Raw genomic sequence first — 55864 nt, 5'->3', positions numbered from 1 at the left:
TGCGTGTTCTCGCCCCAGTAGTTTGTTGTACATGATTGTTGGACTGACCGGCGAGTTCTCGCTTCAATCCAACTGCACATAGGACAACTATGCTCCTGGGGTCTCGCTCACTTGTCGCCTAGCTGCAACATCAATTACTTTGGCTATTTGATATATATTTTATTAAAGGCGCCTTTATGTCTTCACCACGTTTTTATGCGCTGGATGCGTTAAGAGGTTTAGCCATTGCCCTGATGATCCTGGTCAATACTCCGGGATCCTGGCAGCATGTCTATACGCCGCTTTTGCATGCTCCCTGGGATGGTTTTACCTTTGCCGATATCGTCTTCCCCACCTTTTTATTTGTGGTGGGGGCTGCCATGTTTTATTCGCTGAAAACTGCAGTCTTATCCAGACAAAGCCTGTGGCGGGTCAGCAGCAGGGCCTTAAAGTTAATTGGTATTGGCGTGTTGCTAAACTACGTACCTTTTACTGTGGATCTGGCCGAATTACGTTTGCCCGGTGTATTGCAGCGCATAGGTTTAGCCTACTGGCTGGCTGCCCTGTTGATACTGACGGTAAAACGCAGTTACTTACCTTTTGTGGCTGTGGCTTTGGTGTTGTTGTATTGGTTAGCGCTGGTGCTGGGTGGTGGTGAATTGCCTTATAGCCTGGAGCACAATCTGGTGCGGCAATGGGATTTAGCCATTTTTGGCGCTGCTCATTTGTATCAGGGTTTTGGTGTGGCTTTTGATCCTGAAGGCTTCTTAAGCACTCTGCCTTGTGTGGTGGCCGTCTTGATTGGTTTTGGTTCAGCCTCGTTTTTACAGGGCAAACAGCAGCACCAAGCTTTGCGTCTGTTATTGCTGTCCGGTCTGGTTCTGGTGGTTCTGGCTTTGCTTTGGCATTTGCTTTGGCCCATCAATAAAGCCTTATGGTCCGGCAGTTATCTGGCGCTGAGCAATGGTTTAATTTTGTTGCTGTTAGCGGCTTTGGTCTGGTGTATTGATATCAAAGGCTGGGCTCGCATGGCTGAACCTTTAAAAGTCTACGGCACTAATCCACTCTTTATTTATATTTTGTCCTGGCTCTGGGCAGTATTGATAGGGCAGCTGATTTTTATTCCTACGGAGGCTGGTTCAGTCTCTTTGTATCAGTGGGGTTTTGAGCAATTAGCTTTAGTGCTCCCAGCCAGGCTGGCTTCTTTTGTATTTGCGCTGCTGCATGTGATTGGCTTCTGGTATCTGTCACTGCTGCTGTATAAACGCAACATAATCATTAAGTTGTAATAATAAAATGGGGTCATACGACCCCATTTTTAGTTAGAACCTGTATTCCCAGGTGGTGGCTGCTGCTACTTCGTCAGCAGCTTCCGGTAATAATGGCGATTGATCCAGATACCGTAACTGCAGACTCAGTAAACCATTAAAAAATGGCCGTCTGTGTTCAGCTTTGGCTTGCCAGCTTTGTTCGCTGTTGCCCGCATCGTCATAATAATTGGCCAGATACAGATGGCCTGACCAACTGATTCCATCATAAGTCTGGTAATGATAACCAGCACTTAATACGCGAGCGTCTTTGCCATAACCACTGCCAATCACACGGCCGTATCTGGTGTAACCCTGAGGGTACAACTCGCCCTGATAAGCACAATTCCCTTTCACTACTGTATCCGGACAATCAATATAAGTATCTGAATACTCCATATTTACCGTATGAATGCCTGAGCTATTGCCCCAGTAACTGCGAATACCAGCCAGCAGCAAAGGGTTATCCGGTAAACCTTCTGCGTTATCATCATCGGCCAGTTCAATATAAGCCGTCAGCGGCTGATTCAGCAGATTAAAGTGGTAACTTAAATCTATGGCTGCTCTTTGATCGGAATTTGGGGTCTCTTCATCTTTATTGATAAGCATATCCCACCAATCACCAACGCCATTATTTTTACCCCGGCCACCCCATTGACTGACGCGGGATATTCCCAACTCCACAGTAGCTGTAGGCCTGAAGTTAAAGCGACCGCCCCAGTAACGGGTTTGGCTAACTGGGCTTTGGTGTTCACCCAAGCCGATAAAAGTAGTGAAACTCCAGGGGCCCAACCAGTTCAGCACTGGCAAATCTATTTCATCCCACCCATGGCGACTTAAACGCACTGAAGGTAATGGCCTGGCGTTATTGCTTTGCAACAAGGCGCTTTGTTGGCCTGGTCCCCACCAGGTACTGACCTGATCGACCGACAATACCCAGTTGCCCAGTAAGGCCGCCAAATAACTATTGTCGTAGGTTAAATCCTGTTCGGTGCTGCCATCATGGCGCTTGCGGTAATGCACTTCTGAGCGGCCGGCAAACAGATCATTCTGAAACTCGCTGAACACTGTGATGCTAGCTTGATCCTGATAAGTTTCACCAAAACTCTGAATACCCATTTGCTCTGAATTGGCTTTAAGTTTAATACCGGCTGTTTTGTCACTTTCGTTGACATTCAAAGCTTTACGCACATGAGCAAGTGCAAAAGTTACTTCTTCGCTGTAGCGGCGGTTCGGAGCTTGTGCCAAATCTTTGGCAATATTCTTCCACATCAAAGGATAAGTATTGACAGGGCCACTGATTAAACCTGCATGAGACAAGGTTTGCAGTGACTGGCGCAGGTAGTTGTCCTGCGTATCCATCCAGGGAGTGGCTTGTGCTGACAAAGCCAAAAAAGCCAGAGTAAAAGTGCTGAACTTAAGTTTTTTCATTACGACCAGAATCCGTGTATCAAATTAAACCGCTGTAAACTTTTGCTTTAATGCCTGTTCAACATGAGAGGCGACAAAACGGCTGACATCGCCACCATGGCGGGCTACTTCTTTCACTAAAGTGGAAGAGATAAAAGTGTTTTTCTCTGAAGGTGTCATAAATAAACTGTCTAAATCCGGGTTGAGCTGACGGTTCATGCTGGCCAGCTGAAACTCATATTCAAAGTCGGCCACAGCGCGAACACCACGCAATAGCACCTGAGCCTGATTCTGTTTAGCAAAATCGGCCAGCAAACCTGAGAAACCGACCACTGCTACATTCGGCAGATCGGCAAAACATTGTTGTGCCAGTTGAACCCGTTCTGCGAGCGTAAACAGCGGTTGCTTGCTGGGGTTAGAAGCGACAGCCACTATCACCTGATCAAACAAAAGTGCAGCCCTTTGTACTAAGTCACTGTGGCCATTAGTTAAAGGGTCAAAAGTGCCGGGATAAATCGCTTTGGTTTTCATTGTTTTATGGTCATCCCTGTGCTGCTTAAATACACGACTAGAGTTTTTAATCGAATTGGCGTTACTATAGCAAATTAATAAAAAATAAATAAAAAGAAATACGCGGATGGATAAGAAGCTAAGAACCAAAGACAAGATACTGCAGGCAAGCATCGAGTTATTTAATCAGCAGGGTGAACGTTGCATCACCACCAATCATATAGCGGCGCATTTGGGTATCAGCCCTGGCAATCTGTATTACCACTTTCGTAATAAAGAAGACATAGTGCGGAATATTTTCCGTGAATACGCCAAGTTACTGGATAACAGGTTGCAACCTCCAACTCAAGCCTCAGAAGCTTTAGATTATCTGGCTCAGTATCTGGATGTGGTGTTTGAACTGATGTGGCGTTTTCACTTTTTTTACGCCAACCTGCCGGATATTCTGTCACGCGATCAGGCCTTGCAGCAGGATTATTTAACAGTGCAAAAAGGCGTTCTGGCCAAAGTAGTGTCGATCCTCAGCTCATTAAAAAAAGCTGACGTAATCGCCATAGATGATGCTGATATCGCCAATTTCGCTCATACCATCAAACTGGTAGTGACCTTCTGGATCAGTTACTTAAAAACCCAGGAGCCGCAGACTGTGATGAGTAAAGAGCAGGCTTATCTTGGGGTATTAAAAGTGCTGCTGTTATTTAAGCCTTATGCCACAGCTCAGGCTTTGCCTCGTATCGAAAAACTGCAGCAGCATTATCAGGCTTTGTCTGGTGATCAGACGATTTAACGGTCCGCTGGCAACTATTTGCTACGCAACTAATCCGATCTGCAGCCTTTTCTGACAGAAAAGCGCTGCATCCCTTTCGCTTAGTGATTACAATACGGCGGATTTTACCAAGCCCTCAGCCTTTCTGGAGAAAGTTATGCGAACGACTCCTTTTCTTGCACACTTACAACAACAAATAGAAGACGTAAAAGTGCAAGGCCTGTACAAAGCCGAACGAGTGATCAGCTCGCAGCAACAAGCCGCCGTGACCGTTGGTCATGAACAAGTGCTAAATTTCTGTGCCAACAACTACTTAGGTTTAGCCAACAATACTGATTTGATTAAAGCCGCGCAGCAAGGTCTGGACTCCCATGGTTTTGGTGTGGCCTCTGTGCGTTTTATCTGTGGTACTCAGGATATTCACAAAGAACTGGAACAAAAAATCAGCGGCTTTTTAGGCACTGAAGACACTATTTTGTATTCCTCTTGTTTTGATGCCAACGGTGGTTTGTTTGAAACCATTTTAGGTGCTGAAGATGCTGTCATTTCAGATTCGTTAAACCATGCCTCTATTATCGATGGCGTACGTTTATGTAAAGCCAAACGTTACCGCTACGCCAATAACGATATGGCGGAATTAGAAGCTCAGTTGAAACAAGCTGACGCCGATGGTGCCCGTTTTAAACTCATTGCCACTGACGGCGTGTTCTCAATGGATGGCGTCATTGCCGACTTAAAATCCATTTGTGATTTAGCCGATAAATACAATGCGCTGGTAATGGTGGACGATAGCCACGCTGTAGGTTTTGTTGGTAAAAATGGCCGTGGTACTCACGAATACTGCGACGTGCTGGAGCGTGTTGATATTATTACCGGCACTTTAGGCAAAGCTTTAGGTGGCGCTTCTGGTGGTTACACTTCAGGCAAAAAAGAAGTGATTGAATGGTTACGCCAGCGTTCACGCCCTTATTTATTCTCTAACTCTTTAGCGCCTTCTATTGTCACAGCGTCCATCAAAGTCTTGGAGTTACTGACCAGCGGTGATGCGCTGCGCGCTAAATTGTGGGACAACGTCAGTTATTTCCGCGAAAAAATGGCGGCCGCTGGTTTTACACTGGCAGGTAAAGATCACGCTATTATTCCTGTGATGTTAGGTGATGCCAAAGTAGCTGCCGAAATGGCGCGCCGTATGCTCGCTGAAGGTATTTATGTAGTGGGTTTCTCCTTCCCTGTAGTACCCAAAGATCAGGCGCGTATTCGCACTCAGATCTCTGCTGCACATAACAAAGAACATCTGGATAAAGCCATCAGTGCCTTTATTCGTATTGGTAAAGAAATGGGCGTAATTGCCTGAGGACGCCATGATGAAAGCATTAGCAAAATTAAAAGCAGAACCGGGCATTTGGCAAACTGAAGTGGACATGCCAAAAGTAGGCCCAAATGATGTTCTGATCAAAATCAAAAAAACCGCTATTTGTGGCACAGACGTGCATATCTACAAATGGGATGAATGGGCACAAAACACTATTCCTCATGGCATGGTGGTTGGTCACGAATATGTCGGCGAAGTGGTGGATATGGGCTCTGAAGTGCGTGGTTTTGCCAAAGGCGACCGTGTATCAGGGGAAGGCCATTTAGTTTGTGGTTTCTGCCGTAACTGCCGCGCCGGTCGGGTGCATTTATGCCGTAATACCATAGGTGTGGGCGTAAACCGTGAAGGCTCTTTTGCCGAATACCTGTCTATTCCGGCTTTTAACGTCTTTAAAATTCCGGACAATATTCCGGATAATATAGCCGCTATCTTCGACCCATTTGGTAATGCCGTGCACACTGCTTTGTCTTTTGACTTAGTGGGCGAAGACGTATTAATCACTGGTGCTGGTCCTATCGGCATTATGGCAGTGGCCGTCGCCCGTCATGTCGGTGCCCGTCATGTGGTGATCACTGATGTGAACCCATACCGCCTGGAGCTGGCGCGTAAAATGGGCGCTACCCGTGCTGTAGATGTCAGCAAAGAAGATTTAAAAGACGTGATGAAAGAGCTTGGCATGACCGAAGGTTTTGACGTAGGTCTGGAAATGTCCGGTGTGCCTTCAGCCTTTCGTAGCATGTTAGACACCATCAACCACGGTGGCAAAATTGCTATGTTGGGTATTCCACCTTCAGATATGGCGGTGGACTGGAACAAAGTGATTTTTAAAGGCCTGGTGATCAAGGGCATTTATGGCCGCGAAATGTTTGAAACCTGGTACAAAATGGCCAGCTTAATTCAATCCGGTCTGGATTTAAGCCCAATAGTCACCCACGAAATGCCAATGGAAAACTACAAGGAAGGTTTTGAGATTATGTGCTCAGGCCAGTCCGGTAAAGTGATCCTCAACTGGTAATTTTACAGGGTCAGAGCTTTGCTCTGACCCTTCCTCTAATTTTTTTCCGCTATTAATTCCCGCTTGGCAGTGTAAATGCGATCTGTTATCATTTGATAATCATTCTTATCTGGGTTCGCTATTGCGCCAATGATTGCCCTGACTTTTGCTCTGCTGTTTTTGACATTATTCCTGTTTGGCCGTGGTTATTGGCAGCATATTGCTTTGCCAAAATTGCAAAACCAGCGTTTGCAACTACAACTGGTGCGGGTAAAACGTCAGGGCCAGTATCTGAAGTTATGGCTACAGCATCCGGACGGCTTGTTATTACCCAAAGCCAAAGCCGGTCAGCATATCTTGCTGTATGGCAAAGATTTACAGGGCAAACCAGTCAGTCGGGCTTATTCATTGGCGCAGGATTGCAGTCAGCAGCGTTACTACCAACTGGTAATTAAAGCTGAAACCGATGGCCGCTTGAGCCAGGCATTGTTTCAGCATTTAAAAGTGGGGGATCTGGTTGAAAGCTCTTACCCACGTGGCCACTTTTTATTAAACCGCTCACGCCAGCCATTGGTTCTGGTGGCCGGTGGCGTAGGTATTACCCCTATGCTGGCGATGGCGTATGCCGCTATCCGGCAAAAACGTCAGGTGTTTCTGGTGTATCAGGCGCGTCGGCTGGAAGATATAGTGTTTTACCCTTTGCTACGGCGTTTACCCCGTTTACAACTTCGTATAGCTTTAACTCAACCACCAGCCGATTGGCAAGGCTTTAAAGGCCGGATTGATGCAGGTTATTTATATAAACTGGCAGGCCCACAGGCGCAGTATTATTTTTGTGCCAGCGCCAAAATGACAGAGCAGCTGATTTATGATTTAGGCATTTTAGGCGCTTTGTATTGTTATGCTGAGTTGTTTAGTGCTTCAGCAAGCGAGCAAAGTTTCCCTATTGAAATCAATGGTGTATTTGCTGACAGTCAGGGCCATAAATCAGTGTTGGATGCTATTCTTGCCGCCCGAGTGCCGCTGAATTACGACTGTAAAGGCGGTTCTTGTGGCCTTTGTAAAGTGCGGGTGGTTAAAGGGGAATACCAGCAGGTGCTGGAACCCAGCATGAGTTGTGGCGGGGATGAAGTACTGGCTTGTTGTATTCAGCCGACTTCGGCTTTGGTGTTGAGTGCAGAGATTCAATCTGAAGAGTTGTCACCAGAGCAGTCGGCAGGATTAATAGCCGTCACTACTATTCATTCCTGAAGAGTTTATTTTCCTTGCCCGAAGTAATATTTGTTATGTATATGCTCTGAATTTGAGTTTGTACCCTCCGGGTGGGGTTACTTTCTTTTGCGCCGCCAAAAGAAAGTAACCAAAGAAAAGGCGGCCCCAGGTCGCAGCGAAAGCCCGGCCCAAAATCGTGCGTCCAAGGCGGCTGGGTAACTCGCTCGTCGCTAACGACTCCTCACTCAAACAGTCCCAGCCTTAAAACCTTGGCCACCCAATTTTGTCCGGCTCGCGCCCCAATGGGGGGTTGGTGCCAGTAGTTGGTATGTGTTTTTCTGATTGGCAGCTAAGAGCGAATTGGATACATTAACACGGCACTTTGCGGTTACTTTATATCGAAGTGGAAAAATAATTCGCAACAGTATATTGTTAGGCACATGTGATTTCATCATTTCCAAATAGGTGCATAGCAGCTGATGCACTTGGGCTTAGATAGCAATCGTTTACAATCAAGTTTGCATTATGAACAGCCTGAGATATATTCAAACCTGAATTCATTGATTTCAAAAATTCTTTCGTCCAAACACCCGGTATCGATACATTTAGACTCCAGCTTGGTGATATTACAGCTTCATATCCATTTCTGAGCAATTTCTTCACTAAAGTATGCGTACTGTTTGAATAAACATTTTCAACTATACTACCGGCATGACATACAAACAATATTGCAACTTTACCAATCCCAAAAACTTTATCAGTATCATATGCCTTTCCACTTGTTGGATAAAGGCCTCTAAATCCAGAGCTGCCGTTACGCCCACCGTGTGAAATGAATATATTTATGTCTTGACTAGGATTAGGTATTAATCCTTCATCGTAAACTATATTTGTAGCAACCATTTCCTCTTTCAGCTTAGAAAATGCAATCGAAATCGCCATATCTCCTTCAGAAATAGGAGCCCAAGCATAAACACTCTTTGAGTTGAACTTTGATTTTTTATATGAAAGGTAATTGTCAAAAGATAATGGTGAAGAAATGCCTCGTTCCAAAGTCATGATTTTACCATGGGATTTAATCATATTATGCGGAAACGAGGAGAATTGGACATCAGAAAAAAGTACAACCTCTTTTGAAGAAAGTGGTATATCGATGCAAGGCAAAGATTCGATAATAGAATTACTCTCTTCTAGCCAAAAATCTTCTCTGGTAATGAAATAACTCCCTGTATTAGGAGTATCCTCGAAAGCTAAAGTTGAAAGGCGACTTTTAAGCCAATGAGATATTTCATTTTTACTAGTAGACTCAATATATCCACAATGAACAAAATCGCCACCCTCCAGAATAACGCAATACAGCTTTTCATGATTAAAACCGATCCATAGAAACTGCTTTGAGCTTGCATCAAATAGCGAGTTTTTAACATATCTAATGTAATTATCAAATCGTGCAGAATTCTGACTATCCAAATTAAATATTTGCTGAATAACCCCATTATCCGGAACCATTAATGATTCTTTAAGATAGACACTTCCATCTGACTTCAATTGATGTCCTAGAAGTACACCTTCAATATCTGAACTTTCAATTGATGATTCAATTACTCTGCTTGCTGTTACCACTAGCTGGTTTACTTCATGAATTAAGTCAGCTCTATTTCTGGTCCTAGATAGATTTTTAAGTCCAAAAATTAGTGAGTCTTTACCACCTAACTGACCTCTTAGTATTTTATCCTTAATAGATTTAACTTCAACGGCAGGAAGTTGCTGAATAATTTCATGTTCAAATTCATTTATGATCTCCGAACCAATTGATGAATCATGGAAAACCTCTTTAACATTGCAAATAAATGCGAACCACGGTAATAGAGAAGACTTTCCGAATTTAATTATATTTTCTTTGTTTATCCTTATGTATCTTTCAGCACCAGCTACGACCGTTTCATCATTTTCCATTAAACGGAGATAAAGCATAGCAAGATCACACTTTTGTAATTCATACTCTTGCAGCTTGATATTTACTATGTAATTTTTATAGACATCTTTTGCATATTCGAAAAAGTTGAACGTTCGTAACGCTAGAAATATCTCAACATAAAGCTTATTCATTAATTCATCGCAGACACGTTCCTCTTCACACAATGCGGTAAGCAAGAGGCAACAATTCAACAGCGAGTCAATTACATTCATTTGACTTGTGTAAAGAGAAAACTTTACATAATGACCATAATACAACTCTTGATATTCGTAAGAGCAGATAACTGCCTCTTCTGCCCAATCTCTCGCTTCTTGATAGAGACCATCCCGATTCATGCGAGCTAAAATAGAACTAAATTGAATGTAGAACTCATGCTGGCAATTAAATTTATGAGATAAAACTTTAGACACACCTAAGCAGATTGCTCTCGGAGGGAGGTCAGCTTTTAACTCATTGGTATTGATTGGTTCGCTAATGAATTTATCAAGCAGTGACCTTGTACTACAATAAATGCTTATTTCGTCAATTTCATAATTAGAAGGAAGATTGAATGTTAATATGCGAATTCCTGTTTCACTACAAGATTCAAAACACTGCTTAAAGAAATCCATGAACAGATCTTCATCGAAGTTAGAATCTGGGCTATTTCGCTTTAATCTCGGCTTGAAACTCACCGCCTCAAGTTTATTAAATAAGAGCAGAATGAAATAAGGGACGCTTGCCACGCCAAGCTCATGTAGCTCATAAGACAATTTTGCTGACTTTTGCCGAAGAATATTAATATCAGAACGATTAAACAAATACAGTAACGCATCGATGTTGCTAAGAATTTCATCGTTTACGTTGTGCCCCAACGAAATGCTTTGCAAAAAGAGATTTTTTAAATCGTTAATCTTGTCATCCATTCATCTATTTTCCCTGCTTAGTCTCGCCTAGCGCCCAATTTTAATGCCCATGTGTTTGTGTCCCTGCGAACACAGTGAGTGCAAACAGTTATTTTGGCAAACCTGGGCCACCTAATTTAAGTTTTTTTCGAATACACAGGCTAAAATCGGTTTTATTTTTCTTGTTTCTACACCCATTGATCGCAGACTTAATACTTGCTATTGATTTACCACTTGCTTCAGCAAGCTGATTAATTAAACTTTGCTCTTCAATAGAACCTTGAATCGTTGCAAATAAAAGTTCAATAATTTGATACACGTTCATGTAAATACCAGATCCTTTTTAAACACATGACATTTATATATTGTGCTGGCACGCTTTATCAGGTTTTACCAGATGACAAACCAGCATTAACTTACTGATAAAAAGTTTGTCATTACAATCAACTACTTCTAGCTGTGACCCAAAGCGTGCTAGCAGATTATTACTTTTCTCTAGCCTGTTATTTTTAGGTTGGTCCAAGCTAAGCGTCTAAATTAGCTTGATTTTCCTTCTTCAGCAACAAATAAATATACCTGTTGATTTGCTCAAAGCGTGCCTGTTTTATGATGAAAGCAAATAGCACTATGTATTCGTCCGCATGCACAAATAATGTCCGCTTCTGGCACAAAGTGAATATACAAAGGGAGTCGGGAAACGGCCGGACAACTTCGTTAGCAGACCCTGCCCAGTTGGGTGAAGTCGGGGTTTCAGCAAGTCAGTCATCTGACTTGCTGCCGACTGAAAGGGTTTTGCTCTGCAAAACCCCGGATAGCCTAAGAGGAGCCTACATGGATGTATTTACGGCGTGTCTGCGTTGTAGTTGACCGCGCTGTTTGAGTCGAATCTCTGCAGGTCAATGTTCGGAGATATCTGAAATCTGATGTAAAGCCCCACGCAAAGTCGCCACTAAATCCGGTGCTTTTTGCTGTAAACGTAGTTGCTGGAATAAGACTTCAGCTTCAACGTACTGTAGTTTCAGGTAACTAAACCATTGTTTAATACGGTTGGAATAATACAGTCCTTTGTCGCCTGCTATTTCATAGTCTGAGTACTGCAGCAGCAGCTCCAGCACTTGGGACCATGGCATTTTTTGATAAACGCCACTGGCAAAATGCTGCTTGATATCACGGGCTAAACCAGGGCTGGCTAAAGCGCCACGACCTAACATTAAATCCGCGCTGCCGGATTGTTCTAAGCATAAAGCAGCATCTTCTGGTGTCCAGATTTCGCCGTTGGCCACCACGTTAAGAGGAATAGTCTGGCGGATTTGTTTGATCCATGGCCAGTAAGCTGGCGGTCTGTAACCATCACTTTTGGTGCGGGCATGTACAGTCAGCTCGCTTGCGCCTGCTTCATAAATAGCGCGGGCGTTGTCCAGAGTTAAACTGGTATCGTCAAAACCTAAGCGTATTTTTGCTGTGACCGGAAACTGGGATGGCACAGCGTCACGTACTGCTTTAATAATTTGGTACAGGGTTTCGGTTTCTTTTAAAAGTACAGCACCACCACGGCTTTTATTGACCGCTTTAGCCGGACAACCAAAGTTTAAATCCACGCCAGGCGAGCCCAATTGCACTGCACGCACTGCGTTTTCGGCAAGCCAATGCGGTTCCTGGCCTAATAGCTGCACCCGAACCGGCACACCGGCAGGAGTAACCCCACCTTGTTTTAACTCAGGACAAATACGGGTAAAAACCCGGCTTGGCAACAGTTGGTCCACCACCCGGACAAATTCAGTGATGCATAAATCAAAACCACCAATACGGGTTAACATATCCCGCATTAAATGATCCACCACGCCCTCCATTGGGGCTAATACAATACGCATCTTGAATATAACTCTGGTTAATTAACAAAGGCATGATAAAAACAAAGGGAGCCTAAGCTCCCTGTCTTAGGCGTGATACCTATTGGGCACACCTTGTTGTTGCAGGTAGTCGCCTAAGTCGTGCAGCGTCAGTTCATCCAGTTCCAGAATGTCCAGAATGGTGGCTTTATACTGATCCCATTCAGGGTCCATATCCAGATCCAACAATACTTTGCTTTCATCTGTCATATGCTCAGCCAGTTTCAGCAGTGCAAATAAACGTTTTTCGTAAAGATCATCAGAGGCCAGGATCAAGGCATGGCTATGATGGTACGCAATCACATTGGTCAGCTCAGGTGCTAAACCCCAGGACTGAGCAATCATATAACCCAGCAATTCGTGCGTGGTCTGAAAATTCTGATCTTCAGCGTCTGACATGCTGTAACCTGCCAAATGAGCTTGTTTCAGCACTTTGGCATAATCTTTAAACTGGCTGCTGATCAGCAGCATGCCGGCATTATGGAATAAACCTAAGCTGTAGGCATCGTCAGCGCAATCTGTGCCATAACGCAGTTGTTGAGCTAACAAAGTGGCTGCGTTGGCTACATTAGCCGCGCTTTGCCACAGGCTTTCAGTAAATCTGTCCGTCCGGCCTTCACTTAAGGTAAAACGCAGTACCACTGAACTGACTAATTTAATCACCCGGTTTAAGCCTAAAAACTTACAGGCATGTTCTACTGAGCTGATTTTTCGGCGTAAACCAAAATACACCGAGTTCACCACTTTAAGGGTGAAGCCAGCTATGCCCAGATCCTGATTGATCAGTTCAGCAATACGTTTGATATTGGGATCATCACTTTCAATTTCTGCTTTGATACTAAGTAAAACAGTGGGCTGAGGAGGAATAGTAAAGCCGCTTAATGCTTTTTCTACCTCGGCCATATTAATTGCTTTTGCCATGCTGCGGTTCCGGCGTATTGAGTGATGGAATAAAGTGCATATAGTAAGAGGCCTGTGCGTAAAAAGCAAAACGGGATCCGCAGATCCCGCTCTGGCAGATCAGGGATCAGCTCTTTTTCAGCTGTTTTTCCAGATTTTTTAATTCATTTTTCAACCTTTTATCATTTTGTGACTGATTCTTAATATGCGGCAGCAGTTGCCGGGCTTTATCTTGCTGCTTTTGCACCAGATAAATTTGCGCCAAACGTAGCTGAGCCCAGCCCGTTTTCGCATGGTCACTGTCCTGATAAAACGCTAAATACCCCTCTAACGCCTGTTGGCCAGTGTGTGGGTTTTGTTGTTCTGTTGCAGCTAATCGGCCCAGATGATAGAGGTAACTTTGTTGCTCCGCTAAATCCGTCGCGGCCGCTGCAGCTTTTTGGTATTGAACAAAAGCTTTGGCTGGTTCCTTGTTTATGCTGAGTAAATTGCCATAGGCTGCTAATAAAGCCGGATGCTCCGGATACTGTTGCAGCTGTTGTTCGGTGAGTTTCAGGGCTTCTGGCAGTTTATCGTCATCCATCAATACCTCTATGGTCGCCAATGTGCCTTCTGGCTGATGTTTTTCTGCCATGGCTTTGGCCAGCTTTTTTGCTTCTTTGGTATCACCACCCGCTATCGAAGGGGCTTGCAGATAAAAGCCAATCAAGATGTGTTGTATTTTAAGATCTTGCGGTGCTGCCGCCATGGCTTCTTTCAGCAAAGCTAAACCTTCTTTGGCGTAAGAAGCCGCGGAAAAAATACTGCTGTCCTGTGCCAGATTAAACTGATTTAACGCCGCCAGACGCAGCAGTTCCGCATCTTTTGGATAGTGCTTTAATGCCTGATTAGCCAGTTGTTCTGCTTGTTCAGATTGCCGTAACCCCAACATAGTTTCCAGCTGCAAAACCAGCAATTCTTTGTTCGCCAATTGAGGGGCCTGACCCAGTTGCTGTTGTAGCTGGCTGAATTTATCCCGCTCCAGCAATAGATCATAAGAACTGACATCGCTGGCAAATAAGGGGAAGCTGCTTAAAACGGCAATGAAATACAAGGCTTTCATAAAAAATTCCTGTCATAAAGGTTAACCCTTATTTAACAGGAGTCGGGCAGGTGGTCACAATAGGCCGAAGGTCACTTTTTCCGACGACAGCGCTCAGAGCAATATTTCACTTCAGGCCAGTTTTTTTGCCATTTTTTCCGCCAACTGAAGGCTAAACCACAGCAAGCGCAGATTTTCTGGGGCAGATGTAATTTATGGTGGGTCATACAAGCTCCGTTTTAGCTGACTACGGAGCTGACAGAGAAAAGGATCGGTTAAGAATCCAGATAAGGCCGGCCTGACATCATTTGTTGTGCCAGTTGCGATTCAGCTTCGGCATCATTCAGTTCAAGGGTGGCAAACTGCACATCAAACTGAATTAAATCATCGTCCGGTAACAACTGAGCTATCAGTTTATCCGGCACCTGACCCACCTGACGGTAAGCGTTAATCGCCACCTGAGCGGCTTGTTCCATCAACTGAAAGAATTGACCCAAAGGAAACTGCTGGAAGATTTCCGCATCCAGTTGTGCCCAACCCAATAAGTCGCCACTGATACTGCCATCGGCATGATCGGTAAATAACATAGAGACAGCCGGAAAGGGCGGGTTTTCACCGGATTGGTAGTTGTCCAGATCCTGCTCGTCAAACACCAGTATAAAACCAAATCCCGGGCAGCCTTCAGCGTCCATATCATCAAAAGCAGGATCATAAATTAAATACAAGGGACTATCTGACATGGGTATTCTGTTTCCAAACCAACAAGGCGCGCTATTTTACCTAAGCTTGGGCTTGAGCTAAAGCTGTAATTGTTAACTTGGTGTTTTAATGCGGTATTTAGCTGCTTTGGGCTGGTTATTTCTTCGTCAATTGTCTGCAGTTCGGCGGATCCGGCATAAGCTATGGTACTCAAGGCGTGTCAGCTGGGCTACTATAGCGGCATCAATCTGAAGTTTGAGCAGTAACGGAGTGACCCATGAGTGAATTCAGTCGTATTTCAGTAGCCACAGCGCTGGAGCAAATAGAACAGCATAAAGCAGTTGTAGTCGATATTCGTGATGAGCAAAGTTATGCCTCTGGCCATATTGCTGATTCTTTCCATTTAACCAACGGCAGTCTGAATCAGTTTATCCAACAAACTGAGTTTGAAACTCCTGTGGTGGTGGTTTGTTATCACGGCAATTCCAGTCAGGGCGCTGCTCAGTACTTAGCACAACAAGGTTTTGAAACTGTATTCAGTATGGATGGCGGTTTTGAAGCCTGGCGTCAGCAACTGCCTTTTGTTACGGATTCCCATGATTAAGATTGGAGACTTTGCCTCTTCCGCTGCAGCTCTGAGTCTGGCTGATTATTGTAAAAGTCAGCAACTGGATGTCAGTGTGGTGGTGCATTCTGCAGAGCAGGCTGAGCTTTGGTGTGCACCTGAACATGCCGAACTGGTGGTTGCTGAGTTAGAGCGCTTTTTGTTAAACCCTTATGCCGACCGTTATCAGGCTGCGGCATGGGACAGGGCAGAAGTAGTGGCCTCAGGGACAGGCTCAGCTGGTTTATCCGGTTATTGGCAACAGTTATGGGCTAATGGTGGCTGGTTTTGCCATTTGGTCTGGTTGTCAGCCTTGCTGGTGTATGGCTGGCAGCAAGTGGACCCCTGGTCCGCTTTAGCTGCATTGCAATTAAAACCTGAACTGGGGCTTAGTCTGGAACAAGGCTGGCGTTGGTTTACGCCGGGCTGGTTGCATTTTTCCGGCTCTCATCTGGTGTTTAACCTGATCTGGGTCTGGTATCTGTTGGGGCCACTGGAGCTGAAGTCAGGCCGTGTGGTCGCTATTAGCCTGACTTTGTTGGTGTTGTTGTTTTCCAACCTTGCACAGTTTGTGATGGTTGGTGCTCACTTTGGTGGCATGTCAGGCCTGGTCTATGGCTTATTTGGTTTTTATTGGATCTGTGGTTGGTTAAAACCGAACTGGGGTTTGCAGATCAGCACTGGCTTAATAGGTTTTATGTTGATTTGGCTGGTGATTGGCTTTTTTGATCTGCTGTGGATTTCGATGGCAAACTGGGCACATTTAGCGGGCTTACTGACAGGCATGTTTTGTGCTGTGTTACTGGTAGCGGCAAACAAGGCTCTCACCGTACAGCGCTGAATGTACGGTGATTCAGGTTTTACTGCTTAGTGGTACAGATATTTAGTAAACAAAACGTCTTTTAAAACATCCTGACCTGTCTCTTTTTTCAGGGCGTCACGCAGTTGATTCAGGATTTTTAAGCGAATTTCTTCGCGCCCTGTTAATGAGCGGATGGTGTCGCCATTTTCACGACCAAAAGCGAACACAATTTTATCCAGGATCAGTGGTTCGTGATGCTCTATCACGTCCAGATACTTTTTATCCATAATCATCAACTCCATAGTGACCCGAACATAACCCAGTTCTTCGGTCGTAGGAGTGATGTAGTTAGTCACTATATCCGGATCAAAACCAAAATAAGCATAATTGACTTTCATAGGTGCATTGGCCGCACTCTGAGCCCAGAGACTTTGACTTAACAATAAAAAAACAAAACAAGTCAGCGCTTTTTTCATCCGGTTTACTCTTTCATTTTTATCAAACATTCAAAAAAGGATCTTACCCGAAGGTCCGACGTTAAGCTATCAAAGCTGGTATTTCTTTTGCCAGCCGCAAACGTTGCGCCACCATTTTTCCGGTCAGAGCGAAACCTAGTAACTGACCTGATGGGCTCTGAAATCTCGCCATCCAATCCATGCCTTGGCCTTCGTATACCCATTCGCCTTGTTGTTCTTTTGCAGCTGGCCAGCTTACAACAGCTAAAGCTGGCGACTTGACGATCACTGGCATTACAGGAAATTGCACTGGCGTGATCCTGCCTGTCAGAGTCAGGGCTAAAGCTCTGGCAGATAAACTAATAGGCTGAATATACATCAGGTTATAGCCACAGATTTCTGCACAGTCGCCCAAAGCATAGATATCAGCGGCTGAAGTTGCCAGAGTCTGATCCACTTTTATGCCTTTGCCGCAGTTTATACCTGCGTGCATCGCAAGCTGCAGCTTTGGCTTTAAACCCACAGCAGATAAAATCAATTCTGTGGTCAGGTTGCGGCCATCAGTAAGCTGAAGGCTTAATTGCTGTTGGGCAAGTTGAGCATCTTTTATCGACGATCCCCAATAAAATTCAACCCCTAATGCTGTTAACTGCTGCTGTAAAAGCTCACCCAGGGCAGGCGGCAGAAGTTGGGCTAAAGGTTGCTGCTCCAGCGCTATCACCGATACCTGAAAACCTGCTGCAGCTAAATCATTAGCATATTCAATGCCAACTAAGCCCGCTCCAAGCACAGTAATTTTTTGTTTGTTCTGGCTTTGTTGCAGAAAATTCTGGTAGTCCGCTAAGTCATTCACAGACCAGACCAGGCCATCAGTTGCAGCCGGCAGTGAGAGTCTCAGCGGGCTGGCTCCTGTTGCCAGCACCAGTTGCTGATACTGGATCAATCCTTTGTTGGTCAGTACCTGATGTAGTTCCGGATTAATTTGCTCTGCACTACAATAAGGCGACACCTCAATATGTAGCTCCGCTGCCATTTGGGCAGCAGTTTTCTGTACCAGGTCGCTGGCACTTTTTTGTTTGCTAAAGCCATTGGATAACAAAGGCTTGGAGTAATAATCAGCGCTGTCGCTGCTGATCAGGCAGATACTGCGTTCTGGGTCTAGTTTACGCAGTTCTTTGGCAAGGCTGTAGCCAGCGTAACCTGCTCCGACAATTAAGGTGTGGTAATGAGTCATAAGAAAGAGAAGATCAATAAAATAATAAGCTTATGGTAATCAATTTCGGGTCCAAAGGCATTACATACCAATACGATGGCAAAATTGTTATGATGCGCGGCACCTTAGCTGCAGTTTGTTTTTATACCCAAAGTAATTGGAGTTGCAGCGAGGCGACAAGTGCTTGAGACCCCAGGAGCATAGTAGTCCTATGTGACTGGGGCAAGAGCACGCAGGTAACAAAGCTGCAGCTTCAAGTACGAAGGGTATATGCACAGCACAGATAGTCTTTTCCAACTTAATGCAGAGTGGCAAAACGCCCAACAACTGCAATTTCCTGATGCTCTTGAACCCTGGTTGTTATGTCAGGGTTCACTAACAGCATTGCTGAAAAGTCATTGCCAGACTTTCAGGCTGGAATTGGTGGCAGAGCACTGGCAAAGGCTGCCAGATTATTTACAGCAGCAATGGCAACAAGCTGTGGGTTTAAAACGCGATGTGATCCTCTGGTGTGATGGTAAACCTTGTGTCTATGCACAAAGCTGGTTACCTGAATCCACTCTGGAGCAGATGGAGCCTTTAGCTCGTTTGGGGGCACAGCCTTTAGGGGAGTATATTTTTCAGCATGTCAGTTTAGAACGTGGTGTGATTGAAGTGGCATTACTTGAAAGCGGATTGGTATTGCCTGTCGTAGGTGAGCAAAACGAACTGTGGGCCAGACGCTCTGTCTTTTCAGTGCAACAGCAACCATTATTGGTGCAGGAAATCTTTTTACCCGGGGTGCTTGAGCTATGAGATGGCAGTTGCAATGGCAGCAGTGGCCTTATTACCGCCAGTTAATGCGTCTGGACAGGCCTATTGGTATTTATTTACTGCTTTGGCCTACCTGGTGGGCCTTGTGGCTGCTGTCGTCCGGTTTGCCTGATTTAACTTTATTAGCCGTATTCAGCGCCGGTGTTGTGCTGATGCGCTCTGCCGGTTGTGTTATTAATGATTACGCCGACCGCAATTTTGATGGTCATGTGGAACGCACCAAAGCACGCCCCCTGGCTGCCGGATTAGTCAGTAACAACGAAGCTTTACAGCTTTTTGTGGTGCTGTTGCTGTGCAGCGCCAGCCTGTTACTGTTTTTGGATGCCGCCACTGTGTTATTGGCTGTAGTGGCCGTAGCTCTGGCTATTCTTTATCCCTTTATGAAACGTTTTACCTATCTGCCCCAGTTTGTATTAGGTGCCGCTTATAGTTGGGGTATTCCTATGGCCGCTATGGCCACAACAGGCTCTGTTCCTTTATGGGTTTGGGCTTTGTATCTGGCGAATTTGCTCTGGACAGTGGCTTACGACACCTTTTACGCCATGGTTGATATGAAAGACGATCAAAAAATAGGGGTTAAATCCACAGCCTTATTATTTGGTCGTTATTGCCATCCTGTTATTGCTGGCTTACAGCTGATGTTTTTAGTGCTGATGGCCTGGGTGGGTCAACAAAATGGCCTTGGCCTGTTTTTTTATGCCGCTTTGGTTTTGGTATTGCTAAGTTTTATCCATCAACACTGGCAGGCGAAAACTCAGGGCAGGGCAGGTTGTTTCCAGGCCTTTTTAAATAACCACTACAGTGGTTTATTGCTCTTTGCCGGTATTGGTCTGGACTTGCTCTAGACAGAGACTATTGATGCTTAACGTGCTGGATCGATCCGGCCCTGAATACTGCTGTTATGCCGAAACCAGCCAGCAATACTGTAGCGGGTTTCCGATGCGGGTAATACTTCATGCGGGAAGCGGCAGCTTTCAAACACCACCAGAGTGCCAGCTTTCGGCTGTACTTTGGTTAACAACTGACCCTGTTCGTTATACAACACCAGCTCGCCGTCTTGTTCTGCCGTATTCAGATAACAGACGGTGGAGAGCACTCTGTTAGAACGACCCACAAAAGCATCCAGATGCTTCTGATAAAAGTCGCCTTGCTGGTAACGGGCGTAATGCGCTTCAAAATCTATTAAGCCTAAAAAACAGCGTTGGTTCATATCCTGTTGCAGCTTTGCCATCAACTGCAAATACTGCAGTTGCACCGGGTTGTCTGGATTTAACCAAGCGGTCTGATCACGCCGGATCTGCTTGTCCAACTGGTGCTGACCCTGGCGTCCAACGCCTGCGGCTGTGAGCTGCTGTTGCTGCACATCCTGATAGAGCGCCCAGCATAAATCAGCCGGAATGGCTTGTTCCAGCACCACATAACCTTGTTGATAAAAGGGGCTGGCCAGTTGTTCCAGCCAGTTTGTTAAGCTTGGCCACTGATAGGACATAAAAACTGTTCCGCTTTAGTTCGGCATGAAATTGCGGCTTTGTACGTCAGAAGTTGAACTGCTGTCAAGACAACACAGAAGCTAGCCTCTGTGTTGTCTGAAGGGAAGAACTGTTAATACTGATAATAACTGGCTTTTTTCAATAAAGCCGGAGCATCAATTTTGCCTGTGACACACTGATTAATATCGGCTTTTTTTACCACCCAGTAATGATCTTTGGCATTGTTTCTGCCTGAAAGGCTCAGTTGAAAAGACACAAACTCTTGTTCTTTTAAATCCCGTAAACTGGCGCCATAGTCACATAAAGTGGCGCTGAACACCTGGCCTACTTTAGCCACAAGTTCAGTCTGGCGCTGCGCCGCCAGTTTTTGTTGTTCTGCGCGTTTTTTATTGTATTGCTGTTCCTGCTCGGTCAGGTTTTTTTGCAACTGCGCCAGCTTGCTTTTCAGTTGCTCTGACTTTTGCTTAATCTCTTTCAGCTCTTTTTGCTGATCGGCATTCAGTGTACTGACTTTGGATGAAAACTCGATGTCACGTTGTTCCCGCTCATAGTCACGTAAATCCCGTTCTATATCACGGCGTTCTTCCCGCAAGTCACGCAGCTTTTCACTTTGATCCTGCTGCTGTTCAGCCATGGCTTCAGCGGCTTCAGCCATTTCTTCAATAGCTTCTTCATCAAAGCTAAAACTAAAGCTGTTGCCATTTCCCGCTATATTGACAGGGTTTGGCACATGGGTTGAAACCACAACAGTGGTGCCAGGGGCTGAAGGTGCCACCGGAGGCGCATGAGGTACTGGCGGTACCATAAAGTGGCGTAACCAGCCGTTGTGGCTGTCCACACGAAAAGCAACACCATGGCCCATCAGATAGCTGTGTTGGATCCGGCCTATGCTCGAGTGCTCCTGACCGCCGAGAGAGGTTTGCAGTATGTCCTGCATAATTTTCAGGTTTTGCCCAAGGCGGCCATTCACTTCGGCTGCTGTTAAGCCTGTACTTGCGATAATAAGGCCTGCCAACAAGGAGACTTTGCTGAATAGCTTCATGGTTTTGTTACTCCACCAGGTTGTTGAATTGGGTTATAGACTGCGCTGGCATCCAGTCTGGCCTGACTTGGCTGATAGTTTTCCTGCCAGTAATGCCAATCGGACTGACGCTGCTGATTCAGGTATTCCACCAATTCCAGCATGTCGGTGCGTCTTTCTTTGGTTTGTTGTTCGGTTAAATAATCCTTCAGCAGAATCAGCTGTGACGCTTGTTGCTGTTGGGTGTTTTGTAACTGGGTCTGGATATAATCCAGCTGTTCTTTGCGGTAGCTGGCGAGTAAAGTGTCCAGTTGCTCTTGCTGTATCTGTTGCTCGCCGCGCCAGCTTAATGTCAGGCCACTGTCCTGCATTTGCATCTCCAGTGGTGACAGGCTGATCACTAAAGCCAGGGCGGAAAAAGCCACGCTCAATTTTGGCCACCAGCTATGACTTTGTGTTGGTCTCTGCCATTGCTGGGCAAACATCGACATGCTGTCGATGTCTGGCACAGGGGCGAAAAAAGGCGCTTTGGCCTGACGCTGAATCATCTGCGCTGTCTGGAAACGGCTGTACCATTCACTGTTCTGGTCCAGTTGCTGTTCGCATTCGCTGGCCGTCAATTTTCCGGCCAGCCAGGCTTCAAAAATTTGCTGACTGTTCGACATCTGCTAACTCCAACTGCGTACGCAGTTTATCTAAGGCCGCATAAAATCTGGATTTGATGGTATTGCTCGACAGCGCCAGCTGATCGGCAATTTCATCAAAAGTAAACTGCTGATAAAACCGCAATTCCACTACCAGTCGTTGCTCTGGCGGTAAAGTTCGCAACTGCTGTTGCACCATCCGCTGCGTGTGCTGGCCATAAAGTTGTTGTTCAAAACCTGGTGCTTCATCATCATAAAAATCATGGTCGTCGGTAAACTCTGTGGTTGCTTTACGCTTCCTGAGCATATCCATAGCTCGGTAGTTGGCGATGCCAAACAACCAGCTTTTAAAGGAGCTGTCACCCCGGTACTGTGCCAGGTTACGGCAAAGCACCATCAATACATCCTGCAATAAATCGCGGGCGTCATCGGGCGAACCCAGTAAACGCAGGCCAAAATAATACAGGGGCGCCTGATATCTCGACACCAATTGCTGCCAGGCTTTGGCATCGCCGCCTATGGCTTTTTCTATTAAGCTCTCGTCGCTGCGTTTAAACACTTTTGATCTGTGATGAAGTGGTATTGATGATAAGTCGTATCAGGTCTGAAAATAGTTTGCCTGATTTGACAAAAAAGCAGGAATATTTTTGGAATGTTTTTAAGTGATTAAATTAAAAGGGAAATCTTTTAATTGATTTCCCATTGGTTGAACTGATGATTATGCCTGTTTTCTTATTGGTTGCGATAAGCGGCGTTTAAACCAGATAGTAGCCGGGATACCTATCAGGCTGGGGATCAGCCATGGCACCATAATCCAGTGGCCTGTTAATAACTCTTCAAATAAGGCCCGGCCGCCAAAGGCAAAAAATGCGGTGTAGGCTGCAATACCAGAGCCAATCATGGCGGAGGCATGTTCTATTAACCAGCGGTTGTTTGTCACAGTTTTTGTATGCAGGTAAGTCAGTATGCCAAAACTGGTTACAAGTGAAATACCGGCAAACACCATCACCAGCGGCATACCAAATTTAAAACCTTGCCAGCCACCATAAATAGCTACTATGACCAATAACCAGACAGGCCCCTGATAGCTCCAGTGTTTTAAAGGATCGCGGTTTTGTTTGCATAACAAGGTGCCTGTTGCATGACGTATGGTGACCCAGGTCAGCAGACTAAGTAAAAACAGAAACAGGTTAAGCATCATAAAAAAGTTTAATTTGCGCTGCTGGATCTGGCCATCGACTATGAAACCTGCACCTTTAATTCCTATAGGATCAAACCAGACCAGACAGGTCATCACTAAACCACTAAAAGCGACCACTTTCATAATATGGCCATAATAACGGCCTGATTTACGGTGCAACTGGCTGCCTTTGCGGCTCAGCATAGGCAACCAGAACAACAGCAGTGCAATAACACCTAAGGCAATATGCAGTTTTAATAACAGGCTATGGAACATTAACATAATCATCTCCTTTAACAGATGCACTCAGATTAAAACTTCAGCTGTGTTTTTACAGGTGCCATAAGTCAGGAGTTTTCACTGTGACTTTTGGCCTATTGAGCTGAAAGCAAAATCGGGCATACTGCAAAGCCAGAAGTTAAAGGTCAGTGAAGTGGTTATGAAACTAAAGTTTTCAATCGCATGGGATGTGTTGGCCGGGATGCTCACCTGGTTTTTAGTTTTTGCACTGACTTTATACCTGAGCTGGCCCCATGATCGGCTCTGGTCTTTATGGCCATGGATAGTGACTTTGTTTCTGCTGAATGGCGCTTGTTTTTATTGCGTGACCCGCAGTGATGAGCGTTCTGGTGTTTTACCCCGCTTTGAACTGATCTGCTATATCCTGCAACTACTGTTCGCTTTAGCCTTGAACTGGATCTTGCCCTTTGACTATCTGGCAATCCTGAGCATTATCTGGGTGTCGGTCTTACCTTATCTGCTGCCGATGCGAACTGCTGTGTTTATTACTGTTGCTGTGTTGGGGCTTTGGTATGGCGTGGATTCCTATATAGAACAACGCGCTATGTGGATCACGGCTTTGCTCTTTAGTAGCTTTCACTTTTTTGCTTTGTTGATGAAAAACCAGGCTCGCTCTGAGCAGCAGGCCAGACAAGAATTGCAGCAAACCCATCAGCAATTACTGGCGACCCAGGATCTGTTGATGATGGCGTCCCAGCAGCAGGAGCGTACCCGTATAGCCCGTGATTTACATGATGTGTTGGGCCATCATTTAACTGCTTTAACCATTAATTTGCAGGTAGCTGGGCACTTAACGCAAGGCGAAGCCAAAACCAAAGTGGATCAATGCCATCAGATCGCCAAGTTATTGCTGTCGGATGTGCGTGAAGCCGTCAGTGCTTTGCGTGAACAACAGCAATTTTCTATTTATCAGGCGCTGGAGAAACTTCTAAGAGCAGTGCCTGGGGTGAAAGTGCAGTGGGATTGCCCACAAGATGTTGAACTTGCCGATGTAAAAGTAGCGCAGCAGTTGCTCTTGATAGTGCAGGAAGCTTTAACTAATACTCTAAGACATAGTCAGGCCACTGAATTTTATTTAGCTGTGAAACCACAACATGGCTTTTTGCAACTAACTATTTATGACAACGGCAAAGTTTCGCCTGACTGGAAGGCAGGCAATGGCTTAACAGGTATGCAGGAAAGGGTGGCCTCCTGCGCCGGAACTTTGGTCTGGCAAGTGAAAGACAACCACTTTTGTTTACAAGTCACTTTACCTTCAGGAGTTCAGCAATGACTTTGCGTGTGCTGTTAGTGGACGATCAAATGCTGATCCGTCAGGGCATCAAAAGCCTGTTGCAGCTGTCCGGTCAGGTGGAAGTGGTCGCTGAAGCAGCGGATGGCTCTGTGGTGGTGGAGCTGGTGCAATTGCATCAGCCTGATGTCATTTTACTGGACTTGTCTATGCCTAAAGTGGATGGCATAGCCACACTGGAGCTGCTGAAACAGCAGCAACTGACCACACCAGTGTTGATTTTGACCACCTTTGAAGAACATGATCTGGTGTTAAAAAGTATCCAGCTTGGCGCCAAAGGCTATTTACTGAAAGACGTGTCATTGGAAAGCTTAGTGTCGGCCATTCAAACTCTGCAACAAGGTGGCACTTGTTTTCAAAGTACCATTACAGAACGTTTATTGTCAGGGTTAAGCCCAGTCAGTAATTTCCCCCGCCCCGCTGCTATTGAAGAATTATCCGAGAAAGAACTGCAAATTCTGCAACTGATGGCATCAGGTTATGCCAATAAAGAAATAGCCAGTGCGCTGTACAAATCTGAAGGCACTATTAAGAATCAGATCTCCAGCATTTTGGCTAAATTAGGGGTGCGTGACAGAACTCGTGCTGTGCTCCTGGCTTTAGAGTTAGGTTTGATCCATTAAATTAGCTAAGTACCTGATTTAAGGTGCCGTAATCCCTATTATTGCCGCTATACTGGAACTGTCGACAAAGTCAAAGCCGGAGTTTTTTGTCTTTATGTGGTCAAAGCGCCCTTCACACAACGGAATGTCCCTGCGGCTCTTTTTTACAGTGCCTGTTTTATTGCTATTTATACTGACTGCGGGTTTGGTCAGTCTGATTTCTTATTTCAACGGGCAACAAGCTGCCTTGCACTATGGCCAGAAACTGGCGGACCAAATCAGCCTTCGCGTGAACTCTCATTTGCAGTATTTGCTGGCCGTACCAAAAACCGTGCTGGACTCGACTCTGCAATCCATAGACAGCGGTATTCTGGATCTGCAGTCAGAGCAGGATCTGGCTCGTTTTATGACAGTACAAATTCGCAGTGCACCTTATTTAACTTATGTCTCAGCGGGTTTCGCCAATGGTCGGTATCTTGGTGTGAACAGAGATGTTGGTGATGGCCAGCTTACTCTTATCAGTTCAATGAATCAGCAAGACTTAGTCCGGGTGCGTTATACCTTGCAGGAAGTGGGTTTGCCTGGTGCCGCATTAGAGCAAGGCATTCCCTACGATGTCAGAACACGCAGCTGGTTTCAGTATGCTGTGCAACAAGGTAAACCAAGCTGGTATCCGATCTACAAATATCAGTCCTACGATGGCTTGGGTGTAGGGCTGGCTGCGCCTACTTATGATCAAAGTGGTCAGTTACAGGCTGTCATTGCCGCTGATATCAGCCTGAGTCATCTGGAACTCTATCTGCAAGCTCAGCCTGTGGAAGGAAACGGCATGATTTTTATCACGGATCTGCAAGGATACCTGATAGCCTCTTCAATTCAGGCGCCACTGGTGACCGAACGTGGAACAATGATCACACAAGTGATGGCCAGCCAAAGCGAGCACCCTTTACTTCAGCAGGCTGCCGCAGTACTGAGCAGGCAAAAGCACAGCACAGGGCAGCAGCAACTGGAACTGGATGATCAGCATTATTTACTGAACTTCACCGAATTCAGTGATCCACAAGGTTTAAAGTTGCGCATAGCTGTGGTTTTGCCGCAGCAGCCACTGATGAGTTTTGTCGATGAAAATTCTTTACAAGCCTTATGGTTAATACTGTTGGCTGTAATAGTGGGGGCGCTGCTGATTTTTGTGTTAAGTCGTAAGCTGGTGCAACCTATTGAAGCTTTGCATCGGCGGGCTGACTTGCTGGCCAGTGGCGACAGAACAGATTTTGAGCTTTACCAGACACCGGTTTTTGAACTTAATGGCCTGATCCAGTCTTTTGATCTGATGGCGACCAAACTCAGCGACGCTTTTTCACAGCTTGAACATAAAGTCGAACAGGGCACTGCCTCTTTGGATCGTTTGTCTCTGGTGGTCAGCCGCACCAGCAATGGCGTGATAGTAGCTAATGCCCAGGGGTTGATTGAATGGGTAAACCCGGCTTATGAACGTTTGTCTGGCTACAAAGCCAATTATTTACAGAACAAAGCCATTACCCAAGTGTTAGCCAATCAAAAAGCCGATGCTTTGGTACTGCAACGTATTCATCAGGCCATTAGCGGAAACTCAGGCTTTTCTGAGGAACTCTTGTGTTACAGCGCATCAGGCCAGGACTGCTGGTTGAGCCTGGAATGTGATGCTGTGTTCAGCGAGCAAGGCCAGCTGACGGGCTTTGTGTTGATTTGTCTGGATATCAGCAGCAGGAAAAAATCGGAGTCTGAAGAAAAAGACAGTCAGGATCGTACCCTGCGTCAACGTAGTACTTTGGCTCAACTGGTCGTGGATGAAGCTGTTGCCAGCGGAGACAGCCTGGCTTTTGCTAAGCATCTGGTGCGTTCAACCTCTTCGGCTATCCTCTGTAGCAGAGTCAGTGTCTGGATGTTGTCGGAGCAAGGGGACGAGATGTTTTGTCTGGCCTTGCACCAAAATGAAGGTGAACAGCAATTAGGCCAGTTGCTGTTAAGGCGGGCGGATTACCCTAGGTATTTTTCTGCTGTTGCTTCACGTGGCTGGATTTGTGCCAATGATGCAATGAACGACCCTGCCACTAGTGAGTTTGCTGAACTTTATCTGAAACCTTTAGGCATTAGTTCTATGCTCGATGCCGGTATTATTATTGCCGGTAAAGTGGTTGGGGTCTTATGTCTTGAGCATATAGGCCCACAACGGCAATGGCATTCTGACGAGGAAGCTTTTGTCAGCGCTATTGCTGCCGTGATGGCGCAAACTTTGTCGGTGGCGCAGCGCAAAGACGCAGAACAAATCAGTAAAGAATACGCCCAGCATACTCAAACCATTTTAAATAACGTGGTGGATGGCATTATCACCATTGACGAAAATGGTCGTATTGCCAGTATGAACCCTGCAGCTCAGGATTTATTCCGCTGCAAGGCTGAAGACTTTTTAGGCCACTATGCCACTAACCTGTTACCCACTGTACTGAGGCAAAATCAGGAATCCCAGCAGGCATATTTACCCACCCCTGGAGTAAAACCTTTGTTAGGCTGCAACCGCGAGCTGGATGGATTACGTGCTGATGGCAGTATTTTTGCGATGGAAATGGCCTTATCTGTGATCCGCAGACAAGGGCGACTGATTTACATCTGTACTGTGCGTGACATCACTGACCGCAAACGTATTGAGCGGCTGAAAAACGAATTTGTTTCTACTGTCAGTCATGAACTGCGTACGCCTTTAACTTCTATTACCGGAGCTTTAGGTTTGCTGCATGCAGGGGTGATGGGCGATATGCCGGAAAAAGTAAGTAGCCTGATCAGCATTGCCTATAAAAACTGCCAGCGTTTAACCTTGTTAATTAACGACTTGCTGGATATTGAAAAAATAGCAGCAGGAAAAATGCAGTTTGATTTGAAAACAGAACTGGTATTGCCACTCATTCAGCAGGCGCTGGATGCAAATAAAATGATGGCTCAGGATCGGCATATTCAGCTGAGTATCAAAGCGATATTGACAGAGGTTTGCATCAGAGTAGATGCCAAACGTTTTATTCAGGTGTTATCAAACTTTTTAAGTAATGCCATTAAATTTTCGCCTGCAGCAGCCACAGTAGTAGTGGAGTTAAGCCTGAATGAGCAAATGGTGCGTATTGCCGTCATTGATCAGGGGCCAGGTGTGCCGGAGAAATTCCGCGACCGTATTTTTCAGCGTTTTTCACAGGCCGATGCTTCTGATACCAGACAAACCGGCGGGACAGGCCTTGGTTTAGCCATTTCAAAAGAGCTTGTGCATGGCATGAATGGTTATATTGGTTTTGAATCTGTGGAAGGCCAGGGAGCCACTTTTTATTGTTGTTTTGCTTTAGCCCAGGACTGAGCCAGAGTGATTATTGCTGCGTATAACTGTTCATTCAAATGAAGGAGTGTCAGTGATGCGTGTTATTGCCTTGTTCGCCCCCCTGTTATTGTGGGGATGCAGTCATCAGGTTCAGGATTATCAACAACAAACTCCGGTGTTTAATTTACCTGATTACTTCAGCGGTTCACTCGAAGCTTACGGCGTGGTAAAAAACTGGCAAGGCAAACAAAGTGTGCGCTTTTCGGCAGAGCTTTGCGGCCAGTGGCAAGGCAATGAAGGCACCTTATTTGAATTGTTTCACTTCAGCGATGGCAGGGTAGAACAGCGGATTTGGCAATTAGCAGTAGATCAAGATGGAAAAGTCACAGGTTCAGCTGCCGATGTCACAGGTCAGGCGACAGGCCAACAAGCTGGCAATACCTTGTACTGGGAATATGTGTTGCAAATCCCGGATGGAGACGGGGTGATTGAAGTAAAAGTGGAAGACTGGTTGTATCTGGTGACGCCGCAACAACTAATGAACCAGTCCACCTTGTATAAATTTGGCCTGCCTGTGGGTGAGATTATTTTGTCTATTCAGCAACAGGATACAAAAGCCGATTGCAATGCTTTAGAGCAACAACTGGCAAAATTAAGAGCTAGCTAACCTGAATTCGGGATAAGCAGCGCCACTGAACGAGCATCTTTTCTGGCCTCTCTGCGTTGCTTTGTCTAACCATAGCTGGCTATGGCATACGACAAAGCGCCTTGATATGCGCAAAAATCTGCACATTCAGTTCGTGAGAAATTTACTCTCTTGGCTGCGCATCTTTGTCTTTTGGACTTCACACCACAAAAATAGAGTATTCGACACTCATTACCCCGAGTTCAGGTTAGTTAAGCCTGCTCTTGCTCCATACTTTCCAGTTCTATTTTTATCGCGTTGCAGGAAATCTGAATTTCATACAAAGACACCAGTAAACTTAACATCAAACTGGTGAGGCTGGCACCAAAAGCAATCTGGCCTGCCAATCCCCACTGCATAAACAGAAAAAACATCGACAGAGTACAAAGTACAAAACTAATCACGCCCCAGCGCTGCATCGAACGTATTAAAAACATACGTTGCCGTAAGTTTTCTATCTGACGTTTCGCCATATCCCTTACTTGCCCGCCTTCACGGGTATTGAGTTGACGAATAAGCTGAGCCAGCACTAAAAACCTGTTGGTGTATGCCAGTAATAACAAAGAAATGGCCGGAAATAACAAAGCGGGAGTCGTCATGGTCATCAACATAAAGTCACCTGTGTTCAGAGTAAAGAAAGACTGACTAAGATTCTGATCATATTCGCATTAGTGTCATGCTGATAGTACACTGGACAAAAATAACAGAGTTTTCTGAGCGCAGTCTGTTGTGTATGATGCGCAGCCAGAACCGCCAGACCAAAATGGATTAAACATGAAACAAAAAGCAAACAACTTCCAGAATATGCGTGAACTGGGGTTTTATCAGCAAGCCGCCATAGCTGCAACCTTGCTGGAGCGTATGCTGCCCAATTATCAGCTGTTTAGTGAAGTGACGGGTTTTGGTGATGCCAAGTTGTGTCGCGACATTCTGAATCTGGTGTGGGAATGGCTTTTTGTAAAGAAGGTTAAAATTAACTTTGAGCGCTTATGCAACGAGTTAGAGCTGGCAACACCGGATCAAAGCCAGTTTGATATGTTTGGTGTTTACCCTGCTATTGATACAGCGACAGCACTGGACTCTATGCTGAACGGTATTTTGTCACAGGATCCAACTGAGTTTGTCAACGTGGCTAAAATTTCACAGGCCTCAGTAGCCCGTTTAATTGAATATCAGGCTGAAGAGATTGATATCACCACTGAAGCTGAACTGAAAAAGTGGGTGCGGGATCACGAGCTGATGGAATATGAAATGGATTGTCTGTCAGAATTGATTGAGTTGGTCACGCCATTAAATGATGGTTTCCAGCGCGAGCAGGTGCAAATGCTGAAAGCCTGGGTGCGTGAACAAGGATTAAGCAACCTGGGTATGGAGCTTGTTCCTGAAACTCAAAATCCAGACGGCTAAAAGTCTTGCTATCTGGATGGGAAATTCTTTTAGAGTCAATACTTTAACTTTATTCAAAAGCTTTAAAATTCTTCTTGCATAAAAATCAACCACTGCTTAAAATGCGCGCGCTCGAAAGGCAAGTCTCCCGAAAGGGAGTACACGCAAAGCTGCAGATCTAAGGGGAAACCTATGATGGCTGGGCTGCCGTAATCTGATGATTACGTAGGACGCATCTACACCAGTTTTCTGGTATCAAAGCTCCTCCTTTCGTGTTCGCTGATAAATAACAGCAAAGATGCTGTTGATGAAGTTTCAGCCTGTTTATACAGACCAATCAGCCTGATCGTCAGATCAGTGTTAGCCAACACCGGAGCTTATTATGAAATTTAAATTTGTTGCTTTAATCGCCATCGCTGCTGTTCAATTTGTTGCACCAACAGCCTCTGCTAACGACCAGATGGTTCAGTCTATCTGTGCTTATGTGGCCGATAACAACAAAAATAACCTGCGCAAAACGCTATCTGATAACCGTATGCGTTTAAAAAACGTGTATGACGGTATTGTTTGTGACGGTTTGCCTTTAGTTCGTCATGCCATCAAACACAATGCAGCTGACACTGCTGAATTCATCATCAAGCAGTTACCAGGCAGCCAGGTTGCAGCATCAGGTGATTTAGAGTGGGCAGCAAGCAATGGTTTTGCAGCTTCTCCAATACTGGACGCCATCAAGGCCCGTAGCGCAAGCTAATCGAATTTTTTATAAAAAGAAGGCGCCTGATGGCGCCTTTTTTATCACTTCTAAATCCGCACGCTAAGTACTAAGGGTTAGATGTACCGGCTTATAGATGATCTGACAGTGTCAGCAGTGTGCCAAAAGCTGATGTAGAAATTGGCTATTGTTGAATCGCTGCTTCTCAACGAAAGTGGACGTTTAAGGAAGTGAAATTAGCTATACCTTTCGAAAATTTCGATACAACAGTGCATTGAAAAAAAGTTAACAGTGCGGGGATTATTCATTTTGCGTTTTAAGATATCACAGATTTTTAGACTATAACGCTGTGTTCAAATTCAGTTGATCACTACAAGACCCAGACATTGACTGGTACAGGATGACCTCGTCGTTAAGCAGATGATAGACACCTTTAAACTCTTTACCTGAGCCAATAGGCCAGGTGATAGGAGCGCAGGCAATATTTAATACTCGTTCTACTTCATCCAACAAATCAACCGGATCGCGAATATCTCTGTCCATCTTATTCATAAAGGTCACAATAGGAGTGTCACGTAAGCGGGTAACTTCCATTAACTTAATGGTGCGTTCTTCCACACCTTTAGCCCCATCAATCACCATAAGGCATGAGTCTACAGCTGTTAAAGTACGGTAAGTGTCTTCTGAAAAATCAGCGTGACCTGGTGTATCAAGTAAATTAACCAGGCAATCAGCATAAGGGAACTGCATCACTGAAGTCGTTACGCAGATACCACGTTCTTTTTCCATTTCCATCCAGTCTGACGTTGCATAAACGCCGGATTTCTTACCTTTGACTGTACCGGCTTTTTTTATCAGTTTGCCAAATAGGATCACCTTTTCAGTGATGGTGGTCTTCCCGGCATCTGGGTGCGAAATAATGGCAAAAGTTCGACGTCGACTTACTTCTCTATCCAGTTCTGTCATGTCAAATTATCCTCATAAAAAAGTGAACTTTTGTGCGTTAAACGCCTGAAACCTTAGTTCACTTGATGTTTGGATTAAATTGGACTGCCACAGTTATGTTGCATCATCGGCTATGGGCTGGAAGAAGAATGAATAAATTTCAAGGCAGGATGTTTAAAGTGACTGTGGTCAACAGATGGCGAAAAAACAACAGCATGACACTGAACTACTGTTTTCTTCACCTGACTGCATAAGTAAAATGTGTTATATGTCATAGGTTTACTCATCACGTCTACTTTCAACGAAAAGCAGGCTATCGCAGCGACACAAAAAATTTTAGTTCGCTTTTAATCAGTGTGTGCTAGCATCGCCTTGACTATTAATGTTTTTAATATGCCGGTGGGTCAGCCGGATAAAAGAAGGTTTGGGCCAGTGTAGTTTTTCCCCCTCTGTTTTACTTCAGTTTTTTAGCTTGTAAAAAGCAACAGCGCTTGTGGCGTTTTGCTTTGAAAAATCCGTTATAAAAATTTCGTTGGAGGAGCGTCCATGCAGACTGCATTGGCACACTCGCGTCCTGCATTTCTATTGCCGGAATCGACATTACATCAATATTTTATTGAATTATTAAACCTTGCAGGTATTGAGCCTGGTGGTAAACAGCCTTGGGATTTACAGTTAAACGCCTTTAATGTGCCTGAACGCGTGTTTGCAGAGGGCAGTATAGGCTTAGGCGAAAGCTATATGGATGGCGACTGGAAGAATGCCGACTGATCTAAAAATAAATTGTAAGCAGGAGGTCAATCTCAAGTACCGCAGCATTTTTTATTCATCAATTGGAGATACTTAATACTATGAAACATACTGTAAAAGAAAAATATATCTACCCTTGTTATGAGTTTATCTTACGCTTTGCAGCCTCAGGTATTATTCCAGGCCGCTGGTTTTTGCCTCACCCACCTGATCCTAACAAACTGGCAGCTAAAAGTGGCCGACTTACGATTGAAGTTGTCAGTCATTGTTGGCAATACGCTAATTTCTTGCGCCATCAACTGGATTCTGTGACTAACTACCCACCAGCTACCTGCAAAATAATTTTCACTGTATTTTATTCAGACGAAGATATTGAAACTCTGACTTTGTTAAAAAGCTACGATAAATTTCAGCATAATAACGTCCAGCTTAACTTTCAAAACCTGCCCACCCCCAGTTTGCTAAGACGTGCCATTGGCCGCAATTTGGCGGCAAAAACAACGACAGCAGACTGGATCTGGTTCACTGATTGCGACCTGTTGTTTCAGCGTGGGTGTTTTGATTCTTTAGCTCAACAGCTTCAAAACCGAAAGGATGTGATTGTTTTCCCGAAAAAGCTAAAAGCAACCTGCTTATTAACTAAAGAAGATGACCTTTTGAGGAATTTGTGTACAGCAGAACAATCTATCGCCTCAAACCAATTTGTTTATCGTAAATATAAAAAAGCCACTGGGCCTATTCAAATTGTGCACGGTGATGTTGCGCGAAAATCTGGATACTGTGACTCTTTAGCTGTTTATCAGCAGCCCAAAAGCAGATGGGTGAAAACATATGAAGACAGGGCATTCCGGTGGTTAATGGGCACTCACGGCACCCCTGTTGAAATTGAAAACTTGTATTTAATTCGTCATCAGGAAAAAGGCCGGTATAAAAAAGACAGCAAGTTATCCGTATTCAGAAAATATATCCGTATTCTTAAAGCGAAATGATACACAGGCTTACGAGGAAAATATGACAAAAAGAGAATCCAGAGGATTCCTGAACGGGGCTAAATGGTGGTGGAATACCAGGGTTGTCGGGTTGATCAGGGTCAGAATTGGTAGTCGGCTTAAACAAATAAAACAGAGAAATTCAGACAGCATTACTTTTGCAAAAGATGCGGGCAAGATGACATCGCATACAACTGACGGTATCACTGTGATATTAACAGCGTATAAGCGTCAGAATTACTTGCAAGAGCAAATTGAAGCGGTCAGGCAGCAAAGTATCAAACCTGTCGAAATATGGGTTTGGTCTAACCGAAGTGAAGATGAGTTAGTTGATGTGTCTGATCTGGCAGATCGCGTGATTTGTTCGAACAGTAATTTCTCTTTTTGGGGGAGATTTGCTGTTGCTGCTATGGCCAGAACAAATTTCATCGCCTTTTTTGATGATGACGTTCTGCCCCAATCATATTGGTTTGAAAATTGTGTTAACACTATAGATCAAGGGTTTGACGGCATATTAGGGGGGTCTGGAGTTTTGCTTCCTAAAGCGGGTGGTTACTCCAGTAAACTAAAAGCCGGATGGAATGGCATGCACTCTGACCAGGTCACCGAGGTTGATTTAGTGGGTCATGCCTGGTTTATGCGTAAAGAACACCTGAAGTTTATGTGGTATGAAGAACCATTGAACTGGGAAAATGGCGAAGATATTCATCTTTCTTACATGGCTCTTAAGCATGGAGGCATTAAAACTTTTGTGCCGCCACACCCGGAACACAATCTCGCGTTGTGGAGTTGCAGACCCGATTTCGGCAAAGTAGTAGGTCGCACCAGTGTAGCGACCTCCAAAATGGCAGATCACAAGAGTATTCGAAATGATGTGGTAGACAAATATCGGGCTGATGGTTGGAAGATAGTTTCGGTCAGAGGTAAATAATTATTTACCAATAATGAGTAGCTTCAGGCTTTTTTGGTTGAACCCGGAATACTCCATATACCTCCTGACAAATGTTTGAGCCTGGCAGGGAGCTAGCTCAGTTTTTCGTCACAGAGTACTCAATCAGCGGAACTTAAGCCCTAAAAAGCTCAGGTTTTACTAAATCTAGAATAGGAGGCTAATCACTTTACATGGGTAGTTACTGGCGATTTATTTCGCAACAATGGCCGTTGCTTGGTTTTGGATTTCTTACTGTGTTTTGGGGAAACCTTGGGCAGTCGTTTTTTATCAGTTGGTTTGGAGTCAGTATTCAGCAAACCTTTGCTATATCTGCTGCTGATTACGGTTTGTTCTATGCAGTTGCCACATTATGCAGCGGCCTGCTGATTATGGCCCTTGGATCGCATATTGACCGGCTACCGCTCAAAGTATTCACAACACTGGTTGCTGGTGGGCTGATGACAGCTTGTCTGCTGTTATCTCAGGCCACTACTTTATATGTATTCGCTGTTGCGCTCTTTTTGCTGCGCTTGTGTGGTCAGGGCTTGATGCCGCATACCGCGCAAACAACAATGGCCAGATATTTCAGTACAGATCGAGGTAAAGCTCTTAGTATTTCAGCAAGTGGAGTACCTGTAGGGGAAGTAGTATTACCCTTGTTGGCCGTCGCTTTGATTGCTGCTTTCGGCTGGCAATACAGCTGGTTTTTACTGGCACTCAGTATTCCGCTTATTTATGGCCCACTTATGGTTGTGCTTTTTCGCAAATCAGCGTTACAGCGCTCATTGCCAATAAAACAACAAAGCTTAAACCACGTCGCACTCAGCAGGCGGCATGTGCTGGCGGATCAACGGTTTTGGCTTATTTTACCTGCTCTGCTGTCCGGGCCATTTATTGTGACTGGGTTGTTTATTCAGCAGCATTATCTGTTGAGTGAAAAAAGTTGGTCCACTTCTCTGTTGGCAGGGTGTTTTGTGTTGTATGGCGTGATGCATTGGTTCAGCGCTATGTGGGCTGGCGTATTAGTGGACAGATACAGCGCAAGGCAACTGATTCGTTTCATCATGTTGCCACTGTTTGTGGCATTGCTTCTGTTGGCCAGTTGCAACGGTATCTGGTTAGCGCCAGTTTTCATGGCCATGCTCGGGCTGGCTATAGGCATAGCGCATCCGGTATTTGGAGCATTATGGGCTGAGATTTATGGGGTCACGAATATTGGTGCTATTCGTTCTTTAGCAACGGCAATCATGATGTTCGCTACTGCGGCCGCACCCTGGATATTTGGCATTTTTATTGATAAAGGAATTGCTGGTGGACAGTTTTTTTCGGGGGTGGTTTTGATTGTGATAGTTGCAGCTGTCTGCGCCTGGCTGGCTTATCCAAAGTATCTGCCATTACAAAATGAATAACAGAGTGTCTACTCCGGAAGGCCATTATCGACATCAGGCGTTTGGAGGTTAATCCAACGGCAACCTTTTGAGTGAAATGTGCTGACGTTAAAGCTTGAACTAATTAGCTTCATCTGTACTTAGCATAAAGGTTTGAGGCTCAAAGGATCAGTAAGAAAGGTAGCATCTGCTGATAACAAAGGAGTAGCTGTATCGATGGATACAAATCAATAAAACTGGTGTACCCCGATTGTTATCAACGTGGAGAACAGACCAAATCTTGATTCTTTTGGTATTTTTAATCCTGCTTAACAGCAATTGCTTTTCTTACTCTATTCACCTACTTTCACGTATACAGCTATTAGCCACCCGCACGAATAGGTGGGTAATAGCTGTCTATTAAGTGATTAGTTTTCTGTCAGTGTATAACAGTGGCCGCCATGTTCATGTGCCTTACGTGGCCCTACATAAACTGTACGTCCAGTTTGTGTTTCAGTATTTTTACCAGTACTCACTACTGATGCACCACATGAATGTCTGTTTAGAGTTGGCTCAGCTGTTCCTTTTACGCAATATCCTCCATGCTCATGAGCTTTCCAAGGGCCAACGTAGACCATATTAGGGTTAATTGTAGGGCAACTCTCCGACCTAAGAGTATAAACAGCGCCTGTGTAATTGTTTATATTGTAGCCAAGCTGGGGATTATCTGTGTATGCGATGCCCAAACATGTACCACCGTGATATTCAGCTTTATTTGGACCTACATAAACTTCGGATGCATCACAAGTTTTTGTCAGTGTATCTTCGGCATATAGAATTACATCAGCTTTTAAATGAATGGAAAGGAGCGATATTGCAATAAGTGTTGTTGACAATAATTTCATGTAATTAACTCTCATACTAATGTTATTTAGGATTAGAAGAAGCGCCTCGTTTGTGATTTAATTGATCTGAAAGAAAAATTTAATCACTCAAATGCTAATTAAAAGTTTGAACGAAGTAAAAAACAATACCTGAAATTGGTACTTGTGAGAAGCTTTTTTTTTAAAAGCTGACAGAATTCTTTGACTATTTACCTCTTTGTGGTGGCACTTGCTATGTGCTTTGAGAGTACATTGAGGCAAGTACTGAAGCGCCCCGACGAATATATATTGAAAAGACAAAATGAATTAAGAGTGAATTGAGGCTAAAGACTCGTTTAAACCAAAGCTGTTAGCGGTGATACAGGACAGCCATCTGATTAAAAGTTGATGTTAATTTTCGTTGGCGTTTCCACTGATCTGATGGTTTTCCTGTTTCTTATTCTGCAAGGTTGTAAAAACAATAGCGCAATAATTTAAGGACAAATAAATGATCAAAGTTGGCGATACCTTACCCGATGTGACCTTTACGCGTTTAACCGACAGTGGTCCTGTGAACCTGACTACGGCTGAATGATCTGTAAAGGCGAAAAAGTGGTTTTATTTGCGGTGCCTGGCGCTTTCACGCCCACCTGCAGTGTAGCCCATTTACCAGGTTTTATAGAACTGGCGCAGCAGTTTTTGATAAGCGTGTGGATCGTATTATCTGTACTTCGGTCAATGATGCTTATGTTATGGATGCCTGGGGCAAAGCCCATAACCCCACTGATATCGTATTTTTAGCAGACGGCGCTGACAAGTTCGCTAAAGCTATTGGGTTAGATGCGGACACTGGCGATTTTGGTGGTGCGCGTTCAAAACGCTACGCTATGGTCGTGGACAATGCTGTAGTGATAGCGTTGAATATCGACGAGCCTAAACAATTTGAAGTCAGTAAATCTGAAGTGATGTTAGAGCTGGTTTAAGCCAGCTCTGTTCTGCCAGCACCCTCATTGCAAATACATCAGGGCAGATAAAGAGTGCCATTGGCTCTGTGTAAACGAAGTAAGAGGGGATCGGATAATGATAATAATGTTCAAATCAGTAAGATGATAGCTGAGTGCTGTATGCCTGAGATTATGAAGCGCAGGGCACAGTTCTCACCTCAGACCCTTGTCTGCAAGTTTGGTATGACCATATACACATGGTGGGTTCCGAAACGACTCTTCCCGGACAAACTAAGTATGTCTAAATAACCTCAGCCACTTGATAGCTTTTTCTGCTCGTACATATTGGTATCAGCTTTTTGAATTAAAGCATCCAATTCCAACGCATCTTGCGGAAAAATGGCTGTGCCAAGGCTGGCGGTGATCGGTGTTTCCAGCCCTATGTGCTGGTGTATCACAGATACCCCTTGGTTCACTTGTTCAATCACGCGTTGTAAATCAGACTCCCCATCTATTTCTGTCAGCAGCAGCACAAATTCATCTCCACTGAATCGGCTTGCCGTGTCATCAGCTCTGATACTGTTTTTAAGCACGTCCGCTATAGCGACCAGGCAGTCATCGCCTTTTTGGTGTCCATAGGTATCGTTAATTAACTTAAAGCTATTGATATCAATAAAAATTAACGCACATTTGTTGGCTTGCCCCAGCCTCTTGCTGTGCAATACAAACTGTCCAAAACGGTCTTCCAGTAAGGCTCTGTTTGGTAAGCCAGTCAAAAAATCATGGTAGGCAAGCTGCTTAAATTTTTTATGTTCCTGGATATGCAGGGTTATGTCGGAGAATATCGAGATATGGTGAGTGACTTTGCCGCTGTCATCTTTAACAGCAGAGAGCGAAAGCCAGCTAATGTAGTACTCGCCGTTGGCTTTGCGGTTTTTAATTTCTCCACTCCAGTGCCCTTTTGCTTTGACATCACACCAGGCATTTTCCAGTGTTTGTTCTTCATTCAAACCAGAGCGCAGAAACGCAGGTTTTTTGTATCTGATATTTGCCAGCTTAAAACCGGTTTTAAATTCAAAAGCCCTGTTCACGTCGATAATGTCGTCATCAGCATCTGTGATCATAATGGCCTCACCAGATTGTTCGAAAACGGACGAATACAAATCAGGTTTATCATCCGTTTGAACCCAGTGCTGAAACAAACAAAAGAACTGCTGATCTTCGTCCTGCTTAAGAATATCTACTTTGAAACGACAACCGGCAACGGAGAGTGTGGTGGTTTTGTGTCCGGCTTTTTTCAAGCTGGAGTTGCTCAACACAAGCTGAAGCTCAGCAATTACAGCGGATACTGTGCTATCTCCTAGTGCAGACATAGCTTGGTTTGAAGTGATGTATTCGCCACTCGCAGATAACAGCAGCCAAGGATTAGAGATCCACTCAAAATGTGTAGGGATAGAATGGTGCACCTTCATAAAACGTTATCTCCGTTGCGTGGTTAGACAAACAACATAACCACATTTTCAATGGCTTACATTTAGCCTACTTCAGTTTTCAGTAAATGCGCAAATTTACAGCAGGTACTTTAATTGATTACGCTAAGCCTCTGTAAACAGGTCACTTTTAAACTTTCACTGGCCTTTAGCTGCCTAAAACGCTAGAATGCCGCCCGAATTTTGAACAAAAGCAAAAAGCAAGCCAAGAGGATTAGCCGGTGTAATTAGCGAACAACACAAAACAGATTTGCACAATAAAGTTAGGTTTGAACCATGCGGGCAAACTTTAAATGCAATACCTGTGGTGTTTAGCTGGTTCATATCGGATTTCTAAAACTTAATGGATGTTTTATGCTTAAAACTATTAAGCAGCATTGGTTCTCCAATATCAAAGGAGATTTCTTAGCTGCCATCGTTGTTGCCTTAGCCCTTATTCCTGAGGCTATCGCTTTCTCTATTATTGCAGGCGTTGACCCTAAAGTGGGTTTATATGCCTCCTTCGCTATCTGTGTTCTTATCTCTTTTACCGGTGCTCGTCCTGGCATGATCTCAGCCGCTACAGGCGCAATGGCGCTGTTGATGATTGTTCTGGTTAAAGAACACGGCCTCCAGTATTTGCTGGCTGCCACACTGCTGACGGGTGTCATTCAAATTGTGTTTGGCTTCCTGAAGTTAGGTGATGTCATGCGATTTGTCTCCAGATCTGTAGTCACAGGTTTTGTAAATGCGCTGGCCATCCTGATTTTTCTCGCTCAGTTACCTGAACTCTCCGGTGAATACGGTTCTGTCACTGTTTATGGGTTAACCGCTTTAGGTCTAGGCATTATCTATTTATTCCCTTATCTGACAAAAGCTGTGCCCTCTCCGTTGGTCTGCATTGTGGTTGTGACGCTGGTCGCGCTTTATTTCGGCTTAGATGTCCGTACCGTATCTGATATGGGTGAATTGCCGGATAGCCTGCCTATTTTCTTATGGCCTGAAGTGCCACTGAACTTTGAAACCCTGATGATTATCTTTCCTACCTCTATGGCATTGGCTGTTGTTGGTATTCTTGAGTCTCTGATGACCGCAACTATTGTTGATGATCTGACAGACACCAAAAGTAACAAAAACAAAGAATGTGTGGGCCAGGGTATCGCCAATATAGGTTCAGGCTTAATTGGTGGTATGGCTGGATGTGCCATGATTGGTCAGTCAATTATCAACGTCAAATCAGGTGGCCGCACTCGTCTCTCTGCATTGCTCGCTGGCGTTATCTTGTTAGTAATGGTGGTGTTTCTGGACGCCTGGGTTGGCATGATCCCTATGGCCGCTCTGGTCGCTGTGATGATCATGGTATCCATTGGTACATTTAGTTGGAGTTCGGTGAAGGATTTGAAGAAGAATCCAATCAGCTCAAGCATAGTGATGGTTGCAACCGTCATTGTTGTAGTGGCAACTCACAACCTCGCATGGGGCGTGTTGGTTGGTGTGATTTTGAGCGCGATTTTCTTCGCCAACAAAGTCGGGCAAATCCTTTACGTAGGTTCAGAACTGAGTAGTGATGAACAGCACAGAACCTACAAAGTTGTAGGCCAGGTGTTTTTCAGTTCAGCTGAGCAATTTGTTGACTCCTTTGATTTCAAAGAAGCCATTGAATCTGTGCAAATTGATTTGAGTCGTGCACACTTCTGGGACATTACCGCTATCAGCTCATTGGACAAAGTAGTGATTAAGTTCCGTCGCGAAGGTACAGACGTTGAGTTGCTTGGTTTAAATGAAGCCAGCGCCACTCTTGTCGATAAATTTGCGATACATAATGAGCCTGACGCTATTGACCGGCTGATGGGACACTAACGGGGAAAATATAACATGACTAAAAAAGTAATAGCCTGTATTGACTCATCACCCTACGCAGAAGCCGTATGTGACTATGCAACCTGGGCTGCTAAGCGCCTCAATGTCACCATGTCTGTGCTGCATGTGCTAAGCAAAACCCAACAGCAGGACTCCAGTGATTTAAGCGGCAGTATCGGGCTTGGTGCACAAGAAGCCTTGATGGAAAAGCTGGCTCAACTGGATGCGGAGCGCGGTAAACTGGCGTTAGAGCGAGGCCGAATTATGCTGGATGCAGCTCGTGCCCGAGCAGCAGCGGCAGGGTTTGAGCAGGTTGAGGAGCGCTTACGTCATGGCGACTTTGTAGAAACAGCGATAGAGCTGGAAGAAGAAACCCGTTTACTGGTGATGGGAAAACGTGGCGCAGGTAGTGCTGATGCACATGGTCGCCTTGGTTTGCAGGTCGAGCCTCTGATCCGGAGCGTTCACAAACCTGTGCTCCTGACCCAACAGAAGTACAAAGAGCCTCAGCAAGTGATGCTGGCTTATGATGGTAGCGCGACAGCTCTTAAAGGCTTAGAAATGCTGGCCGGAAGCCCTTTAGTCAAAGGGTTACCTGTGCATTTAGTGATGGCAGGCGCTGATGTAGATGCAACCAGAATCCAGATGGAACAAGCGGCCAGTATTTTGCGTAAGGCTGGCTTTAGCACAACAATAGCTATTGTCGCGGGTGAACCAGAAACTGTGCTGCATCAGTATCAGCAACAACATGATATTGATTTGATGGTGATGGGCGCATACGGCCATTCCCGTATCCGGCAATTTATTGTCGGCAGTACCACAACGGCAATGCTAAGTCATGCCAAGTGTTCATTATTGATCCTGCGTTAACACCTCAAGGGCCAGCCAACTGGCCCTTTCAACATCACTATGATGAGAAAACTTTGGATTTTCAGTGGAGACAACCATGCGTTTACTGCATTCATTGAAACACATTACGCCAACCCCTGAACATCGGCTAGGTGAGCGAGTGGCTACACGTGCCATTGTGCTAAGAGGCTCGGACATTCTGGTGTTATATACCAAAAGGTACGATGACTACAGTTTACCCGGCGGAGGCGTAGAGGCAGGTGAAGATCTGGAGTCTGCACTAGTGCGGGAGCTTATTGAAGAAACTGGCGCAAAAAATGTAAAGATCGTGACGCCTTTTGGACTTTTTGAAGAGTTTCGCCCTTGGTATAAAGACAATTTAGATGTTCTCAGAATGTTGTCTTACTGCTACGTTTGTGAGATTTCGTCAGAGCTGGGGCAACCCAATTTCGAGCACTACGAAATACAAAATGGCATGCAGGTGTGCTGGCTTAATATCTATAAAGCCATACGCCACAATGAACGGATACTGCAAACAAAACCGGAATACATGGGGTTATCTATCGTGCGGGAAACTTATTTGTTAAGGATGATCGCTGATCAATTTCAAATTCTGGATCTGGACAGAGAGTGCAGATAAAAAAAGAACTGTTTGCAGCGAAAGACCGCTCTGCTGCTTTCGATTTGTATTAGCAAAGTATCAGTCTCTTTTTAAGAATGGATGCGATGTAATCTCAGCAAATGGCAATGGAGCTGACCAGACTCAGGCTGCGCAAATTAGTGTTAATTAACGAGGCGATCAGCCGAATAAAACGTGGCAACTAAGTTTATTACGCTAGTTGTGACGAGTTGAGTGACCTCCGACGTTTACAGGTCAACCCTATGTAGCGTGCAATATTGAAATGCTCCCACGTCAAAGTATCGAGATATTCTGGTGAATGTCTGATTTTAAGGCAACTCAGACATTGGTTTTATCGAGATCCACAGTTCTGAACAACTGCTTCTCGCCCATAGCACCCTGTCACAGAAGTGATAGAATTTTGCCACTACCTATTGCCAGATGAAACACCGATTCATCCTGCTCAAACTGTTCCCTGTCAGGTTTGCCAGAGGCGGTAAGCCAGTTGCCCTGCCACTTTTTCTTTTAGTAATACCCAGTCTGCCGGCAGTTGATCCAGCGCCAGTTCTTTTTCTGTTTCCAGATAAATCAAAGCGCCAGGCTTAAGCCAACCTTGTTCGACTAAAGACTGACAGCAGGGTACTGCCATATTCTGGCGAAAAGGTGGGTCGATAAAAACCAAATCAAATTGGCGCTGTGCTGGTTTTTGTAACCAGAGCAAGGTATCTGTTTGTAGTACCTCGGCTTCTGTGCTGCCCAGACTGGTCAGATGTTGCTTTAGCAAGCTGGCCGCTTTGGCTTCTTTTTCCAGCAAGACAACAAAATCGGCATGCCGTGATAAAGCTTCTAAACCCAAACTGCCGCTGCCGGCAAAACAATCCAACACAGTACTTCCTGCTACATCCTGCATGAGCCAGTTGAACAAGGTTTCTTTCACTCTGTCTGAAGTGGGTCTTAACCCTGCAGCATCTAACACAGGTAAACGCCGCCCTTTCCAGCGGCCACTGATCAGCCTGACAAAACCCGGCCCCTGATGTGTTGCCGCTGCGCTGCGGCCCTTTGCTGTTTTCATTGAGTATTTTTGTCCTGCATCTTAAAGATGGTACTATATGGGCCAATTTTACCTTAGTTTTCGGATCTTCTGGCAGCGACCTTTATGACAAAGCAAAATAAACTCTTCTCCTGGCTTGGTTTTGGTAAAAAAACAGAGGCTGCGCCTGTTGAAAATGCAGCAGAGCAGCAGATCCAGCCAACAGAACCACAGGCTGACACTGAAGTTGTTCAGGTCACTGAAACGACGGAAATTACAGAAATCATTGCGCCTGTTGAAGCTGCTGATGTGGTGGAAGTAAAAGCTGAAGTGGTTCAGGCCGATGCTTTAGCCTCAGTCGCCATAGCTGCTGTGACTGAATTACAGCCCCAACCTGCTGAACGTCCTGGCTTTTTTGCCCGCTTAAAACAAGGCTTAACTAAGACCAGCCAAAATTTAGGCAATGGCTTAGCCAGCCTGTTTACAGGTAAAAAAATTGACGATGATTTATATGAAGAGCTGGAAACTCAGCTGTTAATGGCCGACGTAGGTGTGGATACCAGCCAGAAACTGATTAAACAGCTGGTGCAGCACGCCAATCGTAAACAGTTAAAAGACGCTGATGCCTTGTATGACAAACTACAACAGGAAATGGCGCTGCTGTTAGATGAAGTGGAGCAGCCATTGCAACTTAAAGGCGCTGATGGTCCTTTTGTTATTCTGATGGTGGGTGTCAATGGCGTAGGTAAAACCACCACTATTGGCAAAATGGCGCAGCAGTTTAAGCAACAAGGCAAGTCGGTGATGTTAGCTGCTGGTGATACCTTCAGAGCAGCAGCTGTGGAGCAATTACAAGTCTGGGGTGAGCGTAATGCGATTCCTGTGATAGCCCAGCATAGCGGTGCTGATAGCGCATCTGTGATTTTTGATGCTTATCAGGCAGCTAAAGCCCGTGGTGTCGATGTATTAATTGCTGATACTGCGGGTCGCTTACAAAATAAAGCGCATTTGATGGAAGAGCTGAAAAAAATTGTCCGGGTAATGAAAAAAATTGATGTGAATGCACCGCATGAAGTGATGCTGACGCTGGACGCAGGCACTGGCCAGAACGCTTTGAGTCAGGCGCGGTTATTTAAAGAAGCTGTAGATATTAGTGGCATCAGCTTAACTAAGCTCGATGGTACAGCCAAAGGTGGAGTTATTTTTGCCATCGCCGATCAGTTTAAATTACCTATTCGTTATATTGGTGTCGGTGAAGGCATAGATGACTTGCGGGTGTTCGACAGTAAAGATTTTATTAAGGCATTGTTTGCCAGGGATCTCTGATTATGTTGCGTTTTGAACAAGTCACAAAAAGTTATAGCGGTGGTTTTGTCGCGCTCGACAGGGTGAGTTTTCATCTGGAAAAAGGTGAAATGGCCTTTTTAACCGGGCACTCCGGCGCTGGTAAAAGTACCTTATTAAAACTGATCAGCCTTATTGAACGCCCAACCACAGGCAAAGTTTTTATTAATGGTGTGGATTTAAGCCGGGTCAACAGAGGTCAGGTGCCTTATGTTCGCCGGGATATAGGCATGATTTTTCAGAACCACAAACTGCTGATGAACCACAGTGTGTTTGATAATGTGGCTTTGCCTTTAGTGATTGAAGGCTTTAGCGGCAAAGACATGACCAAGCGGGTGCACGCGGCTTTAGATAAAGTAGGGCTGCTGGATAAAGTGCGTTGTCTGCCTCACACCTTATCTGGTGGTGAACAGCAACGAGTTGGTATAGCCCGTGCTGTAGTGAATCGTCCGCCTTTATTATTAGCAGATGAACCCACAGGTAACCTGGATCCTGATTTATCCAAAGACATTATGAATGTGTTTGAAGCTTTTAATCAGGTGGGTGTGTCAGTGCTGATTGCCAGCCATGATTTAAGTTTATTAGCCCGGATGCGTTACCGCACCCTGACGCTGAAAAATGGCCGCATGATCAACGATGGCTTAACGTCCTACGGAGCCGATGAATGAGTATTTTATTTCAGGGTCGTGCCACAGGTGCCACTGCAGTAAAACAAAGTCTGTGGAACAGATTTGTGATGTTTTGGGTGCATCATATTCGTCAGGCATTAACCAGCTTAGGCGAAATCTGGTTAACTCCGGCTTCTTCATTATTAACAGTGGCCGTATTGGGGGTGAGTTTAACTTTACCTGTCACTTTGCATTTGATGGTGAAAAATCTGCAGCAGGTCAGCAGCAGTATTGATCAGGCGGCTCAAATCAGTTTGTTTTTAAAAGCCGACACCAATGAAACCCAAATTGCGGAGCTGATTGCATTATTGCAGGCCAATCCAGAAGTTGCAGATGTACAGTTTATTGATAAAAGCCAGGCTTTGGCTGAATTTACCGCTGAGTCTGGTTTTGGCGATGCCTTTAGTTATATCGAAGATAATCCTTTACCTCATGTGATGCTGGTGAGTCCAAAAAATACCTCAAGTGTCGCAGCTTCAGCCTTGCTTGAGACCTTAAAGCAAGAACGTTATGTGGAGCTGGCAAAACTGGATATCGGCTGGTTAGAACGGCTGGACGCTATTGTCAGTTTAGTGCGCCAGGTGGCTATGGCTGTGGCTTTATTGCTGATGGTGGCTGTGCTGCTGGTGGTGGGAAATACCATCCGACTGATGATCCTGAATAAAAAAGATGAAATTGAAGTGATGAAACTGGTGGGGGCAACCAACAGTTATATTCAGCGTCCTTTCTTATACACAGGCATTTGGTTGGGTTTTTTTGGCGGTATTCTGACCTTTTTAATTGAAGAAGTGCTGCTTTGGTGGTTAAAACACGCTATTGCCGGTGTGACTCAGTTGTATGAAAGTAGTTTTACTCTAGAGCCGATGAGTCTGGCTGAACTGGGGTATTTACTGCTGGTTGCCATCAGTTTAGGTTTTTTTGGCTCTTTGCTGGCCGTACGGCGTAATATCAGTCAAATAGAAGCCACTGGTCTTTAAAGCAGATAAAACCTGACGGCCATAAGCTATTCTGGCCGTCGGGTGAAACACTCTGCAAGCTATCAGTGCTGTACCTTCAGTAAGCGTTGACCCCATTCCACCGCCTCAAAGTACACCAGATTCAAGTCAACGTTCTGCGGCACCATACGGGACGACAGCTCTGTCTGCTGTTGCCATAAGCCCTGTTCAAAGGTGCGTTCAACCGTCAGATAATCGGCAAGTACTCCTTTGTTTTCCAACAAAGCGGCTTTAATTTCCGGCAGCAAAGGTAATTGAGCTAACAAATCTTCCAGCGGTTGTTCCAGCAAGGCATCCACCAGAGAAAATAAACCTGTTAAAAATGCAGCAGGCGGGTTTTCTTTATCTCCCCTGATGTTGGCCAGGCGATCACAAAAACGCGCCCGGATCAGCGACATCACTAATAATTCGTCGGATTGGCCTTCGGCCAGATTCGCTAAGGCCAGCAGGGAAATAAACTTCTTCAGTTCAGCTTCACCCATATACACCATGGCGTGTTTTAACGAGCCAATGCTTTGGCTGCGGGCAAAGTTAGCACTGTTAATAAAACGCAGCAATTTATAGGACATATCTAAATCACGTTCAACAATAGCGGCAAGGCCATCAAAATCCAGCCGTTCCTTGCTGGACTCGCTGATCAGAGCCAGCAGGTTCAGTTTATTGCTGCCTAGTTGTTTATGTTTCAGCATTTCTGGCCGGGCAAAAAAATAGCCCTGATATAAATCAAAGCCCAGTGTTTTGAGCTGCTCATATTCATCTGCTGTTTCTACTTTCTCCGCCAGTAAGGTCACAGGGTATTTAGCAATACGTCGCAGGTACTTACTGATCTGCAGCATATTAAACATCTGTACATCCACCTTAATAATACTGACATAAGGTAAAAATACATCCCACTTGGTATCAAAGTCATGATCGTCTAATGCAAGGCGATAGCCCATTTTATGCAGCTCTTTACAGGCAGTCAGCAACTCGTCGCTGATCGGCACTGTTTCCAGTATTTCTATCACCATACTGTTGGGGTCAATGGACGTCGGAAAATGATGAATTAAGGTGTCTGCAGAAAAGTTAATAAAAGCTTGTTTACCGCCGGTGATTTTTTCCACCCCTAATAATAAGTGGTGTTGGGTGATTAATTTGGAGGTCGCTTCATCAGCGCCAATATTTGGAAAACAGTTATCTACACCATCCCGAAATAACAGTTCGTAGCCTGTCACTGCTTTTTGGCGGTCGAAAATAGGCTGGCGCGCGACATAACAGTACATAGATGTGGCCTTCAGTTATTTTTTGTTTTTATCATTCACACTGATCGCAAGTTCTAAATTTATCATATAAGAAAAAACAGGCTTTATATATGAATTGATATTATTAAAAAACAGGGCTTATACAATTCGGATCTTAAAAGATGAAAATTTATTTTAGCACTCTCGGTTAAAGAGTGCTAAGATTTGACCCAATCAAGCAAGTAAGGGGAAATTACATGACTCAGGCTTCACAAATGATGACTCTGACAGTGGCTGGAAGTGGCAGCCTTGAAGCTTACACTCATGCGGTAAGTACCATCCCTATGCTCACAGCAGAAGAAGAACGTTCTTTAGCTGAAAAATTACAGCAAGACGGTGATTTAGAATCGGCCCGTGTGCTGATTATGTCTCACCTGCGTTTTGTAGTGCATATTGCCCGCAGCTATTCAGGTTACGGTTTGCCTATCAGCGACCTGATCCAGGAAGGCAATATAGGCCTGATGAAAGCAGTGAAACGTTTTGACCCTTCCGTTGGTGTACGTTTAGTGTCTTTTGCTGTGCACTGGATCAAAGCAGAAATTCATGAATTTGTTCTGAAAAACTGGCGTATTGTCAAAGTGGCAACGACAAAGGCACAACGTAAGTTGTTCTTTAATCTGCGTAAAGCCAAAAAGCATTTAGGCTGGTTCAGTAAAGAAGAAGTGCAAAATGTCGCAGACTCTTTAGGTGTTCCTGTACACGAAGTGATGGAAATGGAATCCCGCATGAGCAACTACGATATGCCTTTTGATGCATCTGATGATGAAGACGAAAGCAATTACACTGCTCCGGTATTTTATTTACAGGACAAAGAGTCTGATTTAGCCAACCGTATTGAAGAAGACCAATGGGACAATGCAGCAGTGGATCGACTGCAAGCCGCAGTAAGCACATTGGATGACCGCAGCCAGGACATTATCCGTGCCCGTTGGTTAGATGATCAGAAACTGACCTTACAGGAGTTAGCGGACCGTTATCAGGTGTCTGCTGAACGTGTACGTCAGCTGGAAAAAAATGCGATGAAAAAACTACAGGCTGCAATGGCTGCTTAAAGCGTTTTTTTCATAGTAAAAAGCCCTGACTTGTCAGGGCTTTTGCGTTTCTGAAGGCAAATTACAAACTACCGCCTAACTGATAAAACGGCAGAGACCGGGCTGGTTTTTTGACTGGCTCCGGTAATTCCCAGGGTTTTTGCATCAGCGGCTGAGTAGGTTTAATCCGGGGCAGAGTCATAGGGTTCAGCAGGGCAGGTATATTCCATTGCAGCTGGTACATGGTGATAATAGCTGCAGGATCTTCAATGGCTGGGGTAAATACTGCCGCAGTTGTCGTATTCATAGATTTTTTCTCTGTTTTTGCAACACGCAATGGCTGAACCGGATCCTGTTCTGGCAGGGACAAAGGCACATCTGCAGTTTGGGCCGCAGTGATAATTGCATAGTCGGAGGGTAACAAGCTGGATAGTTTTACCACTTCTATACCCTGGGCTGCTAAATCGGGTAAGTGTTTTTTCAGATAGGCATAAGTTTCAGGATAAGGATGACCTATAGCTATGGCGTGTTGCTGCTGTTTCGCCAGCTTGATCATCAGGTTAAATTGTTTATCCAAAGCTTGGTAAGAGCGGTCGTTATCCAGAAAAACATGACGGGTTAACAGTGGGATTTGGTGTTTTTTGGCATAAACACCAGCCTGACTGCGAGCTGTGGTTTTGCTGTCGAGGAAAAACAGCTGACGTTTGGCCACATAAGCCAAAGTCCAGTCCATCACATTGGCTTGTTCGGTGAAATAGCCGCCCATATGATTATTGATGCCAATAGCATAAGGTATATCGGCAAAAGCAGCCTGAAGTTTGCGCTCTATCTGCGAACGGCTCATGGTCACTTTGAGTGCATTTTTACTTAAGTCAGCCCGGCGTGCAGACTCCATCGGCATATGCAAAATCACATCACGGCGCTGCTGATAGGCTGCTTTGGCTACCGCATTACTGTGCGTGGTATGAGGAATAACGGCAAAGGTTAAATCATAAGGTAATTCCAGCAGCTTGTAGTCAAGCTTATGGTAACCAATGTCGTCAATTACTATAGCCACTTTAGCGGCGATAGAAGGTAAGCTGCAAAGCGCAAAAGCTAAGCTGATCCAATACTTCATGACTAAGATCCTGCGCGTTTCTGTAACCAGGTAATAGGGTTAATGGCTGAGCCTTTTTGCCGGATCTCAAAATACAATCCAGCCTGCGTCTGACCACCACTGGCGCCCACTAAAGCCACAGCGTCACTGGCATTAACAGACTCGCCTGGCTTTTTTAATAAGGTTTGATTATGACCATACAAACTCATAACTCCGTTGCCATGATCCAGCACTATCACCCAGCCATAACCTTTCAGCCAGTCTGCATAAATCACTTGCCCGTCTGCCACAGCTTTGACTTTTGAACCTTCGGCAGCTGCTATTAAAATGCCCCTGGAGCTAACGCCTGCCAGGCGTTTTTCACCATAACCCTGCAAAATATCGCCTTGCACTGGCCATGGCAGTTTGCCTTTGGTTTTTGGCAAGTTGATGCGTTTTTTCGCCGCTATGGCAGCAGCCTTCAGTTTGCCCAAGGTGTTTTGCAGGCTTTGTTCGTTTTGTTTCAGGTAGTTCAGCTGTTGCTCTTGATCCGTTAAAAAGCTTTTCATCTTTTTCACTGAAGCCAGCTGACTACTTTTTGCTTCAGTCAGCTCCTGCTTTTGCTGCTCCAGTTGGGCTTGCAGTTGCTGCTGTTGCTGCGCCTTTGCTTGCAAATCCAGCTCAACTTGTTTCAGTTCTTCAGCTGTTTGCTCTATTTGTTGTAGCTGCTGCATCCGCGCCTGATTCAGATACTGATAATAAGTTAATATCCGCTCCAGCTTAGTGCTGTCTTGCTGGTTCAGCAGCATCTTGGTGTAGTCGTGCTCGCCTGTGACAAAAGCCCCTTTGAGCTGCTGTGCAAGCAATGACTTTTGCAACTCGAAACTTTGTTGCAGTTGTTGCTGCTGCAGTTGCAACTGCTGTTGCTGCTTGTGCAGTTCAGCCAGCTCCGTAGTGCTCTGACGTAGTTGCCGCGCCAGCCTGGCTAAGGATTGATCCGCAGTTTTCAGCAAATCCTGGGCTTTGGTAAAGGCCTTTTGTTGCTGCTTCAGCTCTTTTTCAGTTTGCTGAATTTGGCCTTTGAGTTGCGACAGTTCCTGCTGCACCTCTTTTTGATCCTGAGCCAATAAGGGGGCCGAGGCTAAACAGAGCAGCAGAGCTAAGCTCTGCTGCATTCTTACTCTGTAGTTAACGAGTCTTACTGGCATTAATTTAACTTCATCAGAATTTTGCCTGTCATCTCGGCAGGAATTGGCATACCCATTAAATGCAGCATGGTAGGGGCTATATCACTTAAAATACCGCCCGGAGTCACTGCCGCATTGCGACCTACATAAATCAGTGGCACAGGACCGCTGGTATGGGCTGTATGAGCCTGACCAGATTCCAGATCCTGCATTTGTTCGGCATTGCCATGGTCGGCTGTAATTAAACATTCGCCGCCCACTTGCTGTAATGCTTCCACCACACGGCCAATGCAGTGATCCACTGCTTCTACCGCTTTAATAGCAGCAGATAAAATACCAGTGTGGCCGACCATATCGCCATTTGGATAGTTACAAATGATCACATCATACTCGCCGCTGTGAATAGCGCCGACCAGCTTGTTGGTCAGTTCGGTGGAATTCATTTCCGGCTGCAAATCATAGGTGGCGACATTAGGGGAAGGCACCAGAATACGTTGTTCACCGTCAAATACATCTTCACGGCCGCCACTGAAAAAGAAGGTCACGTGGGCATATTTTTCAGTTTCGGAAATACGTAACTGAGTTTTCTGATGTTTCGCCAGCCATTCACCCAAAACGTTATCCAGACTTTCAGGGGGATAAGCACAAGGGGCTTTAATATCAGCAGCGTATTCAGTCAGCATGACAAAGCTTGCCAGTTGTGGCTGGTACTCACGGGCAAAACCTGTGAAGTCGGCATCAATAAAAGCACGGCTGAACTGACGGGCACGGTCGGCACGGAAGTTCATAAAAATCAGACTGTCGCCATCTTGCATTTTAATCACGTTACCAGCAGGATTTTTAATGGCGGTCGCTTTGACAAACTCGTCATTTTCATCACGGCTGTAGGCAGCTTTTAATGCGTCCACTGCTGTAGTTGCAGTAAATTCAGCTTTGCCCTGCGTTAATAAATCATAAGCAGCTTGCACGCGGTCCCAGCGTTTATCACGGTCCATCGCAAAATAACGGCCAATCACAGAAGCAACCTGGCCCACACCTATGGCTTTAAAGTGATCTTCCACCCGTTGCAACGAAGCTTCTGCGCTGCGTGGTGGCGTATCGCGGCCATCTAAAAAGGCGTGCAGGTAAATTTCAGTCGCACCTTGTTGTTTGGCTAAGTCAATCATCGCAATAATGTGATCTTCATGGCTATGCACACCACCTGGCGATAACAAACCCATCAGATGCACAGCTTTACCCTGGCGTACTGCACTCTGAGTGGCTTCTACCAGCACAGGGTTAGTAAAAAAGTCGCCATCAGCAATAGCTTTAGTGATACGGGTAAAATCCTGATAGACCACACGGCCTGAGCCTAAATTGACATGACCTACTTCAGAATTGCCCATCTGACCATCTGGCAAACCGACATCCAGACCAGAGCCTGAAATCAGCGAATGAGGATACTCTGCCCATAATTTGTCCATAACCGGAGTATTGGCTTGTAAAATGGCGTTGGATTCACGTTCTTCTCTGTATCCCCATCCATCCAATATCAGTAAGACTAACGGCTTTTTCGGCTGCATACTCATGGCTCCGTATCTTGTTGCTTGATCATCGTTTTGATGGCCTATCTTACCTTGTTTTTCCCGTGAAAACAGTGACGAAATAGTACGGATAGGGCTTCAATGCTGCATTCTTTTATCAAACTAGGTATACTCGGCCGCAAAGTTTTGCTCCTGAAATGAAACAGAATGGTGTTTATGCAGCAATATATTGATTTTTTAAGTAATCATCCGTACCTGACCGCCGCTTGGGTGGCGTTATTTTTAGCCTTGCTGGTCAGCTGGATTAAATCTTTAACTTCTTCAGTCAAACAAGTGACTCCGACTCAACTGACCTTGATGGTGAACAGAGAAGATGCAACAGTGATTGATATCCGCGCTGAAGCCGACTTCAAAAAGGGCCATATTACTGGCGCCCGTCATCTGACAACCGAACAAATTAACACTCAAGCGATCGGCGGCCTTGAAAACAAAAAAGACGCACCCATCATAGTAGTCTGTCAGGCAGGTATGTCTGCACAAGGCGCAGCTGCTACATTGTCAAAACAGGGCTTCACCAAAGTTTTTGTTTTGCAGGGCGGTATGGGTACCTGGACAGGTGCAAACCTGCCTGTTGTTAAGAAGTAAGTCGGAGCAAAGATGGCACAAGTCACTATTTACACTAAGGCCTATTGTCCTTATTGTGTTCGCGCTAAGGCATTATTAGGCCAAAAGGGCGTGCAGTTTGACGAGATTAAAATCGACGAACAGCCAGAATTGCGTCCAGCCATGATTGAGCGTGCCAATGGCCGCACCACAGTACCGCAAATTTTTATCGGCGATACTCATGTAGGTGGTTGTGACGATCTTTTTGCACTGGAAAATGCCGGTACTTTGAATTCGATGCTCGCTGCATAACTGCGGCTGGCTTTCTGTCGATTACTAAACTCGATCATTAAACATAATTAAAACTAGGATTTATCATGGCCGAACAACAAGTTGCTGAACAATTTGCCATCCAGCGTATTTACGTCAAAGACATTTCTTATGAGTCACCTAACGCTCCGGCAATATTTCGTAAAGAGTGGCAACCAGCTATTCAGTTAGATTTAGATACCCGCAGCGAGAAGTTAGACGACAATACCTTTGAAGTGGTGTTATCTCTGACTGTTACAGCTCGCATTGAAGAAGAAGTGGCGTTTTTATGTGAAGTGCAACAGGCTGGTATTTTCAGTGTGCCTGTACTGGAAGATGCACAAATGGCTCATATGTTAGCTTCATTCTGCCCGAACATTCTGTTCCCTTATGCCCGTGAAGCTGTGTCTAATCTGGTAAACCGCGGTACTTTCCCGCAACTGAATCTGGCACCTGTGAATTTTGATGCCTTATTTGCTCAATATGTACAAAAACGTCAGGCTGAAGCTCAGGCCCAGCAAGGCGTAGAACTACAGTCTTAAGATGAACGCTGCAATTGCTGTGTTAGGGGCGGGCTCTTACGGGACCGCCCTTGCTATTTCACTGGCCCGCAATGGCAATCCAACTTTGTTGTGGGGTCGCAATGCGGATGATATCCGTGTGATGGCAGAACAACGAATGAATCAGCGGTATTTACCTGATATTCGTTTGCCAGATTCTTTAGCTGTCACAGATGATCTGGCTTATGCGGTAGCTTCATGCCGGGATATTTTATTGTCTGTGCCAAGCCATGCTTTTGCCGACACCTTAAGACAAATCAAACCTTTTTTGCAGCACAATGCCCGTGTGGCCTGGGCTACTAAAGGTCTGGAGCCTGAAACAGGCCGGTTACTGCAGGATGTTGCCAAAGAAATTTTGGGTGAACAGGTGTCCTTAGCCGTACTCTCAGGCCCCACTTTTGCTAAAGAACTGGCCAAAGGTTTACCTACAGCCATTTCGTTGTCTTCAACCGACCCAGAATTCATTTCCGCACTCTCTGACTTATTGCATTGCACTAAAACCTTCAGGGTGTACACCAATCCTGATTTTATTGGGGTGCAGCTGGGTGGCGCTGTGAAAAACGTCATCGCTATTGGTGCTGGTATGGCCGATGGTATTGGTTTTGGTGCTAATGCCCGTACAGCCTTAATTACCCGTGGTTTAACAGAGATGTGCCGTTTAGGTTGTGCCTTAGGGGCAAAAAAAGAAACCTTTATGGGCATGGCCGGTTTAGGTGATTTAGTTTTAACCTGTACAGACAACCAATCCCGCAACAGACGTTTTGGCTTGTTATTGGGTGAAGGCAAAGGCGTAGAAGAAGCCATGACGGCCATAGGCCAGGTGGTGGAAGGCTATCGTAATGCCAAAGAAGTTTTTAATCTGGCGCAACGTGTTGGTGTAGAAATGCCAATTACAGAGCAAATTTACCAGGTGTTGTATCAGGGCAAAGATGCCCGTTTAGCGGCGATGGATCTACTCGGCCGCGAAAAACGCGACGAATAGTTTAGCCGTCGTACTTGAAGCCGCAGCTTTGTTGGCTGCGTGCTTTCACCCCAGTCACATAGGTAAACTATGCTCCTGGGGTCTCAATCTCTTGCCGCCGCGCTGCAACTCCAATTACTTAGGCTAAAATCCCCGTCGTACTTGAAGCCTCAGCTTTGTTGGCTGCGTGCTTTCA

The 55864-nt window shown here is 45.2% G+C and carries 56 protein-coding genes, 1 pseudogene and 1 riboswitch; of the genes and pseudogenes, 32 read left to right on the top strand and 25 right to left on the bottom strand.

Going from position 1 to position 55864, the window contains the following annotated elements:
* Positions 1–176 precede the first annotated feature (176 nt).
* Positions 177–1268, top strand: a complete 1092-nt coding sequence (locus tag RHEIN_RS15165; protein WP_008899854.1) for an acyltransferase family protein — start codon at positions 177–179, stop codon at positions 1266–1268.
* 33 nt (positions 1269–1301) lie between these two features.
* Here the strand turns inward: RHEIN_RS15165 and RHEIN_RS15160 are convergent, their stop codons facing one another.
* Positions 1302–2717: a capsule assembly Wzi family protein gene (locus tag RHEIN_RS15160; RefSeq protein ID WP_008899853.1), complete on the bottom strand. Its 1416-nt coding sequence runs from the start codon at positions 2715–2717 to the stop codon at positions 1302–1304.
* A 24-nt stretch (positions 2718–2741) separates the two neighbouring features.
* A complete protein-coding gene (gene coaD, locus RHEIN_RS15155) occupies positions 2742–3227 on the bottom strand; it encodes a pantetheine-phosphate adenylyltransferase (protein ID WP_008899852.1) in 486 nt (161 codons plus the stop codon).
* 106 nt (positions 3228–3333) lie between these two features.
* Between coaD and RHEIN_RS15150 the strand changes: the two genes are divergently transcribed.
* From RHEIN_RS15150 to RHEIN_RS15135, 4 genes are all read left to right on the top strand, one after another.
* A complete protein-coding gene (locus tag RHEIN_RS15150; protein WP_008899851.1) occupies positions 3334–3993 on the top strand; it encodes a TetR/AcrR family transcriptional regulator in 660 nt (219 codons plus the stop codon).
* A gap of 136 nt (positions 3994–4129) precedes the next feature.
* Positions 4130–5326 (top strand): glycine C-acetyltransferase, encoded by a 1197-nt coding sequence (locus RHEIN_RS15145; protein WP_008899850.1) that lies wholly within the window; start codon positions 4130–4132, stop codon positions 5324–5326.
* A 7-nt stretch (positions 5327–5333) separates the two neighbouring features.
* Complete coding sequence (tdh, locus tag RHEIN_RS15140) at positions 5334–6359, top strand: L-threonine 3-dehydrogenase (protein WP_008899849.1); 1026 nt, start codon at positions 5334–5336, stop codon at positions 6357–6359.
* Positions 6360–6488: 129 nt separating this feature from the next.
* Positions 6489–7589 (top strand): 2Fe-2S iron-sulfur cluster-binding protein, encoded by a 1101-nt coding sequence (locus RHEIN_RS15135; protein ID WP_008899848.1) that lies wholly within the window; start codon positions 6489–6491, stop codon positions 7587–7589.
* Positions 7590–7982: 393 nt separating this feature from the next.
* Here the strand turns inward: RHEIN_RS15135 and RHEIN_RS15130 are convergent, their stop codons facing one another.
* The 7 genes from RHEIN_RS15130 to RHEIN_RS15105 form a co-directional block, all read right to left on the bottom strand.
* On the bottom strand, positions 7983–10433 hold the full coding sequence (locus tag RHEIN_RS15130) for a hypothetical protein (RefSeq protein WP_008899847.1): 2451 nt from the start codon (positions 10431–10433) through the stop codon (positions 7983–7985).
* A gap of 88 nt (positions 10434–10521) precedes the next feature.
* Positions 10522–10737, bottom strand: coding sequence for a hypothetical protein (locus RHEIN_RS15125; RefSeq protein ID WP_008899846.1), 216 nt, complete (start codon positions 10735–10737; stop codon positions 10522–10524).
* Positions 10738–11308: 571 nt separating this feature from the next.
* Positions 11309–12283, bottom strand: a complete 975-nt coding sequence (locus RHEIN_RS15120; protein WP_008899845.1) for a tRNA-dihydrouridine synthase — start codon at positions 12281–12283, stop codon at positions 11309–11311.
* A 66-nt stretch (positions 12284–12349) separates the two neighbouring features.
* Positions 12350–13222 (bottom strand): HDOD domain-containing protein, encoded by an 873-nt coding sequence (locus RHEIN_RS15115; RefSeq protein WP_008899844.1) that lies wholly within the window; start codon positions 13220–13222, stop codon positions 12350–12352.
* 106 nt (positions 13223–13328) lie between these two features.
* On the bottom strand, positions 13329–14303 hold the full coding sequence (locus RHEIN_RS15110) for a hypothetical protein (RefSeq protein WP_008899843.1): 975 nt from the start codon (positions 14301–14303) through the stop codon (positions 13329–13331).
* Positions 14304–14374: 71 nt separating this feature from the next.
* Positions 14375–14509, bottom strand: coding sequence for a DUF2256 domain-containing protein (locus RHEIN_RS20750; RefSeq protein ID WP_082335703.1), 135 nt, complete (start codon positions 14507–14509; stop codon positions 14375–14377).
* Between the two features lie 48 nt (positions 14510–14557).
* The gene (locus RHEIN_RS15105) at positions 14558–15022 is read right to left on the bottom strand and encodes a hypothetical protein (RefSeq protein WP_008899842.1); all 465 of its coding nucleotides are present in this window, start codon (positions 15020–15022) and stop codon (positions 14558–14560) included.
* A 236-nt stretch (positions 15023–15258) separates the two neighbouring features.
* Here RHEIN_RS15105 and glpE point away from each other — a divergent pair, with 236 nt between their 5' ends.
* Together glpE and RHEIN_RS15095 are read left to right on the top strand one after the other, a co-directional pair.
* Positions 15259–15585: a thiosulfate sulfurtransferase GlpE gene (gene glpE, locus RHEIN_RS15100; RefSeq protein WP_008899841.1), complete on the top strand. Its 327-nt coding sequence runs from the start codon at positions 15259–15261 to the stop codon at positions 15583–15585.
* Complete coding sequence (locus tag RHEIN_RS15095) at positions 15578–16426, top strand: rhomboid family intramembrane serine protease (RefSeq protein ID WP_008899840.1); 849 nt, start codon at positions 15578–15580, stop codon at positions 16424–16426. Before glpE ends, RHEIN_RS15095 begins: the two co-directional genes overlap by 8 nt.
* A gap of 26 nt (positions 16427–16452) precedes the next feature.
* On the opposite strand, the gene RHEIN_RS15090 is transcribed toward RHEIN_RS15095, so the two are convergent.
* Together RHEIN_RS15090 and RHEIN_RS15085 are read right to left on the bottom strand one after the other, a co-directional pair.
* Complete coding sequence (locus tag RHEIN_RS15090; protein ID WP_008899839.1) at positions 16453–16863, bottom strand: flagellar basal body-associated FliL family protein; 411 nt, start codon at positions 16861–16863, stop codon at positions 16453–16455.
* Positions 16864–16924: 61 nt separating this feature from the next.
* Positions 16925–18076 (bottom strand): FAD-dependent oxidoreductase, encoded by a 1152-nt coding sequence (locus RHEIN_RS15085; RefSeq protein ID WP_008899838.1) that lies wholly within the window; start codon positions 18074–18076, stop codon positions 16925–16927.
* Positions 18077–18325: 249 nt separating this feature from the next.
* On the opposite strand from RHEIN_RS15085, the gene RHEIN_RS15080 reads away from it, so the two are divergent.
* Complete coding sequence (locus RHEIN_RS15080) at positions 18326–18850, top strand: chorismate--pyruvate lyase family protein (RefSeq protein WP_008899837.1); 525 nt, start codon at positions 18326–18328, stop codon at positions 18848–18850.
* Complete coding sequence (gene ubiA / locus RHEIN_RS15075; protein WP_008899836.1) at positions 18847–19713, top strand: 4-hydroxybenzoate octaprenyltransferase; 867 nt, start codon at positions 18847–18849, stop codon at positions 19711–19713. Before RHEIN_RS15080 ends, ubiA begins: the two co-directional genes overlap by 4 nt.
* Before the next feature lie 17 nt (positions 19714–19730).
* Here ubiA and RHEIN_RS15070 read toward each other — a convergent pair whose 3' ends face one another.
* The 5 genes from RHEIN_RS15070 to RHEIN_RS15050 all read right to left on the bottom strand — a co-directional run bounded on the left by RHEIN_RS15070 (position 19731) and on the right by RHEIN_RS15050 (position 23485).
* A complete protein-coding gene (locus tag RHEIN_RS15070) occupies positions 19731–20357 on the bottom strand; it encodes a 2OG-Fe(II) oxygenase (RefSeq protein WP_008899835.1) in 627 nt (208 codons plus the stop codon).
* A 113-nt stretch (positions 20358–20470) separates the two neighbouring features.
* A complete protein-coding gene (locus tag RHEIN_RS15065) occupies positions 20471–21400 on the bottom strand; it encodes a hypothetical protein (RefSeq protein WP_008899834.1) in 930 nt (309 codons plus the stop codon).
* Positions 21397–22044, bottom strand: coding sequence for a hypothetical protein (locus RHEIN_RS15060; RefSeq protein WP_008899833.1), 648 nt, complete (start codon positions 22042–22044; stop codon positions 21397–21399). The genes RHEIN_RS15065 and RHEIN_RS15060 overlap by 4 nt, the downstream gene beginning before the upstream one ends.
* Positions 22019–22582 carry an RNA polymerase sigma factor gene (locus tag RHEIN_RS15055; protein ID WP_008899832.1) on the bottom strand — a complete coding sequence of 188 codons (564 nt, stop codon included), beginning with the start codon at positions 22580–22582 and terminating at the stop codon, positions 22019–22021. The genes RHEIN_RS15060 and RHEIN_RS15055 overlap by 26 nt, the downstream gene beginning before the upstream one ends.
* A 159-nt stretch (positions 22583–22741) precedes the next feature.
* A complete protein-coding gene (locus RHEIN_RS15050; protein WP_008899831.1) occupies positions 22742–23485 on the bottom strand; it encodes a hypothetical protein in 744 nt (247 codons plus the stop codon).
* Between the two features lie 157 nt (positions 23486–23642).
* On the opposite strand from RHEIN_RS15050, the gene RHEIN_RS15045 reads away from it, so the two are divergent.
* The 4 genes from RHEIN_RS15045 to RHEIN_RS15030 all read left to right on the top strand — a co-directional run bounded on the left by RHEIN_RS15045 (position 23643) and on the right by RHEIN_RS15030 (position 29400).
* Positions 23643–24776 carry a sensor histidine kinase gene (locus RHEIN_RS15045; protein WP_008899830.1) on the top strand — a complete coding sequence of 378 codons (1134 nt, stop codon included), beginning with the start codon at positions 23643–23645 and terminating at the stop codon, positions 24774–24776.
* Complete coding sequence (locus RHEIN_RS15040) at positions 24773–25417, top strand: response regulator (RefSeq protein ID WP_008899829.1); 645 nt, start codon at positions 24773–24775, stop codon at positions 25415–25417. The genes RHEIN_RS15045 and RHEIN_RS15040 overlap by 4 nt, the downstream gene beginning before the upstream one ends.
* 94 nt (positions 25418–25511) lie before the next feature.
* Positions 25512–28772 (top strand): PAS domain S-box protein, encoded by a 3261-nt coding sequence (locus tag RHEIN_RS15035; protein WP_008899828.1) that lies wholly within the window; start codon positions 25512–25514, stop codon positions 28770–28772.
* Positions 28773–28827: 55 nt separating this feature from the next.
* A complete protein-coding gene (locus RHEIN_RS15030; RefSeq protein WP_008899827.1) occupies positions 28828–29400 on the top strand; it encodes a DUF3833 domain-containing protein in 573 nt (190 codons plus the stop codon).
* 230 nt (positions 29401–29630) lie between these two features.
* On the opposite strand, the gene RHEIN_RS15025 is transcribed toward RHEIN_RS15030, so the two are convergent.
* Entirely contained in the window at positions 29631–30029 is a 399-nt protein-coding gene (locus tag RHEIN_RS15025) for a DUF2721 domain-containing protein (RefSeq protein ID WP_008899826.1), read from the bottom strand.
* Positions 30030–30192: 163 nt separating this feature from the next.
* On the opposite strand from RHEIN_RS15025, the gene RHEIN_RS15020 reads away from it, so the two are divergent.
* Both RHEIN_RS15020 and RHEIN_RS15015 read left to right on the top strand, forming a co-directional pair.
* Positions 30193–30825 carry a YjaG family protein gene (locus RHEIN_RS15020; RefSeq protein WP_008899825.1) on the top strand — a complete coding sequence of 211 codons (633 nt, stop codon included), beginning with the start codon at positions 30193–30195 and terminating at the stop codon, positions 30823–30825.
* A gap of 107 nt (positions 30826–30932) precedes the next feature.
* Positions 30933–31016: riboswitch (cyclic di-GMP riboswitch) on the top strand.
* 170 nt (positions 31017–31186) lie between these two features.
* Positions 31187–31555 carry a DUF3718 domain-containing protein gene (locus RHEIN_RS15015; RefSeq protein ID WP_008899824.1) on the top strand — a complete coding sequence of 123 codons (369 nt, stop codon included), beginning with the start codon at positions 31187–31189 and terminating at the stop codon, positions 31553–31555.
* A gap of 339 nt (positions 31556–31894) precedes the next feature.
* On the opposite strand, the pseudogene RHEIN_RS15010 reads toward RHEIN_RS15015, so the two are convergent.
* Positions 31895–32482, bottom strand: a pseudogene (locus RHEIN_RS15010) (GTP-binding protein); the annotation flags it as partial.
* A 525-nt stretch (positions 32483–33007) separates the two neighbouring features.
* Between RHEIN_RS15010 and RHEIN_RS15005 the strand changes: the two are divergent.
* From RHEIN_RS15005 to RHEIN_RS14990, 4 genes are all read left to right on the top strand, one after another.
* On the top strand, positions 33008–33232 hold the full coding sequence (locus RHEIN_RS15005; RefSeq protein ID WP_008899822.1) for a hypothetical protein: 225 nt from the start codon (positions 33008–33010) through the stop codon (positions 33230–33232).
* An 80-nt stretch (positions 33233–33312) separates the two neighbouring features.
* On the top strand, positions 33313–34200 hold the full coding sequence (locus tag RHEIN_RS15000; protein WP_008899821.1) for a glycosyltransferase family A protein: 888 nt from the start codon (positions 33313–33315) through the stop codon (positions 34198–34200).
* A gap of 22 nt (positions 34201–34222) precedes the next feature.
* A complete protein-coding gene (locus RHEIN_RS14995; protein WP_008899820.1) occupies positions 34223–35131 on the top strand; it encodes a glycosyltransferase family 2 protein in 909 nt (302 codons plus the stop codon).
* A 191-nt stretch (positions 35132–35322) separates the two neighbouring features.
* Positions 35323–36540: an MFS transporter gene (locus RHEIN_RS14990; RefSeq protein ID WP_008899819.1), complete on the top strand. Its 1218-nt coding sequence runs from the start codon at positions 35323–35325 to the stop codon at positions 36538–36540.
* A 386-nt stretch (positions 36541–36926) separates the two neighbouring features.
* Here RHEIN_RS14990 and RHEIN_RS20955 read toward each other — a convergent pair whose 3' ends face one another.
* Positions 36927–37403, bottom strand: a complete 477-nt coding sequence (locus RHEIN_RS20955; protein WP_008899818.1) for a hypothetical protein — start codon at positions 37401–37403, stop codon at positions 36927–36929.
* Between the two features lie 549 nt (positions 37404–37952).
* Between RHEIN_RS20955 and RHEIN_RS21370 the strand changes: the two genes are divergently transcribed.
* On the top strand, positions 37953–38162 hold the full coding sequence (locus tag RHEIN_RS21370; protein WP_272941643.1) for a redoxin family protein: 210 nt from the start codon (positions 37953–37955) through the stop codon (positions 38160–38162).
* Positions 38072–38344 carry a redoxin family protein gene (locus RHEIN_RS14985; protein ID WP_008899817.1) on the top strand — a complete coding sequence of 91 codons (273 nt, stop codon included), beginning with the start codon at positions 38072–38074 and terminating at the stop codon, positions 38342–38344. Before RHEIN_RS21370 ends, RHEIN_RS14985 begins: the two co-directional genes overlap by 91 nt.
* A gap of 272 nt (positions 38345–38616) precedes the next feature.
* Here RHEIN_RS14985 and RHEIN_RS14975 read toward each other — a convergent pair whose 3' ends face one another.
* On the bottom strand, positions 38617–39606 hold the full coding sequence (locus RHEIN_RS14975) for a sensor domain-containing diguanylate cyclase (RefSeq protein ID WP_158005489.1): 990 nt from the start codon (positions 39604–39606) through the stop codon (positions 38617–38619).
* 543 nt (positions 39607–40149) lie between these two features.
* Between RHEIN_RS14975 and RHEIN_RS14970 the strand changes: the two genes are divergently transcribed.
* From RHEIN_RS14970 to RHEIN_RS14960, 3 genes are all read left to right on the top strand, one after another.
* Positions 40150–41634, top strand: coding sequence for a SulP family inorganic anion transporter (locus tag RHEIN_RS14970; protein WP_008899815.1), 1485 nt, complete (start codon positions 40150–40152; stop codon positions 41632–41634).
* Positions 41635–41649: 15 nt separating this feature from the next.
* Positions 41650–42504, top strand: a complete 855-nt coding sequence (locus RHEIN_RS14965; RefSeq protein ID WP_008899814.1) for a universal stress protein — start codon at positions 41650–41652, stop codon at positions 42502–42504.
* A gap of 76 nt (positions 42505–42580) precedes the next feature.
* Entirely contained in the window at positions 42581–43123 is a 543-nt protein-coding gene (locus RHEIN_RS14960) for an NUDIX hydrolase (RefSeq protein ID WP_008899813.1), read from the top strand.
* A 457-nt stretch (positions 43124–43580) separates the two neighbouring features.
* Here the strand turns inward: RHEIN_RS14960 and rsmD are convergent, their stop codons facing one another.
* Positions 43581–44174 carry a 16S rRNA (guanine(966)-N(2))-methyltransferase RsmD gene (gene rsmD / locus RHEIN_RS14955; RefSeq protein WP_008899812.1) on the bottom strand — a complete coding sequence of 198 codons (594 nt, stop codon included), beginning with the start codon at positions 44172–44174 and terminating at the stop codon, positions 43581–43583.
* An 84-nt stretch (positions 44175–44258) separates the two neighbouring features.
* Here rsmD and ftsY point away from each other — a divergent pair, with 84 nt between their 5' ends.
* From ftsY to ftsX, 3 genes are read left to right on the top strand one after another with little or no spacing between them, the layout of a single operon-like run.
* Entirely contained in the window at positions 44259–45458 is a 1200-nt protein-coding gene (ftsY, locus tag RHEIN_RS14950) for a signal recognition particle-docking protein FtsY (protein WP_008899811.1), read from the top strand.
* A gap of 2 nt (positions 45459–45460) precedes the next feature.
* Positions 45461–46144, top strand: coding sequence for a cell division ATP-binding protein FtsE (gene ftsE, locus RHEIN_RS14945; protein ID WP_008899810.1), 684 nt, complete (start codon positions 45461–45463; stop codon positions 46142–46144).
* Positions 46141–47121 (top strand): permease-like cell division protein FtsX, encoded by a 981-nt coding sequence (gene ftsX, locus RHEIN_RS14940; protein WP_008899809.1) that lies wholly within the window; start codon positions 46141–46143, stop codon positions 47119–47121. The genes ftsE and ftsX overlap by 4 nt, the downstream gene beginning before the upstream one ends.
* Positions 47122–47183: 62 nt before the next feature.
* On the opposite strand, the gene RHEIN_RS14935 is transcribed toward ftsX, so the two are convergent.
* The gene (locus RHEIN_RS14935; RefSeq protein WP_008899808.1) at positions 47184–48401 is read right to left on the bottom strand and encodes an EAL and HDOD domain-containing protein; all 1218 of its coding nucleotides are present in this window, start codon (positions 48399–48401) and stop codon (positions 47184–47186) included.
* Between the two features lie 215 nt (positions 48402–48616).
* Between RHEIN_RS14935 and rpoH the strand changes: the two genes are divergently transcribed.
* Positions 48617–49471 carry an RNA polymerase sigma factor RpoH gene (gene rpoH / locus RHEIN_RS14930; RefSeq protein ID WP_008899807.1) on the top strand — a complete coding sequence of 285 codons (855 nt, stop codon included), beginning with the start codon at positions 48617–48619 and terminating at the stop codon, positions 49469–49471.
* A gap of 61 nt (positions 49472–49532) precedes the next feature.
* On the opposite strand, the gene RHEIN_RS14925 is transcribed toward rpoH, so the two are convergent.
* From RHEIN_RS14925 to gpmM, 3 genes are read right to left on the bottom strand one after another with little or no spacing between them, the layout of a single operon-like run.
* Positions 49533–50567, bottom strand: a complete 1035-nt coding sequence (locus tag RHEIN_RS14925; RefSeq protein ID WP_008899806.1) for a divergent polysaccharide deacetylase family protein — start codon at positions 50565–50567, stop codon at positions 49533–49535.
* A gap of 2 nt (positions 50568–50569) precedes the next feature.
* Positions 50570–51700 carry a murein hydrolase activator EnvC family protein gene (locus tag RHEIN_RS14920; protein ID WP_008899805.1) on the bottom strand — a complete coding sequence of 377 codons (1131 nt, stop codon included), beginning with the start codon at positions 51698–51700 and terminating at the stop codon, positions 50570–50572.
* A 32-nt stretch (positions 51701–51732) separates the two neighbouring features.
* Positions 51733–53274, bottom strand: a complete 1542-nt coding sequence (gene gpmM, locus RHEIN_RS14915) for a 2,3-bisphosphoglycerate-independent phosphoglycerate mutase (protein WP_008899804.1) — start codon at positions 53272–53274, stop codon at positions 51733–51735.
* Positions 53275–53451: 177 nt separating this feature from the next.
* Here gpmM and RHEIN_RS14910 point away from each other — a divergent pair, with 177 nt between their 5' ends.
* The 4 genes from RHEIN_RS14910 to gpsA all read left to right on the top strand — a co-directional run bounded on the left by RHEIN_RS14910 (position 53452) and on the right by gpsA (position 55689).
* Positions 53452–53880 (top strand): rhodanese-like domain-containing protein, encoded by a 429-nt coding sequence (locus RHEIN_RS14910; protein WP_040555249.1) that lies wholly within the window; start codon positions 53452–53454, stop codon positions 53878–53880.
* A 12-nt stretch (positions 53881–53892) separates the two neighbouring features.
* Positions 53893–54150: a glutaredoxin 3 gene (grxC, locus tag RHEIN_RS14905; protein WP_008899802.1), complete on the top strand. Its 258-nt coding sequence runs from the start codon at positions 53893–53895 to the stop codon at positions 54148–54150.
* Positions 54151–54215: 65 nt separating this feature from the next.
* Positions 54216–54689, top strand: coding sequence for a protein-export chaperone SecB (gene secB / locus RHEIN_RS14900; RefSeq protein WP_008899801.1), 474 nt, complete (start codon positions 54216–54218; stop codon positions 54687–54689).
* A 1-nt stretch (position 54690) separates the two neighbouring features.
* Positions 54691–55689 (top strand): NAD(P)H-dependent glycerol-3-phosphate dehydrogenase, encoded by a 999-nt coding sequence (gene gpsA / locus RHEIN_RS14895; RefSeq protein ID WP_008899800.1) that lies wholly within the window; start codon positions 54691–54693, stop codon positions 55687–55689.
* The last annotated feature ends 175 nt before the right edge of the window (positions 55690–55864 follow it).

The organism is Rheinheimera sp. A13L (genome assembly GCF_000217935.1).
GTDB lineage: Bacteria > Pseudomonadota > Gammaproteobacteria > Enterobacterales > Alteromonadaceae > Pararheinheimera.
The sequence above is the reverse complement of the archived record's forward strand: the minus strand, read 5'-3'. Positions and strand labels throughout refer to the sequence as shown.

Excerpts from the sequence above, each read along its gene's own strand:
- RHEIN_RS15040 (WP_008899829.1), top strand. The coding sequence starts at position 24,773 with ATGACTTTGCGTGTGCTGTTAGTGGACGATCAAATGCTGATCCGTCAG.
- RHEIN_RS15130 (WP_008899847.1), bottom strand. The coding sequence starts at position 10,433 with ATGGATGACAAGATTAACGATTTAAAAAATCTCTTTTTGCAAAGCATT.
- ftsY (WP_008899811.1), top strand. The coding sequence starts at position 44,259 with ATGACAAAGCAAAATAAACTCTTCTCCTGGCTTGGTTTTGGTAAAAAA.
- tdh (WP_008899849.1), top strand. The coding sequence starts at position 5,334 with ATGATGAAAGCATTAGCAAAATTAAAAGCAGAACCGGGCATTTGGCAA.
- RHEIN_RS14935 (WP_008899808.1), bottom strand. The coding sequence starts at position 48,401 with ATGTACTGTTATGTCGCGCGCCAGCCTATTTTCGACCGCCAAAAAGCA.
- RHEIN_RS14910 (WP_040555249.1), top strand. The coding sequence starts at position 53,452 with ATGCAGCAATATATTGATTTTTTAAGTAATCATCCGTACCTGACCGCC.
- RHEIN_RS15020 (WP_008899825.1), top strand. The coding sequence starts at position 30,193 with ATGAAACAAAAAGCAAACAACTTCCAGAATATGCGTGAACTGGGGTTT.
- RHEIN_RS15150 (WP_008899851.1), top strand. The coding sequence starts at position 3,334 with ATGGATAAGAAGCTAAGAACCAAAGACAAGATACTGCAGGCAAGCATC.
- RHEIN_RS15115 (WP_008899844.1), bottom strand. The coding sequence starts at position 13,222 with ATGGCAAAAGCAATTAATATGGCCGAGGTAGAAAAAGCATTAAGCGGC.
- ubiA (WP_008899836.1), top strand. The coding sequence starts at position 18,847 with ATGAGATGGCAGTTGCAATGGCAGCAGTGGCCTTATTACCGCCAGTTA.
- RHEIN_RS15050 (WP_008899831.1), bottom strand. The coding sequence starts at position 23,485 with ATGTTAATGTTCCATAGCCTGTTATTAAAACTGCATATTGCCTTAGGT.
- RHEIN_RS15095 (WP_008899840.1), top strand. The coding sequence starts at position 15,578 with ATGATTAAGATTGGAGACTTTGCCTCTTCCGCTGCAGCTCTGAGTCTG.
- RHEIN_RS15015 (WP_008899824.1), top strand. The coding sequence starts at position 31,187 with ATGAAATTTAAATTTGTTGCTTTAATCGCCATCGCTGCTGTTCAATTT.
- RHEIN_RS15090 (WP_008899839.1), bottom strand. The coding sequence starts at position 16,863 with ATGAAAAAAGCGCTGACTTGTTTTGTTTTTTTATTGTTAAGTCAAAGT.
- gpmM (WP_008899804.1), bottom strand. The coding sequence starts at position 53,274 with ATGCAGCCGAAAAAGCCGTTAGTCTTACTGATATTGGATGGATGGGGA.
- RHEIN_RS15110 (WP_008899843.1), bottom strand. The coding sequence starts at position 14,303 with ATGAAAGCCTTGTATTTCATTGCCGTTTTAAGCAGCTTCCCCTTATTT.
- RHEIN_RS14960 (WP_008899813.1), top strand. The coding sequence starts at position 42,581 with ATGCGTTTACTGCATTCATTGAAACACATTACGCCAACCCCTGAACAT.
- rpoH (WP_008899807.1), top strand. The coding sequence starts at position 48,617 with ATGACTCAGGCTTCACAAATGATGACTCTGACAGTGGCTGGAAGTGGC.
- RHEIN_RS15085 (WP_008899838.1), bottom strand. The coding sequence starts at position 18,076 with ATGACTCATTACCACACCTTAATTGTCGGAGCAGGTTACGCTGGCTAC.
- RHEIN_RS20750 (WP_082335703.1), bottom strand. The coding sequence starts at position 14,509 with ATGACCCACCATAAATTACATCTGCCCCAGAAAATCTGCGCTTGCTGT.
- RHEIN_RS15035 (WP_008899828.1), top strand. The coding sequence starts at position 25,512 with ATGTGGTCAAAGCGCCCTTCACACAACGGAATGTCCCTGCGGCTCTTT.
- RHEIN_RS15160 (WP_008899853.1), bottom strand. The coding sequence starts at position 2,717 with ATGAAAAAACTTAAGTTCAGCACTTTTACTCTGGCTTTTTTGGCTTTG.
- glpE (WP_008899841.1), top strand. The coding sequence starts at position 15,259 with ATGAGTGAATTCAGTCGTATTTCAGTAGCCACAGCGCTGGAGCAAATA.
- RHEIN_RS15060 (WP_008899833.1), bottom strand. The coding sequence starts at position 22,044 with ATGTCGAACAGTCAGCAAATTTTTGAAGCCTGGCTGGCCGGAAAATTG.
- ftsE (WP_008899810.1), top strand. The coding sequence starts at position 45,461 with ATGTTGCGTTTTGAACAAGTCACAAAAAGTTATAGCGGTGGTTTTGTC.
- RHEIN_RS15005 (WP_008899822.1), top strand. The coding sequence starts at position 33,008 with ATGCAGACTGCATTGGCACACTCGCGTCCTGCATTTCTATTGCCGGAA.
- RHEIN_RS15105 (WP_008899842.1), bottom strand. The coding sequence starts at position 15,022 with ATGTCAGATAGTCCCTTGTATTTAATTTATGATCCTGCTTTTGATGAT.
- RHEIN_RS14990 (WP_008899819.1), top strand. The coding sequence starts at position 35,323 with ATGGGTAGTTACTGGCGATTTATTTCGCAACAATGGCCGTTGCTTGGT.
- gpsA (WP_008899800.1), top strand. The coding sequence starts at position 54,691 with ATGAACGCTGCAATTGCTGTGTTAGGGGCGGGCTCTTACGGGACCGCC.
- RHEIN_RS15080 (WP_008899837.1), top strand. The coding sequence starts at position 18,326 with ATGCACAGCACAGATAGTCTTTTCCAACTTAATGCAGAGTGGCAAAAC.
- secB (WP_008899801.1), top strand. The coding sequence starts at position 54,216 with ATGGCCGAACAACAAGTTGCTGAACAATTTGCCATCCAGCGTATTTAC.
- RHEIN_RS15165 (WP_008899854.1), top strand. The coding sequence starts at position 177 with ATGTCTTCACCACGTTTTTATGCGCTGGATGCGTTAAGAGGTTTAGCC.
- RHEIN_RS15120 (WP_008899845.1), bottom strand. The coding sequence starts at position 12,283 with ATGCGTATTGTATTAGCCCCAATGGAGGGCGTGGTGGATCATTTAATG.
- RHEIN_RS14995 (WP_008899820.1), top strand. The coding sequence starts at position 34,223 with ATGACAAAAAGAGAATCCAGAGGATTCCTGAACGGGGCTAAATGGTGG.
- RHEIN_RS15000 (WP_008899821.1), top strand. The coding sequence starts at position 33,313 with ATGAAACATACTGTAAAAGAAAAATATATCTACCCTTGTTATGAGTTT.
- RHEIN_RS15125 (WP_008899846.1), bottom strand. The coding sequence starts at position 10,737 with ATGAACGTGTATCAAATTATTGAACTTTTATTTGCAACGATTCAAGGT.
- RHEIN_RS15070 (WP_008899835.1), bottom strand. The coding sequence starts at position 20,357 with ATGTCCTATCAGTGGCCAAGCTTAACAAACTGGCTGGAACAACTGGCC.
- RHEIN_RS14925 (WP_008899806.1), bottom strand. The coding sequence starts at position 50,567 with ATGAAGTATTGGATCAGCTTAGCTTTTGCGCTTTGCAGCTTACCTTCT.
- coaD (WP_008899852.1), bottom strand. The coding sequence starts at position 3,227 with ATGAAAACCAAAGCGATTTATCCCGGCACTTTTGACCCTTTAACTAAT.
- grxC (WP_008899802.1), top strand. The coding sequence starts at position 53,893 with ATGGCACAAGTCACTATTTACACTAAGGCCTATTGTCCTTATTGTGTT.
- RHEIN_RS15045 (WP_008899830.1), top strand. The coding sequence starts at position 23,643 with ATGAAACTAAAGTTTTCAATCGCATGGGATGTGTTGGCCGGGATGCTC.
- RHEIN_RS15145 (WP_008899850.1), top strand. The coding sequence starts at position 4,130 with ATGCGAACGACTCCTTTTCTTGCACACTTACAACAACAAATAGAAGAC.
- RHEIN_RS15135 (WP_008899848.1), top strand. The coding sequence starts at position 6,489 with ATGATTGCCCTGACTTTTGCTCTGCTGTTTTTGACATTATTCCTGTTT.
- RHEIN_RS20955 (WP_008899818.1), bottom strand. The coding sequence starts at position 37,403 with ATGAAATTATTGTCAACAACACTTATTGCAATATCGCTCCTTTCCATT.
- RHEIN_RS15025 (WP_008899826.1), bottom strand. The coding sequence starts at position 30,029 with ATGTTGATGACCATGACGACTCCCGCTTTGTTATTTCCGGCCATTTCT.
- rsmD (WP_008899812.1), bottom strand. The coding sequence starts at position 44,174 with ATGAAAACAGCAAAGGGCCGCAGCGCAGCGGCAACACATCAGGGGCCG.
- RHEIN_RS21370 (WP_272941643.1), top strand. The coding sequence starts at position 37,953 with ATGATCTGTAAAGGCGAAAAAGTGGTTTTATTTGCGGTGCCTGGCGCT.
- RHEIN_RS14920 (WP_008899805.1), bottom strand. The coding sequence starts at position 51,700 with ATGCAGCAGAGCTTAGCTCTGCTGCTCTGTTTAGCCTCGGCCCCCTTA.
- RHEIN_RS14970 (WP_008899815.1), top strand. The coding sequence starts at position 40,150 with ATGCTTAAAACTATTAAGCAGCATTGGTTCTCCAATATCAAAGGAGAT.
- RHEIN_RS15065 (WP_008899834.1), bottom strand. The coding sequence starts at position 21,400 with ATGAAGCTATTCAGCAAAGTCTCCTTGTTGGCAGGCCTTATTATCGCA.
- RHEIN_RS15030 (WP_008899827.1), top strand. The coding sequence starts at position 28,828 with ATGCGTGTTATTGCCTTGTTCGCCCCCCTGTTATTGTGGGGATGCAGT.
- ftsX (WP_008899809.1), top strand. The coding sequence starts at position 46,141 with ATGAGTATTTTATTTCAGGGTCGTGCCACAGGTGCCACTGCAGTAAAA.
- RHEIN_RS14965 (WP_008899814.1), top strand. The coding sequence starts at position 41,650 with ATGACTAAAAAAGTAATAGCCTGTATTGACTCATCACCCTACGCAGAA.